Here is a 54,184-nt window from a genome sequence, read left to right as displayed (position 1 = left end):
CCGGGCATCGGCAAGAAGATTGCCCAGCGGATCATCCTGGAGCTGAAGGACAAGATGGCTAAGGAGACGGCAAACGGACTGGACTTCTCCGGCGGCAAGGGGGCTGCGGCATCGGCCATGTTCTCCAGCAAGGCTGCGGAAGCCGCCCAGGCGCTGGCTGTGCTGGGCTATTCCAGCGCGGAGGTGGGCCAGGCCCTGAAGGGCGTGGACGTGGAGGGCCTTCCGCTGGAGGAAATCATCCGGCAGAGCCTGAAGAAAATGGTGAAATGAGTATGAACGAACAAACGAAAAAAGCCGCCAAAACCGGCATCACCTTCGGTTCCTGCCTTGCCATGGTCATTTCCTACACCACATGGCGGTCTGTGGGCTGGGCCATCTTCCACGGCCTTTTGAGTTGGGCCTATGTGCTCTATTTCGTTTTGCGGTATTGAGGAAGTGACACTTTGAGCATCGACTTTGGAAACGACATTTATGAAGAGCCGCTGGTGGCCAAGACCTTCTTGCAGGAGGACGCGGCGGAGGGCTCCCTCCGGCCCAAGACGCTGGCGGAGTATATCGGCCAGGAGAAGGCAAAGGAAAACCTGGCCATCTTCATCGCCGCCGCAAGGAAGCGGCAGGAGGCTCTGGACCACGTGCTGCTCCACGGCCCCCCGGGCCTTGGCAAGACGACGCTGGCGGGCATCATCGCCCAGGAGATGGGGGCGGGCATCCGCATCACCTCCGGCCCGGCCATTGAAAAGCCCGGCGACCTGGCGGCGCTTTTGACGAACCTGAATGAGGGGGACATCCTCTTCGTGGACGAAATCCACCGGCTGAACCGCTCGGTGGAGGAGATTTTGTACCCCGCCATGGAGGACTATGCCCTGGACATCATCGTGGGCAAGGGGCCGTCCGCCAACTCCATCCGGCTGGATCTGCCCAAATTCACCCTCATCGGCGCCACCACCCGGGCGGGCCAGCTGTCCGCGCCATTGCGGGACCGGTTCGGGGTGACGCTGCGGCTGGAGCTGTATACGGCGGAGGAGCTGAGCGAAATCGTCACCCGCTCCGCGGCCATTTTAAACGTGGACATCGTGCCGGAGGGTGCCTATGAAATCGCCCGCCGCAGCCGGGGCACGCCCCGGATTGCCAACCGGATGCTGCGCCGGGTGCGGGACTTCGCCCAGGTGAAGGCCGACGGCGTGATTACAAGGGATGTGGCGGACCAGGCTCTGTGCGCCCTGGAGATTGACCATCTGGGGCTGGATCCCATTGACCGGCGGATGCTGGGGGCCATCATCGAAAACTACGGCGGCGGCCCCGTGGGGCTGGAGACGCTGGCCGCCACCATCGGGGAGGAGGCCGTGACGCTGGAGGATGTGTACGAGCCGTACCTGATGCAGCTGGGCTTTCTGACCCGGACGCCCCGGGGCCGGTGCGTCACCCAGAAGGCATACGGCCACCTGCACCTGCCCATTCCCGGCGGTGCGGATGCGGCGGACCCCATGGAACAGCTGACGCTGTGAAAGCAGGGCCCCCGCCGAAACCCGGCGAAGCGGCTTTGGCGGGGAGAGGGCCGGAGCGGCGCGCAGGCTGTTTTGACGCGGCTCAGCCCGGGAGGCCCCGCCCGGTGCGCAGGCCCAGCAAAAAGGTGTGGATGGCGGTGAATTCCAGCGTCTTTTCATACTCCTCCCGGAACTGGTGCTCCAGGTCGCCGTCCATGAGAGAAATCCACATCTCATACTCGTCCTGCGGCGCCGCGTCCAGCTGGGGCTTGATATAGTGGGCATAGAGCCACTTCATGAAATCGGACATCATGATACCACCTTTCACATACACGAAATTTATTTCGTGTATGTATCATATTACGAAACTGATTTCGTGTCAAGGAGAAACTTATGAAATTTGCGGAAAGATTGCGCGAATTACGAAAAGAGCAGGGAGAAACGCAGGTGCAGGTTGCGAAAGCGATTGCAATGACAGTGCGCCAATATCAAGGTTTGGAAGGTGGAACCAGTTTACCAAATTTCCAAAATCTTTGGGCCCTGGCGGATCACTTCGGCGTGTCCCTGGACTATCTGGCGGGCCGCTCCGACCGGCGGGACGTATGATGGAATACCTGGCCTCCGTCCGCCTGGGGCAGGAGCTGCCGGAGCATACATACCTCCGCTCCCTTGGCCCGGTCCGGTACCTGATGGCCGGCCACGCCCTGGAATTCGACCGGCCCGTCACCTTTCTGGTGGGGGAGAACGGCACGGGCAAGTCCACTCTGCTGGAGGGCGTCGCCGTGGCCTGCGGCTTCAACCCCGAGGGCGGCACCCGAAACTTCACCTTCTCCACCCGGGCCACCCATTCCTGCCTGGGGGAGTACCTGACCCCTGCCCGGCGGCGCTATCCAAAGGACGGATTCTTCCTCCGGGCGGAGAGCTTTTACAACGTGGCCACCAACATCGACGAGATGGAGGAATCCCCCTGGGGAAGCGGGATTCTAAAGTCCTACGGCGGGAGATCCCTCCACCGCCAGTCCCACGGGGAGAGCTTCCTCGCCCTGGTGCAAAACCGCTTGGGCGGGGAGGGGCTGTACCTGCTGGACGAGCCGGAGGCGGCGCTGTCGCCCTCCCGGCTCCTCACGCTGATGGCGGAGATGGACGCGCTGGTGAAGGCGGACTCCCAGTTTGTGGTGGCCACCCATTCGCCCATCCTCATGGCCTTCCCAAACGCCCGCATCTATTTGCTGGACGGGGAGGGCATCCGCCCGGCGGACTACCGGGAGACGGAGCACTATCAGCTGACACGGCAATTTCTGGAAAACCCGGAGCGGATGCTCCACTATCTGCTGGGTAATTCTGACTGACATCATTTTCATATAGAAGGGAATCTTAACAACTATGGGTAAACTGTTTGGAACCGACGGCATCCGCGGCGTGGTGGGGGAGAACCTGACCGCCGATTTGGCCTTCCGCGTGGGGCAGGCCGTGGGCACGGTGCTGATGGAGGAGAAGGGGAGCCGCCCCACCGTGGTGATCGGCAAGGACACCCGCATCTCCTCCGATATGCTGGAATCCGCCCTGATGGCGGGCATCTGCTCCGTGGGGGGGGACGTGAAGCCGGTGGGCACCATTCCAACTCCCGCCGTGGCGTATCTTGCCATGCAGGAAAAGGCGGACGCGGGCATCGTCATCTCCGCCAGCCACAACCCCTATGAGCACAACGGCATCAAGGTCTTCAGCGGCCAGGGCTATAAGCTCTCCGACGAGGTGGAGGCCCGGATTGAGGAGAAAATCCTCAGCCATGCCCCCATGAAGCTCCGCACCCGGGAGGAAATTGGCCGCCGCCACCATGGCATGCGCCAGCTGAAGCGGGACTACATCGATTTTGTGGCTTCCACCATCGAAAGCGATTTGGCGGGGCTTCATATCCTGTGCGACTGCGCCAACGGCGCCGCCAGCGCCACCGCGCCGGAGCTGTTCGGCCGCTTCAAGGCCCACACGGACTTCATCCACCGGGACCCGGACGGCGTCAACATCAACAGCCGCTGCGGATCCACCCATCTGCGGGATCTGGCCGCCGCCGTGGTGAAGGGCAGATACGACGTGGGCGTGGCCTTTGACGGCGACGCGGACCGCTGCCTGCTGGTGGATGAACAGGGCGGCGAAATTGACGGCGACAAGGTGATGGCCGTCTGCGCCCTGGACATGAAGCGCCGGGGCAAGCTGGACGGCAACACCATCGTGGCCACCGTCATGAGCAACCTGGGCCTTCACGAGTTCTGCCGGGAGAACGGCATCGACCTCCGCTGCACGAATGTGGGCGACCGGAACGTGCTGGAGGAGATGCTGAAGTACGGCTTCCGCATCGGCGGAGAGCAGTCCGGCCACACGATTTTCACGGAGCTGGAGACCACCGGCGACGGCGAGGTGACGGCCCTGCAGTTTTTGCAGGTGCTGGCCCGGTCCGGGAAGAAGGCCAGCGAGCTGACGGCGGTCTGCGCCGCCTATCCCCAGGTGCTTCTCAACGTGGAGGTGCCCCACAGCGGCGGCGTGAAGGAGCGGATGATGGCCTCTCCGGAGCTGAAGGCCGCGGTGGAGCGGGAGGAGGCCGCCCTGGGCGGCGCCGGCCGGGTGCTGGTCCGGGCCTCCGGCACGGAGGCGCTGATCCGGGTGATGGTGGAGGCGAAAACCACGGAAAAAGCAGAGTCTGTGGCGAAAGTACTGGCGGATTTCATAAAAACACAGAAAAATTAAGAATTTTGTCTGGCATTTTTCATAATTTGCTTGACATTTCAATGAGGAAACAGGTATAATACAACATGTGCATTCGCATTAAGAACACACAGCAGTCCCTGATGGAGACCAGCGATGAAGTCCTCTGCACCATGGCAGCCTCCGGCAGCCGGGATGCGGAAGAGATTCTGGCCACCCGATACAGCCGTCTGGTTCGGACCTGCGCCCGCCCATTCTTTTTGATCGGCGGCGACAGCGAGGACTTGACCCAGGAGGGGATGTTGGGCCTTATCAAAGCGGTCCGCGAGTATGATGCATCCAAGGAGGCGTCCTTTCGGACCTTTGCAGAAATTTGCATTCGCAACCGGCTGTATTCCGTTCTCCGCGCCGCGGCGCGGGATAAGCATGTACCGCTTAATCAGTCGGTTTCTATGGATACACCCTTCTTTGACAGCAATTCCTACACCTCTGGAACCAGTAATTTGGCGCAGCGCAATCCTGAAGAGTCTTTCATCGACAGGGAGCACACAGCAGCCCTCTTATCCGGTGTCCGGAAACAGTTGTCCGAATTCGAAGCGAAGATTTTGGGGTACTATTTAGACGGTCTTTCATGCAGGGAAATTGCCGAGACGGTAGGCAAGCCCCCAAAGTCCGTGGACAACGCCGTGCAGCGCATTCGGCGCAAGGTGGCGCGGCAACTTCTTTCCGGCGATTTCAGCGAAAGCTGAACGCAATATATTTTTCTTTTCAAAGAGAGGGTAACATCATGTTCGAAGACAAGACTTTAGTGTGCAAAGAGTGCGGCCAGGAGTTCGTGTTCACCGCCGGTGAACAGGAGTTCTACGCAGAGCGCGGCTTCCAGAATGAGCCCCAGCGCTGCAAGTCCTGCCGGGATGCTCGCAAGAACGCTGCCCGCGGTCCCCGCGAGTATTTCACCGCTGTTTGCGCTTCCTGCGGCGGCGAGGCGAAGGTTCCTTTCGAGCCCAAGTCTGACCGTCCGGTCTACTGCAGCGAGTGCTTTGCCAAAATGCGCGATCAGCAGAGATAACAAGCCGTCTTCGGTTTTTATAATTGCGATCAAAGAGACGTCCGCAGTGATGCGGACGTCTCTTTTTTACTGCCAGAACCGCAGAGGGGTGGACAAAACTGGCGAAAGGTGCACTTTTCTCATAATTATCTATTGAATTTGCGCAAATAATAAGATATAATACCACCGTTGAAATTTAGATTGGAGGAACACTCTTATGATTACCATTACGAAGGACACCATCATTGGTGATATTCTCGACATTGCCCCCCAGACGGCCCCCATCTTCCTGTCCATTGGCATGCACTGCCTGGGCTGTATGTCCTCCCGCAGCGAAACTGTGGAGGAGGCCTGCATGGTCCACGGCGTGGACTGCGAGAAGCTGCTGGCTCTGGTGAACGAGGAAGCCAACAAGAAGGCGGAGTAAGCCGCAGAACAGCCATCTGACGGGACGCATACGGGAAAGCCGTATGCGTCCTTAAACCGGCCGGCGGGAGCCTATTTCCAATTGCCGGCTGTTTGATCACTTTCTAAAAATCGACGCAGGGAGGAACACATGGCCAAACAACTGGATCTTTCCCCGCGCCTGCAGCGCCTGGCCGACTGGGTGCCGGAGGGCGCCCGTCTCGCTGATGTTGGCACAGACCACGCCTACCTGCCTGTGTGGCTGGTACTGCAAAACCGCGTGGCCTCTGCCATTGCCAGCGACCTGCGCCGCGGCCCGCTGGAGCGGGCCCGGGAGACCGGACGCTTCTGGCATGTGGAGGATCGGATGGACTTCCGCCTGTGTGACGGCCTTTCCGGCATCAAAGAGTCGGAGTGCGACACGGTAACGATTGCCGGCATGGGAGGCGAAAACATCGCCGCCATCCTGGCTGCCGCTCCCTGGACGAAGGATGGAACCCATACCCTGCTGCTCCAGCCTCAGAGCAGGGCAGAGGTGCTGCGGGGCTTTTTGGCCGAAAACGGCTATATCATCCGGCGGGAGGCACTGGTATTGGATCGGGGCATCCTCTATCCCATTATGGAGGCCGGAGCGGGAGAGATGTCCCTCTCCGCAGGACAGCGCTGGTGCGGCGCAAAGCTGCTGCACGATCCCCTGGGGGAACGGTACATCATAGAGAGGATCATTCAGCTGCAGGGTGTTGTGGCGGGCAGGAACCGGTCGGCCGACCGGGCGGCCGCCGACGATCAGCGTGGGGTGATCACCGATTTGCTTGCGATGAGAGAGGAGTGGCGCCATGCCAACTGTCCGTGAAATTGAACAGCGGCTGTTTGCTCTGGCGCCCAGGGACGGGGCCATTGAGTGGGACAACGTGGGCCAGCTGCTGGGGGATCCGGAGCAGGAGATCTCCCGGGTGCTTGTGGCGCTGGACATCACGGAGGCCGTGGCCGACGAGGCCATCGCCCAAGGCTGTAAGCTGATTGTCAGCCACCACCCGGTGATGAACTGCAAATGGCTGCCGGTACAGTCGGTCCGGAGTGACACGCCCCAGGGTCACCTGCTGTTAAAGCTGCTGCGCAATGGCGTCAGCGCCATTTGCATGCATACAAATTTGGATGTTGCCAAGGGAGGGGTCAACGATTGCCTGGCGGAAGCGCTGGAGCTGATCGACCCTGGGCCCCTGGGTGATCCGGAGGGCCTTTGCCGGATGGGCACGCTGCCCGCCCCCATGCCGCTGGCGGAGTTTGCCGCCTTTGTCTGCCGGGCGCTGGGCGCCAACGGCGTGCGGTACGCCGGGGCGAACCGGCCTGTGCAGCGGGTTGCCGTTGGAGGCGGCGCCTGCGGCGAGTACGAGGCGGCGGCCATGGCCGCCGGGTGCGACACCTTCGTCACCTCGGATCTCAGCTATCACCAGTTCCTGGACGCGGAAGGGAAGGGCATCAACCTGATTGACGCCGGACATTTCCCAACAGAGGATCCTGTCTGCGCCAGGCTTATCACGCATCTGACGGAGCAGTTCCCCGAACTCTCCGTTACCAAATCCGCTTCCCACCGGGAAGTGATTCAGTACTATGTAAAAGGAGTTTGATTCACCATGTCTGGACATTCCAAGTGGCATAATATTCAAAAGACAAAAGGTGCGGCCGACGCCAAGCGCTCCGCTGCCTTCACCAAGATTGCAAAGGAGATTATCGTGGCCGTGAAAGAGGGCGGCAGCGGCGATCCCAACAACAACTCCCGCCTGGCCACCGTCATTGCCAAGGCTAAGGCCGTCAACATGCCAAACGACAACATCAAGCGCACCATCGACAAAGCGATGGGTGCCAGCAGCGGGGACAACTATGAGGCCGTTACTTACGAGGGATACGGTCCCGGCGGCGTGGCCGTGATTGTGGAGGCCCTGACCGACAACCGCCAGCGGACCGCTCCCGAGGTCCGGCACGCCTTCGACAAGTGCAACGGCAACCTGGGTGCTCAGGGCTGCGTCAGCTGGTCCTTTGACAAGAAGGGCGTCATTGTCATCGACAACGAGGACGGCGAGCTGGAAGAGGACACCGTCATGATGGACGCGCTGGAGGCCGGTGCCGCGGATTTTGAGGCCGATGGCGACGCTCTGGAGATCACCTGCGACCCCGATGCCTTCAACGATGTGGTAAAGGCCTTGGAGGGGAAGGGATACAGCTTTGTCAATGCAGAGATTGAAATGGTTCCCCAGAACTACATTACGCTCACCGGAGAGGGCGATGTGAAGAACATGGAGAAGCTCATCGACATGCTGGAAGACAATGACGACGTCCAGAACGTCTGGCATAACTGGGACAACGACTGATTACAGCATGTTATCAGGCAGTGCATGCTGTATGCAGAATGTGTGAATATCCGGAGGGGCGGCACATGCCGCCCCCCTTTTTTTATGCAAAAAATTCAACAAAAGTTTTGTTTTGTGCAATTGAAAGAGCGGAATGCAGAAAGGTCCATCTCCTTATCCATTACAGAAACCATTTCCATTTCCTTATCCTTTCCCTTTACACGCGTTCAGATTGCACACAGACGTGCAAAAAGGCCTGTCCGGGGCTTGCTTCATAGGAGGAGGGATACTTTGACGGAAAAGAAGTGCTTTATTTTATATTTTGACGCCTATCCGCTGCTGGAGCTGCTGACGCCGGAGCAGCGGGGGTGGCTGTTCTCTGCGGTGTTTGGCTATGCCGTTCGGATTGCGCGGGAGCCGGGGCTTTCCCAGGAGACGTTTCTGCAAGCGTTTCCACAGATGGACGACGACACCCGGATGGCCTGCCGCTTTATCTGCAACAGCATCGCTCGGGACACCGAGAAGTGGATGCTGCAAAGGGCGGCCAGAGATCGGCGGCGCGCCGGGGTAGAGCAGCCCTGCCGGACGTCCAATCAGCCCGGTGCGGAGAACAACGGCCAGCCGGTCTGGATGCGGCGCTATATTCAGCGGTGGCCGTCCGACGATGAGAAATCCCACTGATTCTACCGCTGGTCGGTTGCCATTTTCCAACCGACAGGCTACACTGGAGACGAGGTGAGACCATGGACAAAGAGGCATTTGGGGCGTTTATCGCAGAAAGGCGCAGGGAACAGGGCCTGCTGCAGCGGGATCTGGCGAATCGGCTCCATGTGACGGACAAGGCCGTCAGCAAGTGGGAGCGGGGATTGAGCTACCCGGACGTAACACTGCTGGAGCCGCTGGCATCGGCCCTGGGCATGCGGGTGGAGGAGCTGCTGGCCTGCCGCAGGCATACGGCGCCTGCTGAGGAATCAGAGAGAGGAGAGGAGCCTGTGAAAAATCTGCTGGACATCTCCGGCGACAGCGTGCGCCGGGAACGGCGCAGATCCTGGCAGCGTCTGGCGGCGCTGGCGGGCATGGTGCTGCTGACAGGACTGACGATCTGGTACTGCGCCACTTACGTAACGGAGGTGCGGGAAAGCACCGTTTTTTTGAAGGAGACAGTGGACGGAACGAACTATCTCTATGTAGAGCTGTGGGATCAGGGACATCTTCTGAAGCTCCGATGTGGACCAAACGTGGATATTGATGCCGTCATCCCCGGCAGCAGCATCTACCAGCTGGACTGCCGCTGGAACCGGAGAAGCCATCAGGGAACGGTATCAGCCTGTGCACCCACAGGCAGTGAGTCTCTGGGCAGGATCACAGACGCGGTCTTTGACGAGGGGGAAGGCCCTCTGTTTAATCTGCCCATGGTATACCGCAGCAGCGGGGAATACTACCGAAATCCTTATGGAGTTGGGTACTTATGCGATTATACCTGCTGGGTTCTGCTGGATGAAGAAAATTGGGAAACCGAGACGATTCTGACCGTGGAGGACTGCCTGAGCGCGATTCCATGGGATTTGGACAGTGACAAGGAAAATGAGCTTGTGGTTCGGACCCGCTGGCCGGAAAAGCCCTATACCGTCTATGACTGGGCGGATGGGGAAATACGGGAGAGCTGGCCGGACACGGTGCCGCAGGAACTGCAGGAGCAGCTAATCTGTATCTGGGAGCAGTAGGGCGGCTTTCTTTCCAAGAAACATATACAGGGGTTTTCGCAGGCATCCCCCGGCGGTAAAAACCGCCGGGGGATGCCCGTGTTTCTTCTCATGCCCGTGTTTCTTCTCATGCCCGTGTTTCTTCTCATGGCCGTGTGAGCTTACCCAGCCAGCTGTCCCAGGTCTCCGTGGACAGCTGAAAGCGGGAGGCGCCGTCCTCCCGGTGGCGGGCCCGGCTGTCCTCCAAATCCCGGGAGGTTCTGCCGCCGATGAAGACCAGGTGCAGCTCCACATCCTTCTCCGGGTCCACCTGCAGCCGGTGGCGGGGACCGGGAAAGGCCCCATAGGGCTGCTGCCCGGCCTCCACCGCCTGCCGGACCGCGTGGACAAAGCGGCGAAACTCCCCGTAGTGGGCCTCCGCCCAGGCGGCCCGCCGCACCAGCTGCTCCCGCCCCTCTTGCACGGCGGCGCGAAAGGCACCGTAGTGGTTTGCACGGCGCAGGGTGTGCCTGCCGTCCTTGCACTCAATCAGATAGACCTCCATGCGGGAGCGGCCGGTGAACAGGGCGAAGTCCGCCCGGCCGGTATCACCCACGGGAAATTCGGAAAAACAGATGTACTCATCAGAGGGATAAGCGTACCTTTCGGCCAGCAGGGAGGGGTCCTCCTTCAAAAAGGCGGCCAGGGCCCGCTCTGTAGGCTGCGTGTCCAGCAGCGCCTGCAGCTCTGCCCGGCTGTGCTGATGGGCGGCAATTTCCAGCCGGCGCTCAGAGATTTCCGGCGGCTCGGTGTAGTGGAAGGTTCGAATGGATGGAATGCCCTCTAAGGCCTGCTGGATTTCTGCCTGCACACGGCGGTCCGGTTTGGCGGAAAACTCTTCCGGTCCGCACTCCAGCCACGTTTCCACCGTTTTCCGGGGGAGACTCTTCCAGGATGGATGCTGCCCATATTTGTCCAATGTGACTAAGTCAAAAGTCAGTGGGAAAAATCTGGAGGAATAATGCTCAATGATGGCCGCCTGCGGCGGGACCTTTTCTGCCCTCAGCATCTGCGCCCAAATGAGCTCCACGGCATTTGTCACAGAGGTGGATGGGTTTTCCTCCAACTCCGTCAAAACGGCGTAGACTTCCGCTTTTTGGTTGACAAACAGGCGAACCCGGCAGATACCGGCGTCGGACAAGCACGCTTCCACCTGGAAACGGAAGATAAAATCATTGATTTTCATGGAGACCTCCCCTCTATGCGGATGGTTTCTGCGCGTCCCCTGAATACGGCGTTTGGTCAATGGCGAGATACGCCTGCATATCTGCCCGGAGAGCGCGCTTCAGATAGTAGAATTTGCCCCTGGGGATTCGGAAGCGGGTCATGATTTCCGCATCTGTCTCCCAGCTGCAGTAGCCCCGGACGATGTTGTATTTATCCAGACCCAGCTGCCGGATGTAGTCCCAGAAGGCGACTCTCCGGGTGAAATCCCCCTGAAGGGGATGGAGAATTTGCAGAACCGGCTGGCCGGAATCTTTCAATGTTTGGCTGAGGGAGAAGGGGCTCTCTTTGGAAATGCGGTAGTTACGCTGCCGCGTCATCTCCGCCGGAACTTCCTCCAGCCGGCAGTATAGATAGGCATCCCAGTCACAGCAGCCTTCAAACCTCGCATAAGATCGCAGCGCTTCCACATAGGCGAGTCAGGCGTTTGCCTCATATTCCTCCCGGTTCAGCGTGCTGCCGGACCGTCTGTAGATCTCCTGAATCAGCCGGTATGCGAACTCCATATCGGCTTCTCCGCAGTTGTGCAGCCAGTCCATCTCAGCCCTTTTTGCCGTTCTTTGCCGTGGCCTTCAGGCTTTTGGAGAGGGCGGCCTGCGGAGAGTCCTGAACTCCGCCCGTCAAAATCCCAACCCAGGCGTCTGCAGACGCGTTCCACGCCACTTCATACCGGGCAGGCAGGGAGATACCCGCCTCCACCAGACGGCGGGAGAAGGCAGTGTCCTTGATGCGGCCGCCTTTCGGAAATTTGTAGTGAGGCGTGTCCGAGGAGCGGATGGCCAGAACCGTAAAGTCCGGGGAAGCGGAAAAATCGACGGTAAGGGACGGCAGAGCCTTCACCACTACGTCATACAGCTTTTGATTCAGGGCAATGTGGCCGCTGGCACTGACGTTGATTGCCATGCTGTTCAGCGAGGCCGTAGGGTGGGGGATGGGTTCCATGGCGGAAAAATCAATTGCCATGGTGGCGGGATTTCTGGCCTGTAATTTTTGAGAATGCGTATGGGAATTCATAAAATGCCTCCTGCTGAAAAAATTTGAGGAAATTTTATCTGCTTTTTCAACAAATTTCCAGAGGCAGATTCGATATAATTTATTCGGCATATTTGTTTAATATATGCTCTTAAAATTTGATAATATAAAATTTTAAGCTCGAAAAAGTTTTAAAATAATAGAACTTATAAAAAGAGAAGCCCCGGCCGCGTGTTCCGCAGCCGGGACCATATCTTTCGCACGAGGGAAACTGTAAGCCGGGTTCTGTATTTGACAGTCATCTATCTAGACGCTCTGTCGCCAGAGCGCTCAAGCCACCCCGGGAGCGGCCGGGCCAGCCATGGAGCCTATGCTCCTGCTCCCATACCGGTGTTGCTCCGGATAGAGTTTACAGCGACGGGCACTTTTACGAGCCGTCGGGTGAGCTCTTACCTCGCCTTTCCACCCTTACCTCGTCGTCACAAGCTTCCTATCTCTCCGTCTGCCGCAAAGTGCAGGCGCTACTTATTCCGCGGTGCCGCTTGCGGCGCAGCGAAGAAACAGGAAGCTTGTGACGACGAGGCGGTATATCTCTGTTGCACTTTTCCTGAAGTCGCCTTCGGCGGGCGTTACCCGTTATCCTTGCCCTGTGGAGCCCGGACTTTCCTCATGGACGGCCTTTCGGCCTGCCCACGCGACTGTCTGTTTTCCTCGCGGGGTCTATTGTACAGGAAAGAGACGGTCTTGTCAACGCACATAGGACAGGGAATTTTTCAGGCCGCTGCCTGGCAGAAAATAGCCGGGAAAAACAGCTGCAAAGGAAAAAGCAGAGCCGGACCCTGATTTTCAATTGCTATTTCCAGTCAGGAGCGGTATAATTTTGCTATGCAAAAGCATAGCAAAATGGCCATGTGCCGTATGCAACGGGACGGCCCACATGTGCGAAACCTCATGCGCCATCAGCTTTTCCTGTTATCGTGGCGCACGTCACGGCGCATGGAGTTTTATGTATGTAAAAATTCGCCGTGAGGCGGAAACCATAAGGAGCGTTTCCATGAATTTCGAGGAATATCTAAATTCCCTGCAGAAGAAAACTGTGGCGGTCATCGGCATCGGTGTCAGCAATCAGCCGTTGATTCAGCTGTTGGCGGGCCGCGGGATTGCCGTGACAGCCTGTGACAAAAAGGATCGGACAGCCCTTGGGGGGATGGCTGACAATCTGGAGAACCAGGGCGTCACCCTGCAGCTGGGCGCGGACTATCTGAAGGATCTGACGGAGGATGTGATCTTCCGCACCCCCGGTATGCGGCCGGACCTTCCGGAGCTGCTGGCCGCCCAGGCGGGCGGCAGTGTACTGACCAGCGAGATGGAGGTATTCTTCCAGGTCTGTCCCTGCCCGAAAATTGCCGTTACCGGCAGCGACGGCAAGACGACGACCACCACCATCATCGCAGAGCTTTTGAAAGCGGCTGGCAGGACCGTGCATCTTGGCGGCAACATCGGCCACCCGCTGCTGGCGGAAGCAGGGGAGATGCGGCCGGAGGACGTCGCCGTGCTGGAGCTCAGCTCCTTCCAGCTGATGACCATGACTCACAGCCCGCACATCGCGGTAATGACGAACCTGGCCCCCAATCATTTGGACGTACACCGGGATATGGCGGAGTATATTACTGCAAAGCAAAATATCTTTACACATCAATCCACACAAGATATTGCAGTATTTAACGCTGACAATACCCTTACGGTGGAAGCAGCGGGGAAGGCACCAGGCCGGGTGCGCTTCTTCTCACGGAAGCAGGAACTGGCCGACGGCGTGTTCCTCCGGGGCACAGCGGTCATCGCCCGCAGCGGCAGTGGAGAGCGGCAGGTGATGGACACTGCCGACATTCGCCTTCCCGGCGTCCACAACATTGAAAATTATCTGGCGGCCATTGCCGCTGTGGACGGCCTGGTGCCCGATGGCGTCATCCGGGACTTTGCCCGCACCTTCGGCGGCGTGGAGCACCGTATTGAGCTGATCCGCACCCGGAAAGGTGTCCGCTGGTACAACGACTCCATCGCCTCCAGTCCCAGCCGTACCATCGCCGGACTGAACGCCTTCCCGGAGAAGGTGATTCTCATTGCCGGCGGAAAGGACAAGGGCATTTCTTACGCGCCCCTGGGGCCGGTGGTAAACGAGCATGTAAAACTGCTGCTGCTCTGCGGCGCCACCGCTGGAGTGATTCGGGAGGCCGTCACCCAGGCGGAAAATTACCGGGGGCTGGAGATTCTTGACGTGGAGGATTACCGCCAGGCCGTGGCCATCGCAGACAGCCGGGCGACGGAGGGGGATGTGGTGATCCTCTCTCCGGCCAGCACTTCCTTTGACCGTTTTGCCAACTTCATGGAGCGCGGCCAGGTCTTTAAGGACATCGTGAACGGGCTGGATGGATAGTTCTGTACCCAGAGAAGCTGAAGTGTGCCGCCTGCGCTGCAGAGCCAGCCGGATAGAACGGTAAATAAAGCCAACCCCCTTCCGCATAGGATGTAGGAAGGGGGTGGGAGGATGCGGCCCGGTTTTTTCTATTACCGCCGGTATTGGGACCGGCGGGCTGCGGCGCGGCTGCTGGCGGTGCTGCTTCTGGTAGGGCTTTTGTCCCTGATATTTATCGCAACTGCCCAGATGCGGCCTCTGTTGGGGAGCTTGGCTACCACCAAGGTTTCCAACACTGTCACCCGTATCGTCAGCGAGGCGGTGTACGAGGCAATTGAAAACGGAGAGATCCAGTACGACGGGCTGGTATCCTTTGAAAAGAACAATGACGGGCAGATTACGGCGGTGCGCAGCAACATGACGGCATTCAACCATCTGCAGGCGGAAATTCTTGACACGGTGCTGACCCGCATCGATCAGGTGTCCGCACGGGAACTGTCCATCCCCATCGGCACACTGACGGGTTCCAGCCTTCTTGCGGGCCGCGGACCGCGGATTACGGTACGGATGGAATCCGTGGGCTCTTCAGAGGCCAACTTCAAAAATGAGTTTGTCTCCGCCGGCATCAACCAGACCAAGCATCAGATCATCCTGACCGTGGACGTATACGTCAGCATTTTGCTGCCGGGTTTTACCACTGCCACCAAGGTTTCCAACTCTTTCATCGTGGCCGAGACGGTGATCGTTGGATCTGTACCGGACAGCTACACCTATTTCAGCACGGATCCCGGCACCTACGAGGAAGATTTGAAAGATTATATTCTGAATGGACAATGAGATACGGAGGACTTTTCATGGACTACCGCGAGGAAATGAGGCAGCTTCGGGACTATCTGAACGAACAGGGATACTTGTACTATGTCCTGGACGCGCCGGTAATTCCGGACTACGAATACGACCGGCTGAACCGCCGGCTGGAGGAGCTGGAGGCTCAGCACCCGGAGGAGGTTACGCCGGATTCCCCCACCCAGCGGGTGGGCGGCCGGATTCTGGAGGGGTTTACGCCCTATTCCCACGAGGTGCCGCTGGAAAGCCTGCAGGATGTGTTCAGCGCCGAAGAGATTGCAGAGTTCTGCCAGCGGATGGATACGGCCCTGGGAGAAGAGGTGATATATTCCCTGGAGCCAAAGGTAGACGGCCTGTCTGTGGCGCTGGAGTACCGGGACGGCGTGTTCGTCCGGGGGGCCACCCGGGGCGACGGCCGGGTGGGGGAGGACGTGACGGAGAACTTGAAAACCGTCCGGTCCATTCCCATGACCCTGCCGGAGAAGCTGCCCCGGCTGATTGTCCGGGGCGAGGTCTATATGTCCCGCCAGGTTTTCGCGGAGCTGAACGCGCAGCGGGAGCTGCGGGGCGAGGCCCTGATGGCCAATCCCCGAAACGCCGCCGCAGGCTCTCTGCGGCAGCTGAATCCCAAAATCTGTGCCGAGCGGAAGCTGGATATTCAGGTGTTCAACCTGCAGCTTGCGGAGGGGAAGACCTTCTCCTCCCACGCCGAGACGCTGGACTACCTGGCCTCCCAACGGTTTAAGGTTATCCCTCACAAGACCCTGTCCGGCACGTCCGCTGTCCAGGCGGAGATTGACCGCATCAACGACCAGCGGCTGGAGTATCCCTTTGAAATTGATGGCGCAGTTATAAAGGTAAACTCCTTGTCAGAGCGCAAGGTACTTGGATCTACCGCGAAATTTCCAAAATGGGCGGTGGCCTTCAAGTACCCGCCGGAGAAGAAGCCCTCCCGTGTGCTGGACATCGTGGTGCAGGTGGGACGCACCGGTGTGCTGACCCCAAAGGCAGTGCTGGATCCGGTCCGGCTGGCGGGTACCACCGTCACCAGCGCCACGCTCCACAACCAGGATTATATTGCGGAGAAGGACATCCGCATTGGTGACACCGTCATTGTCCAGAAGGCGGGGGAGATCATTCCCGAGATTGTAGAAGTGGATCGCAAGCAGCGGCCTGATGGTGCGGTACCCTATGTCCTGCCGGAGACCTGTCCGGTCTGCGGCGCGCCGGTGCGGCGGGACGAGGATGGCGCGGCACTTCGCTGCACGGGCGCGGAGTGCCCGGCCCAGCTGCTGCGGAACATCACCCATTTTGCCAGCCGCGGCGCCATGGACATCGAGGGCCTTGGCCCGGCGGTGGTGCAGCAGCTGGTGGAAAGCGGCCTGGTGTCCACTGCCGCCGACCTGTACAGCCTGCATGCCCAGGAGGTGGCCCAGCTGGACCGCATGGGAACCAAATCTGCCGAAAACCTGATCCGTGCCATTGAGAACTCCAAGGCCAACGACCTCTCCAAACTGGTGTTTGGACTCGGCATCCGGCAGGTGGGGGAGAAGGCCGCCAAGGTGCTTGCCGCCCATTTCAGGACCATGGATGCTCTGGCCGCGGCCACCGTGGAGGAGCTGACGGCCATCAACGATGTGGGCGCCGTCACCGCGGCGTGTATTGTGGACTACCTGCACCAGCCACAATCCCAAGATCTCATCGCACGTCTGCGGGCCGCAGGCGTGAATATGGAGAGCACCGCCGCCCCGGTGGACGATCGGTTTGCCGGGATGACCTTTGTCCTCACCGGAGAGCTAAGCGCCCATTCCCGGAAGGAGGCCGGTGAGCTGCTGGAGGCCCTTGGCGCCAAGGTATCCGGATCTGTTTCCAAAAAGACCACCTGCGTGGTGGCCGGAGAGGCCGCCGGATCGAAGCTTCGCAAGGCGCAGGAGCTTGGGATTCCGGTGATTGACGAATCCCAGTTCCTGATTTTGATTGGGGAGCAGGAAGGGGATGTCGATGCGGTGCGCGCATTGTTTTCTCCGGGAGCGGATGCGCCTGATCCTGTGCAGTGAACTCTTATTGAAGCGGCAGTGCCGCCCGCCCAATGGCTTGTAGCCATTGGGCGGGCGGCGTATTCTTTGCACGGTAGTGCCGAGGATTATTGGTCGAAGGAGGGATTTAGGAAATAGACGTTTTTCTCGTCCATCTTATCCTTTGCCAGCCGCAGGCCTTCGCCGAAGCGCTGGAAGTGGACGACCTCCCTGGCACGCAGGAATTTAATCGCATCATTGACATCCGGATCGTCGCTTAGACGCAGAATGTTGTCATAGGTTGCGCGGGCCTTCTGTTCGGCCGCCAGGTCCTCTGTGAGATCGGCGATCAAATCCCCCTTAACGGCCATGCTGGCTGCGCTCCAGGGGAAGCCAGAGGCGGATGTCGGATAGACACCAGCTGTGCGATCTACAAAGTAGGTATCAAATCCACCGGTTTTAATTTGCTCTTCCGTGAGATTTCGGGTCAGCTGGTGGACAATGGTGCCTATCATTTCCAAATGCCCCAACTCTTCGGTGCCGATATCAGTCAACAGCGCCTTTAGTTCCGGATAGGGCATGGAGTACCGCTGGCTTAAATATCGCAGGGACGCGCCCAGCTCGCCATCCGGGCCGCCGTACTGTGTGATAATAATGGAGGCCAGCTTGGGATTGGTATTTTTGATTTTTACCGGGTACTGGAGCTTTTTCTCATAGACAAACATCAGTCATTCCCTCCTTCATCCCAGGGCCACGGGTCTTTCAGCCAGATATACCCGTCCTCCGGTGTCAGGTCTGTCTGCAGCAGGGGACCGTACATTTTCTGATATTTCTCCCGCCCCTCGTTTGCCAGCTTAATATAGGACCAGTATAGCTGTAATGCCTCTTGGTCCTGGGCATGGGTTACCAGGTACAGCCCCAACTCATCAATCGCAAAGTCCAGGGCCATCAGCTCCACCAGGGCGGTGTTGGCCAGTTTGGTTTTCGCTTGGATGGCCGCCTTGAAGGGCAGGTCAAGTCCTGGGAAAAGGGTACCGGTCTGCAGGGCTTCCATCCGGCCGAACCGAACGGGATTTGTGCTCTGCATGGGTACATAGGGAAACGCCAGGGGTGCACAGCAGCCGGGCAAGGAGCCCGCATTGGTACCGCAGGATGCCGAAGGCGTACTGGGAGTTGTCGGCACGCTGGGTGTGCTGGGCGTGCTTGGCGTAACAGGCGTATTGGGATTGGAATTCTCCATCTGCATGGATGCCTCCTTTGGGTAGAGTGGCGCAGGCTGTCATGCCATGCGCTCATCCCATTGTATGCAGAACACCCGGAAGGAGAGCCTGCCCTTGATTTTAGGCCATGGATTGTCTATAATCGGAATGTGGGATAAGCAGGGCGGCATATCAATCCATAGGGGGGTGCTGCCTGTGATTCTTTTGATTCGAAAACGACAGATGATATTCATACTGCTGTTCTGCGTCTTTCTGGCGGGGTTAGCAGCTGTGCTGTGGCACGGAAACGCAGCTTACACGGCTGTATTCGCTGCGCGGGACGGCGTACCGGTGACAGTGGTCATCGACCCTGGACACGGCGGAGAGGATGGCGGCGCCGTATCGTCTGGCGGCGTGGCAGAGAGCCGGATCAACTTGGCCATTGCTCTGCGGGTGAACGATCTGATGCGGTTTTCCGGTCAGCGGACCGTCATGACCCGCAGCGAAGAGATCTCTATCCATACGGAGGGGGACACCATGCGGGCACGGAAGGTCTCTGACATCCACCACCGGGTGGATATCGTAAACAGCACGGAGAACGCCGTTTTGGTGAGTATCCATCAGAACAGTCTGCCGTCGTCCCCGGTGACGCATGGCGCTCAGGCCTTCTGGAACCAACAGGAGGGCGCCGAGGAACTGGCCGTCTCCGTTCAGGAGGCGCTGAACAGCGCCATCAACACCGAAAAGGCCAAGGTTCCAAAACGAATTCCATCCACCATCTACCTGATGAAGCATGTGACGGCTCCCAGTGTCCTTGTGGAGTGCGGGTTTCTCTCCAATACGGAGGAGACCCGGCTTTTGCAGGAGCCGTCCCATCAACTGAGGCTGGCCGCCGCCATCACCGCCGGGTGTCTTGCCTGCGGGGCCGGAGAGGAAGGATCATGAAGCAAAAAACCATGTTTTACTGTACATCCTGCGGCAACGAGACGGCAAAGTGGGCGGGGAAGTGCCCCGCCTGCGGCGCTTGGAATACAATTGTGGAGCAGCCGGAGACACCCCGTATCACCGGGGCCGGCAGGGGCCGCTCTGCCGCCCTTGCCGCCGGGCCACGCCGGGCCTGCCCGGTGACGGAGCTGGCAGCAGACGAAGAGATCCGGTTTCCAACGGGCATGGGAGAGCTGGACCGGGTGCTGGGCGGCGGCGCGGTCAAGGGTTCTCTGGTGCTGGTGGGCGGCGCGCCGGGCATCGGCAAATCCACGCTGATGCTGCAGATCTGCAGCAAGCTGTGTGAATTCTCCAAGGTATTATATGTATCCGGCGAGGAGTCTGAGCACCAGTTGAAGCTGCGGGCAAAGCGGCTGCATGTGGAAAGCGGCAGCCTGTTTGTGATCTCTGAGACCAGCCTGGGGGATCTGCTGGAGTCCGTCACAGCGGAGAAGCCGGATATTTTGATTGTGGACTCCATTCAGACCCTGTACAATGGTGCGTTGGACTCCCCGGCGGGCAGCGTCAGTCAAGTGAAGGACTGCACCATGGCCCTCATGCAGCTGGCCAAGGGGCAGGGGATTACCGTCTTTGTCATCGGCCACGTGAATAAGGAGGGGTCCATCGCAGGTCCAAAGGTACTGGAGCATATGGTGGACTGTGTGCTGTACTTCGAAGGGGACCAGCATACCAGCTACCGGATTCTCCGGGCAGCCAAAAACCGCTTCGGTGCCACCAACGAAATCGGTGTCTTTGAAATGCGGGACGAGGGATTGGCGGAGGTAGAGAATCCATCGAAAATGCTGCTTTCCGGCCGTCCGGACGATGCGCCGGGCACCTGCGTTACCTGCGTGATGGAGGGGATGCGGCCAGTGCTGGCGGAGGTGCAGGCGCTGGTGGTAAATACCAGCGCAGGAAATCCCCGCCGCACCAGCAACGGGTTTGACTACAACCGGGCCGCCATGCTATTGGCCGTCTTGGAAAAACGCGGAGGCCTGAAAGTGTCTGCATGTGACGCATACATCAACATTATCGGCGGCCTCTGGCTGGACGAGCCCGCCGCGGATCTGGCCACTGTCATCGCCTTGGCCTCCAGCTACTACGACCGGCCGGTACCGGGGGAACTGGTGGCCATTGGGGAGGTGGGCCTCACCGGAGAACTGCGGACGGTAAATCAGCTTGCCCAGAGGATTTCGGAAGTACACCGCCTGGGATTCAAACAATGTTTGATTCCGGCGCATCGGGCGGAAAGTCTCCGTGGGCCTCAGGGACTGCAGCTAATCCCGGTTCGGAATGTCGGTGAGGCGATCCGAGCCGCTTTGCGTCCGCAGGGATGAAGTGGATGCAGGCGCCGCCAAGGGCGGGCTGTCCGGCAGCTGCGGCGCTGTCCAGTATGCACAGGCCGTCCTGCTGATAAATGCAGGTGCTGGTACAGGGAATCAAGCTCATAACCATCATCCTTCTGATTGAGTTACCGTTATCTTGACCAGAAATTCTGCATTTTATGTCCGGCGGCCTTCAGGCAGATTTCAGCTTTTGACATTATCATGGAAAAACACGCAGGGAAGGAGGATTTTGGAAGAGCATTTTTAATTGAACAAAATAAGGCTTTTGTTTAGAAAGTACGTATATTTATATATTTTTTGTATTTTTATTATTTTTTAGGTTATTTTTATTATTATTTTATAGGTTTATTATATCAAAAACAAAGTTAGTTGTCAACGCTTACCGCGCTCACGCTTGGTCTCACTTGGTGTCACTCAGCACAATCATATCAAGAAATATGATTGTGCTGAGATTCCACCAAGTACTTTAAGGCTGTTCGTCACGATGAATATTGATCCAAAGTTTAAGAGCAGCGCACGCATAACGAAGAAGCTTTAAAACAAGATAAGTTGCATAAATACCAACAAAACCAAAACCAATAGCAAAAATCTCCATTAATTACCTCTCATTCCAAGCACGTTTAAGACCAGAAATAATATTAGCAAGGGTCATAGTACCATCATCGGTAGGCTGACCAAACAAAGACTTACCTGAAGAACCAGAACCGCCAAAAGAATCTCTAAGAAAATCAACAAGAGAACCACCAAGATTAACCGCAGCGCCATACTTAGTATGATCAACCGAATACTGTGAAGCAGCTCTATGCTGGTCAGCAGCATAACGGGTAGCTCCAGCTGAAGCATAGCTACCTTTCAAATTCTGGTCAGCAACATAGCGAGAAGCAGCGGAGCTGATTTCAGAAACAATCCTTTCCATGGCAGTATACTTATCGGCAACAGCTTCCTGAGTACGGGCATTAATGTTAGATGCTTGAATCTGCGTATTGGCCGCTAGAATGCTTCCTAAGAGGTTTGCAATGGCACCTGATACAGAAGTATCCTGTTCACCTTTCGCGCCAGCAGAAGTCACGCCAGAGGCCGTAGCACCACTTGTTACAGCAGCACCGTTACCATTCATTGCAGAAAGCACAGGATTCAGACCAGCAGCCATCAAATCCTGTACCTCTCTCTGATGGGCAGTATTCGACATCATCTCTTGCCAAGCGCGGTTTTTGGCGGCTTCCGAGGCATTAAACTCCATAGCTTTCGCATTTTGTTTCTCCTGCCATTCACGTAAGATAGAAGCCTGTTCAGCAGACTTCGCGGAATTAGACTGGGCAACACCTTTCAACTGGGCAATCTGATTCGCACCAGAATTCAAATAGTTGGCCATGGAGGCATTGGCAGCACCGACAGCGGTAGAAATTAAAGACATATTATCATCCTTTCACAAAAGAAGCAAGAGGCCCCCGCAGGGGCCTCTATTTTTAATGGTGGTCAATCAGACCGGGAATAGAGTACATAGGCATGGGGCGGGTGGTACGGTTAGCAACGAAAACATCAGCGAAAAGCTGATTAGTAGCAGAACTAGCAACAGAAAGTACACGATCCACATTTGTCTTATCCTCTCGGATCCAAGAATCAGAAAGAGAAGGCAAAGCGCTATAGTCATCAGCCAGATGCCATACGTCGAGAGATTGAGCATAAGCACTCCTCATCATACCAGTAATACGGTTAGGCTTATAACGATAATCAGCCCAGGCTTCCTGGTAACCAAACACTTCATCATCCTTAGCAGTGCCCTGCGCATAAATCTCTTTGTTCTTAATCGCCTGCTCACCAATATTCGCAAATACAGGCCAGTAATAATCAAAGCGGTCTTTACGGCTCCACATGCGGTCAATACCTTGCTGATAGGTGTGGTCATACCGGGCAACCATAAGGCCAATTACAAAGCCATGCTCCGTAAAAGACTTGGTAAAATCATAATGGGAATCCGTAGTAAGAGAATAGCCAGCGACATTACCTTGAGGCGTAGAATTAGATTCCGTAGCAGAGGACTGAACAACCTGGTTAATATTAATGGGAACACGGTTACCACCAAGATATTCAGGACGCTGAAGCCGGGCATCCGGAGAAGTAACACCGAAATGAGACTTCAAAATCTCAATATAACGGGTACCGCCTCGGGCATCACGCTCGTACATCTTCTGAATCTGGAAAGCAAGGCGCAGCTGGTTAATCGTAGCCATGGAAACAGCACCATCATTGATGGCAATCAAACCAGACTTGGAAAGGTCATCACCAAGCTGCTCTTTAGTAGGAACACCATACATACCACGGAGAGCACCAGTACCAGAAGGAGGCGCAGAGCCAACATTTAAACCATAAGCAGGAGCAGAAGCAGAGGTGCCATAAAGAGCACTACCACCAGATTCAGAATTCAAAAGAGAGCCAATACCGCCGACTCTAATAGTCGAGCCAGTAGAACTAGATGAACCAGCAAGAGCAAGGTTAAATCCATTACCAACAACAGGAAGATTCGCACCAGCACTAACAGGAATAGTCACATCCGGGCCTTTCTGGGGGGCAGGAAGGGCAGAAGTAAAGTAGTCATGATACTTAGCACAAATAAAGGGCTTACCGCCTTTGGCCACATCCGTGACAAAAGTCGCAGAATTCACGCCTTCAACAGTCGCATCATCAAGAGGAATCACAAGCGGGTCCTGCAAGTTCTGGTCTCGGAACCACTCATTTACAATCAGGGCATAAGCGCGGAAAGGTAGGGAGCTAACAGATATGCCAGATACGCCAGTAGGAAGACCAAAATAGTCAGCGATAGTCCCGACTTGCCAGCCACCGTCGGGGGCAGTGAGCTGAGGAATTTCATACTCTGTTTTAGGAATCCAAGCAGATTCGGTATTTTCACCGTTAAACTCCTTCCAATGGTTCCACGTGAGACGGTTAGGGACGAAAAAATAGTAGGTATCCAGATAAATATTATCCATGATAGGGGTCAGCAGCGCAGGCATACGAACAACCTTAGAAGTCTTTACCTTGAAAGTGTCTCCAGGTAGCACTTCATCAATGAAGAAAGGAACCAAATCTCCAACATTGAAAGAAGTCTTCAAAGAACTGCTACGGTCAAAGGTAGACCGGGACATATCAATCCGGGTGGGATTCAATGCAAAATGGGTCTGAGTATTTCTGTTCATACTTCTTCATTCACCTCCGTAACAGCATCAGGCACAACAACAGGGTCAGCGGGAGTCTCCGGCTTAGACATACCAAAGGCATCAAAGAATTCAGGAGTACCAATAGAAGCGAGAAACTCAGAGTAAGAATGACCAAATTTCGAACGGACATCAACGGGCAACTCCTTAAAGAACGCCTCACCTTCATTCAAGCGATTCAGCATATCAGCATAAGTCTGAGGCAACTCCGTCACATCAGCATAAAAACCCTGGACACGGGAGAGGACATCAGTTTCACCATTGGCGAAACGCTTCAAAAGAACATGAATATCGCAAGACTCAGCAAAAGACTGGATATAATCATACAAATTCTCAGTTCCACTCTCTTCCAGACGAATCCGACCTTTGTCATCATACGATGCAGAATATGTAGTCCGAATAGATGAACCAACGTTAGAGTAAAAACGCTCAGGCTTACGAAACTGCGTCAAAAAACCAGTAAATTCCATACTTACCTCACAATATCTGAAGCAGAACAAAGATGCTCAGGCAGCTGCTTCTCAATTTCACCAGAATCGGAATCAAAAGTGCCAATCTGATACAGGTCATAGTCACCGGGATGGGAATTCATCAAACTAAACGAGTTCTGAACGGCATGCTCAAAATTACGAACAGCAGATGGAGCGTTCTGCTCCACAGTGGGAGCCATAAAGCCAACCTTGGCATCACGAATTGCAAACACAAAATATTTCATTTAAATCAACCTTTCCAACGAGATTTAGTTGCACGGCAATCTACATGCACAAACGACTGATAAAGACCAAAACCACAAGATATAGGAAACGCTTCACATAGAAAGTTATAAACAACTACGGGCTCTACACCCTTCACAACAATATCAGCAGCACGACCATACATATGCTGTGAAAACTTAGCACCACCAATCTTCTTGTTATACGAGGGGGTACGATAGCCAGAATTAATCACAACGGGTTTACCAAATTTCAAAAGAACACACTCCAAAATATCAAGTAATTCTCCATCAACACAAACGGGGTCAGTACCATCTTTACAGCGGAATTCATTCACAAAAAAATGGTCAGAGATACGCCAATTACCATCCTCACGCAAAGAATACATCATAGGCGAATACCTCCACGGTAAATCTTGGGGTCAATGTTAATCTTCTTGGCAGATGCGGCAGTACGACGGAACACCTTCTTGTCAACACGCTTAGACATTCGCTTTCTCATTCTAAAGTCCTCCTTAAAGATTTTATTTGATTCTCCTTCGCTCGTTCCGCAACGGCGAGGAGTTCATCACGACATAATGAGGTTCTTGCAAGCTTCGCAGTCTGCGAATTAATCGCCATCTGTTTACGGATGTCCTTAATTTCCTGCATACGCTCCGGATTATCAATATCAAAGAGCTTATCGAAATATTTGGGCGGCCGTATCTTTCGTCCTCCTTTTTCTGTAGATATATTGATAGCTTCATGATCATACAGATCAGGATGATCGTCATAATACCAACGGGCAATGCCAGGCTTTCTAGACATGAGGGTGAATTCAGGCTCAATAGCAAAGTCCGAGTAGACATTTTTATCTTCTCCTTTAGCTTTCTTCATAATATACCGGGCAGTATATGCACAGCTCTCCCAGGTCACTTCACCGACAACAGCATAGCCAATTGGATTACCTTGCTTATCGCACCAGCAGGATTGAAGAGAAGGGGAGTTATAATACTGATAACCCGCAGGGGATTTCTTGTATAGCTTCAAATCATTCAGATGTAAACCAAAAATGATTGCATGGTAATGAGGCCTAAAAGTTACACCACCATACTCACCAGCCATGAAAAAACGTATTTTGCAATCCGGGAAACGCTTGCGCAGCCGCTTCATAAAAAGCTGGAAATCTCGCTTTTGAAGAGTGAGAGAAGGGAACGCTTCACCTGTGGCCGGGTCTACATAGTAATTGATAGGGACATGGGCATCATCATAAGTCAACGTCACAAAGTACGAGGAATCATGATACTGAAGTTCAAGCATACATCGGTCAGCCCATTGACGGGAATAGTCCAGGCGGCAGCCTATACACTTACCACAAGGAAGATAAGTAATCTGGTCTTCCGGAAAAGGATGTCCATTTTTAGCCTGATACTCCATCAAATACGCATCGGTAAGAAAATGATAGTTTGTCTTGCCATTTACCGTCTGACCACTTGCAACAGCCTTCAGAGGGTGGTAACATGACATTGAATCACCTCAGAAAGGAATGGAATGAATATACAGTATTTATTGAACAAAATAAAAATTTTGTTCAATTAAGGGGAGGGCAAAACGGTTCACTGGCGAGATTGGGTTCTGTTTCATTCCAGTTTCAACATCCCGGCAGAAAGATTCTTCTCTGCCGGACAAGCATCCGACCGTGGCCTGTTTGACCGCTGCTCTGCATATTCATTCCAAAACAAAACTCTATGTCTGATTACCGTACCGAAGCGCCGCAGATTCTGCGGGATTTTCTTTCGTATCATGAAACCATCAAGGCGCACTCTAAGCGCACGGTCGACGAATACTTCCTGGACCTGCGGAATTTTTTCCGCTATCTCAAGCAGATCCGGGATCCGGCGCTTTCCGGCAAGGCGCTGGATGAAATTGATATTATGGATGTGGATTTGGACTTTGTCGCCGCTGTCACGCTGACGGATATTTACGGCTACATGACTTATCTGAGCCGCGACCGGGTCCAGCACCTGAACAGCCGGCATTCCGACTACGGTCTGAACGCCGCGTCCCGGGCCAGGAAAATTGCAACCATCCGGTCATTTTATAATTACCTGACCAATAAAATGCACCTACTTCGTGAAAATCCTGTCAAAGATATGGATTCGCCCAAATTGAAGAAAACACTGCCCAAATATCTGACGCTCGATGAAAGTCTGCAGCTTTTAAGCTCTGTGGACGGCAAAAATCAGGAGCGGGATTACTGCATTCTGACACTGTTTCTCAACTGCGGCCTTCGGATTTCCGAACTGGTGGGCTTGAATCTCAATGACATTCAGGACGATGCCCTGCGGGTGCTGGGAAAAGGCAATAAAGTGCGCATACTCTATTTGAACGATGCTTGTCAGGACGCCATCCGCCGCTATCTGGAGGTTCGGCGGCCCATCCGCGGCCGGGATGAAAACGCCCTGTTCCTGTCGGCCCAGAATGAGCGGATCAGCCGGTCCACCGTCCATGCTATGGTAAAAAAGCGCCTGGCTGAGGCTGGTATTGATGCTGCGGAGTATTCCTCCCACAAGCTGCGCCACACCGCCGCCACGCTGATGCTGCAAAACGGCGTGGATGTCCGGGCAGTGCAGGAGGTGCTGGGGCATGACCACCTGAATACCACGGAAATTTACACCCATATTGACAATGAATCCCTTCGTATGGCTGCAAAGGCAAATCCCTTGTCACATATTAAAAATAAAGGAAAAACAGAAAAATAGTTTTGGATTGGTTTGGCCCCTCCCTGCCACCGGCCGTATATTTTGCCGATTTGCCTGCACACTAAATGCCGGGGTGATAAAATGGACCAGGAGCATGTGTGTCTGACAGACCTGCTCGATCAGGATTTGACGGCCTATGAGTATTTTCAAACTCTGCCGCCACAGGCAAGGCGGAAATTGTTGGAACGGGAGATCACAAGCTTTGAGCAGCTGCAGTCCGAGGCTGCCCAGCTACTGCGAAGCCAGGAGATGTCCGCTGAATAGCAAAAAAACCACCCCATTGGGGTGGTTTTTTTCAGGTTCTTTTTTGGCATAGGATGCTGGGAGCAGGCAGCTCTCAGTTCAGCAGGCCAGACCAGTTCCAAGTGGTGCTGCCGATGGTATACTGGGGGATGCTGCCAAGCCGCCAAAGGGACACGCTCTCCACGCCCAGGAGTTTGGCGGCATTCATAGCGGTCTCTACACTCCTGTTGTCCTGATACCACAGGAAATAGCGGCTGCCATCCTCACTGGTGTAAACTGCCCAGGACTGCTGGTAGGCATCCGACCAGCCTGTGACCGTGTTTGCTTGGGCCAGCCGCTTTGCCACGGTTTCGTTGGTGGGATACAAGGGAGTGCCAGACACCAGGCAGCCGTTTTCATCAATCTGCCAGCATACATTTTTTGCGCTGAAGCCCAATACCAGCTTGGAGACATCCTCCAACTGCTCCACAGCGGCTTTCAGGGACCAGTATACTTGGTCGATAGGCGCTGTGGCGGCCGTCTTGTGATACTCTGTGCCTGTAAACTGGCTCAAATCCCGGGTGTCGTAGTCATAGGCCATCAAAATCACTTTATCCGCCAAGCCTCCGATAGCGGCATAATCATAGCCGTCGTAATAGCTTCCGGTGGTCAGCACCGGGGAGACGCAGACGTACAGGGACTTGTCCACGGCGCGGAGCTGCCATTCCAGCTCCTGCAAAAATGCGGTGAAGTGTTCCCGGCTGGCAGCGCGCAGCCCCTCAAAGTCGATGGTGACGCCGCTGTATGGATTTTTGCCGGCTTCCGGGTAAGAAACCGTCAGCTCGGCGATGATCTGTTCCACCGCCTGGCTGCGCCCATCGGCAGAGGCCAGCATGTCCTTCAGATTTTGACCGTCCATAAACACGTTCAGGTTCAAGGGGACGCCAGCGCTCTCCAGCGTGGAGGTGACCTCCTCATAGCCATTGGGGATGTAGTACACATATCCCACCCGATTCCCCTGGTCTGTGAGCAATTTCGCCTCACTGCCGTCCCAGCTCATGCTGCTCCATCCGGCGCTGACGGCATCCATTTGCTCCGCCAGACTCAGCTGGCTGTACGAGGAGATGGCGTAAAAGCCGTGAACAAAGTCCGTCTCCTGGTGTAGCTTTTCATAAATCCGCACCAGCATAGCCGCCGCCTGTGCACGGGTGGCGGGGGCGTCTGGCGCAAACGTGGCGGCCGAGGTACCCTTGGTCATTCCAATGTCATAGGCCACAGAGATATAGCCCCGCCGTTCCGTCACATCGGTGAAGGGCAGGCTGCCCTGCTTCTCTGCCAGGGCGGCCGCGCTGCTAAGTCCCAATGCGCGCACCAGCATCTCAGACATCTCCCCCCGGGTAATGGGATCGTTTGGCCGGAGGGGGCTGTCGGTATCAATCACGTTGTGATTCACTGCCTCCTCAATGGCGGTGAGATAGGTGTCGGACAGGTCGTCCTCAGCGATCTCCAGTGTCTGGAAGGGGATTTTCCACATGGCGACATGGGCGTCATAACCGGCGGACCAGCCCATCATCCGGTCCAGCACCGTTATGAACTGTACCCGGGTCATGGAGTCGCCGTAGCCAAATGTTGTGGCGCCATAACCATTCATCAGTCCGTAGTCCACGGCTTTCTGCACTTCACTTGAAAGAGAACTTTCTGCCGGCACATCCGCAAAAGCCGCGCTTGCTGCCGGAACAGCCATAGAAACCGTCAGTGCCAGCGCCAGCAGGCCAGACCATATCTTCTTCATGGAAACACCTCTTCTTTTCCCGGATGTTCTCATGATAACACGGGACCGGCAGAATTCATGAACAATTCCTTAAATTTTCCATCCTATGGCCGTACCGTTCCGGTGATGTGGAGATACCGGATATTCCGGAATTCATAGGTGGAAAGCGGCCGGTTGTCAGCGTCATAGCTGTGGGCAGCAACCAGGACATTTTCCAGTGTGGCCGGCTGCCCAACGGAGACAACTACTGGGGAATGCTGAAATCCCTGCCCCTTAAAGCTCAGCTGTACAAGATCTCCCGGACGCAGGTCTTCCAGGCCGCATGGCTCTCCCACCGGTCCCACGGAAAAGGTCTTTCGGGTCAGGAAATTCCAAAGGTATTCCACCCCCGTCCAGGCGGGCGCCTTTTGGTTGGCATTGATATAGTACCACCCGAAGGTGGGCGTAAAATTCATAATGCCGGTACCGGCGAAGATGCACTGGGACGCAAAGTTCGTGCAGTCGCCGCCCAGAAGCTCGTAGTCGTAAAACTTCGGGTTGCGGCCATAGGCCCACTCGTGGGCGTAGAGTACAGCGGCACGGCGGTCATAGTCCTGTAAAAAGCGCATGGTGGTCTCCCCTCCCCTTTTTTCCAGTCTATGCGGCCAGAGAGAAAAGGGTCCCGGCATATGAAAACCCCGCGCCGATCAGCAGACGGCGCGGGGTTGAGGTGCGGATATGCCCTCCCAAGACGAATGCGCTTCGTGGAGGAATGGTTACGCCTTATGGTCGCAGCCCAGGACGTCCACGATTTTGTGGGACACCATGTCCTTGATGGCCTGGCGGGCGGGCTTCAGATATTCCCGGGGATCGAACTTGTCGGGATGCTCCGCCATGAACTTCCGGACAGTGCCGGTCATGGCCATGCGAAGGTCGGTGTCGATGTTGATCTTGCACACAGACAGCTCCGCAGCATGGCGCAGCTGCTCTTCGGGGATACCGACGGCGTCCGGCATTCTGCCGCCGTTTTCGTTGACCATCTTCACGAACTCCTGAGGCACGGAGGAAGAGCCGTGCAGTACGATGGGGAACCCAGGCAGACGGCGGGAGACCTCCTCCAGTACGTCAAAGCGCAGCGGGGGCGGAACCAAGACGCCCTTCTCGTTGCGGGTGCACTGCTCGGCGGTGAACTTGTAAGCGCCGTGGCTGGTGCCGATAGCGATGGCCAGGGAGTCGCAGCCGGTCTTGGTGACGAACTCCTCAACCTCCTCCGGGCGGGTATAGGAGGAATCAGCAGCGGAGACCTTCACATCGTCCTCAATGCCGGCCAGAGTGCCAAGCTCCGCCTCCACCACCACGCCGTGGTCGTGCGCATATTCCACTACCTTCTTGGTGATCTCAATGTTTTCGGCAAAGGGCTTGGAAGAGGCGTCGATCATGACGGAGGTAAAGCCGCCGTCGATGCAGCTCTTGCAGGTCTCAAAGTCGGGGCCGTGGTCCAGATGCAGCACAATGGGAATATTGGGACATTCTGTCACAGCGGCCTCCACCAACTTCAAAAGATACGTGTGGTTAGCATAGGCGCGGGCCCCCTTGGACACCTGCAGGATCAGCGGCGCTTCCAGATCGCGGGCAGCCTCGGTAATGCCCTGCACGATTTCCATGTTGTTGACATTGAACGCGCCGATGGCATAGCCGCCGCTGTAGGCCTTCTTAAACATTTCGGTAGAGGTTACCAGTGGCATAACAATCATCCTCCTGAAAAAATTGAAAATTCCATCTTCTCCCGTCCTTTGTAATCGCTTGCGCACAAAAAATGTCAGTTTACGCAAAAGACTTGTGAATTTTCACGATCCGAAAAGACGAAAACGATTTTCTTATTTGATAATATCACAATAATTTTAAATTGCAAGTATTTACATTTCTTTTTTTGGATGCTATGATGAAAGAAATCAAATTCAGAGGAGGATTTCCAATGAGTGAACTGAAAGGCGCCTGTATTTTTGGTCAATCCGGAGGGCCGACTTCGGTCATCAACGCCAGTGCCTACGGCGTGATTGACACCGCCTTGAAAAATCCAAATATTACCCGTGTCCTCGGTGCAGAGCACGGCATCAAGGGCGTTTTGAATGACCGTCTGTTTGACATGGGCCAGGAAGACCCGGCGGAGCTGGCTCTGCTGAAATATACCCCCTCTTCCGCGCTTGGATCCTGCCGCTATAAGATGGCGGATCCGGATGTGGATGATACGGATTACAAGCGGATTCTGGAGATCTTCAAGAAATATAATGTCCGCTATTTCTTCTATAACGGCGGCAATGACTCTATGGACACCTGCAATAAGATCAGCAAGTATATGCAAAAGGTGGGATATGAGTGCCGCGTTATGGGCGTGCCTAAAACTATCGACAATGACCTTTTCGGTACCGACCATTGCCCAGGCTATGCCTCCGCCGCCAAGTACATTGCCACCTCCTGCATGGAGGTCTACCAGGATGCCCGGGTGTATGACACCGGCATGGTCTGCATCATCGAGATCATGGGCCGCCATGCTGGCTGGTTAGCCGGTGCCGCGGCGCTTGCCACCGCCTATGGTGCGGGCCCCGACCTGGTGTACCTGCCGGAGGTGGACTTTGACATGGACGCCTTCCTGGCCGATGTGGAGCGCATCTATAAGGAGAAGGGCAACTGCATGGTGGCCGTATCTGAGGGTATCCACTACGCCGACGGATCTTTCGTCTCTGAAGCCAAGGCCTCCGCCACCGACGGCTTTGGACATGCCCAGCTGGGCGGCCTTGCCGCCACACTGGCCGCCGTGGTCAAAGAGAAGACCGGCGCCAAGGTCCGCGGCATTGAGCTGAGCCTGCTGCAGCGCTGCGGTGCGCACCTTGCCTCCGAGACGGATATTGAGGAATCCTTCATGTCCGGCAAGGCTGCCGTAGAGAACGCTGTAAACGGCATTACTGACAAGATGGTGGGCTTTGAGCGTCTGGAGCAGGGGGGCAAATACCTCTGCCGCACCAGACTCCTTCCGCTTACCGAGGTGGCCAATACGGAAAAGAAGGTGCCCTTGGAGTGGATCAATGCCGCCCATAACGGCGTGGAGCGGCCCTTTATCAACTACGTGCTGCCTTTGATTCAGGGTGAGCCCGAACTTCCCAAACAGGATTCCCTGCCACGCTTTGCCAAGCTGAAAAAAGTGCTGGTGAAGTGACAGCATTTCGCCGCCCCGTGTTTATTAAAAATGCCAGGCATGCTGCAGCATGCCTGGCATTTTTGGACGATTCAACCGTCAAGTTCTGTTTGCGCTGGAAGATGCGTATAAAGGGCATACGCGTCTTTTACATAACGGTTAATAAACGTATTTAGACCATATCCCCGCTCCGCAAGCGCTTTCATACATGCGACATTCTCGTGTCCTGTGCTTACATCACTGTACAAGTAAACGCTTCCGTTGGCAAACAGGACTTTTATATAAGTTTCTCCGACATCATAAGCCAGAATGCCGGAACATTCGTTCCGATTTGCATACGCCGTCATGGATCATCTCCCGTTTCCGCCGCGGAATGGCTTATTTATTTTTCTGATAAATAGCCCATAAGCCGTTCATCAGAAGGTATTTGTCATAGGTGATAGAATTCCGGCAGTAGCGCACAATCACAGGGGCATTTCCTCCAGTGGCAACCACACTGACCTCCCGTCCGGCAAACTGCTCCCGAATGCGGTCAATGACACCGTCCAGCATGCCTGCGGTTCCATAGACGATGCCGGAGCGCATGCAGTCCTCCGTATTCTTTCCAATCAAAGCCTTTGGCCGCTGCAGAGAGATAGCCGGCAGCTGCGCCGCCCGTCGGGAGAGGGCCTCCAGGGACACATTGACGCCCGGCAGCAGCAGCCCTCCCTCATAGGTCCGCCCCTCCGAAATCACGCCGATGGTAGTGGCGGTGCCCATGTCGATGGTAATGATAGGCGGCTGAAACTTCTCCAGCGCTGCCACGGCGTCCGCCACAATGTCCGCACCCACCTGGGTCTGCACCTCCATCCGGAGATTCAGCCCGGTCTTTACACCGGGTCCCACCACCATGGGAGGTTTCCCAAGAAGACGTGTCAGCGCCTTCTCCATCATAAAATTCAGCGGCGGCACCACGCTGCAGACAATGGCGCCGGTGACCTCGGTATAACGGTAGTGATACAGGGTAAACAGGTTCATCAGGTCAATACTGATCTGGTCAGCGGTCTTTCGGCTGTCAGTGTCCAGCGCAGCTAAAAAACGCAGATCCTTGTTGTGATCAAACAGCCCCACAGAGGTTGTGGAGTTGCCCACATCAATTGCCAGCAGCATGTAAACGGCGCCCCTTTCATGGTGATATGCTCTTATAGTATCATGCTCTGCCTCCGCCTGCAAGTATCCCAACCCCCTCATTTTGCGGCGTTGGAGAAAAGCGGTTGAAAGACAGCGCGCTCTCCGGTATACTGAAAGAGAAGAGAGAGAGGAGTGGGGTGCCATGACATATCTGGCTGTGTGCCAATCCCCCGTGGGACAGCTGCATCTGGCCTCGGACGGCGGAGCCATCACAGGACTTTGGATTTCAGGTCAGAAGTATTTTGCCGCTGCGCTGGAAAAGAATGCGGCGGAACAGGATCTTCCGGTTTTTCACCAGGCTGTAAATTGGCTGGATGCTTATTTTTCGAAGAGCCCCCTCCCTGCCCTGCCGCCCCTGGCACCGCAAGGTACGCCTTTTCGCCAGGCGGTGTGGGCGATGCTGCAGGAAATTCCATACGGACAGATCACCACATACGGAGAGTTGGCCCGCAGGCTGCGCGAGCGCGGCATCTCTGCTGCGGCACAGGCGGTTGGCGGCGCGGTGGGCCACAATCCTGTTTCCATTCTCATCCCCTGCCACCGCGTGGTAGGCAGCGATGGCAGTCTGACCGGCTATGCCGGGGGACTGGCAAACAAGCAGTTTTTGCTGGAACTGGAGGGTGTGGATATGCACGGGCTGTATGTTCCAAAGCGGGGAACGGCGCTGTAAAGCCCCGTCGTTGAAAAGTGCCGGAGGGATATCCCTCCGGCACTTTCCCATCATTAAAGAATGATGCAGATCAGTCCGCCGCTGCCCTCGTTGATGATACGGGTCAGCGTTTCCTGCAGCTTCCGCCGGGCGTCCTCCGGCATCCGCTTCAGCTTGGTCTGCAAATCTTCGTTCACCAGCTCGTGGAAGCTGCGTCCAAAGATGTTGGACTGCCAGATTTTACTGGTGTCCCCCTCAAATTCCTGCAGCAGATAGTTTACCATGTCCTCAGACTGCTTTTCATTGCCAACAATGGGGCTGACCGCGGTTTCGATGTCCGCCCGGATCATATGGATGCTGGGTGCGCTGGCCTTCAGACGGACGCCATACCGGCCGCCCTGCTTCATGATCTCCGGTTCCTCCAGCGTTAGCTCGTCAATACCTGGCACCACAATGCCGTATCCCGTCTCCCGCACATCCTTCAGGGCTCCGGCCACTTTGTCATACTCCGTCTTGACCGCTGCCAGCCGGGTCAGCAGGCTCATCAGATCTCCGTCATCGGCCACGTCGAAGCCGGACTGCTCAGAAAGCGTCCGGTAGAACAGCTCCCTGGGCAGCCGCAGCTGGGCAGTAGCCACACCAGTTCCCAGATCAATACCGGTGATCTTTGCCTCGCTGATGTCCTCACAGGCTCCGAGCGTTGTGATAACGCCGTCCACCTCCCGGATGTGGTGGAGCTGTGCCGTCCCCTGCCGCACCGCTTCATACAGCCCAGCCTTGATAGGATGCTGGTCCGGCAGGGCGTCCACCCATGGCGGCAGGAAGAGATCCAGCTCCTGCATGGGGAACTCATAGAGTACCGCCTTCAAAATGCCGGCAACGTCCTCCTCTCCCAGATCCAGACAGTTGACGGGCATGCAGTTGACCTCATACCGGGAGGCGATGTCTGCTGCAATGGCTGTGGCCCGGCTGGATTTCGGATCTGCGGAGTTCAGCAGTACGATGAAGGGCTTCCCCAGCTCCTGCAGTTCCCGGATTACCCGTTCCTCCGCCTCCAGATAGTCCTCCCTTGGAATGTCCGCCACGCTGCCATCGGTGGTGATGACAATCCCGATGGTGGAGTGTTCGGCAATTACCTTCCGGGTGCCGATCTCCGCGGCCTCTGTCATGGGAATCTCGTGGTCATACCAGGGAGTCGTGACCATCCGGGGTGTGTCATCCTCAAATTGGCCGATGGCCCCCTTCACCATGTATCCCACGCAGTCAATCAGGCGCACGGAAAAGGCCGCGCCGTCTGGCAGCTGAATTTGTGCCGCCTCTTCCGGAACGAATTTGGGCTCTGCCGTCATGATGGTCCGGCCAGAGCCACTCTGGGGAAGCTCATCCCGGGCCCGTTCCTTCCGATAGACGTTTTCGATGTTTGGAATGACCTGGGTCTCCATGAACCGCTTGATGAAGGTGGACTTCCCCGTCCGCACCGGGCCCACCACGCCGATATAAATATCCCCTGCGGTGCGGGTGGCGATATTCTGATAAATACTGGTATTCATAGCATCCCGTCCTTTTTCCGCTCCATATTCATGGTATATCTCTATGTCCCATCCTTTGAAAGTATGACAGCCCGTCTCGCTTTAGCAAAACTGCACAAAATTAGCAGGTTATCTTCTCCTTACTTCTGGCGGTTTCCGACTTTACAGCTTTAATTTAGTCTGGTAAACTACTAATGAGTTAAATGAAACGGCATTGGAGTTGCCCTTTCAAAGTATTGGAGGATGAATGATGAAAAATATGAAGAAAGTTTGGGCCCTTTTGCTGGCCCTGGCCATGACGGCCTCCATGGCGGCCTGTGGCGGCAGCGGCAGTGACACCCAGACGCCTGCTGACAACGCAGACAACGCTGCTCCCGAAGAAGAGACCACCGTCGTCTACGCAGTGGAAGCCGGTTCCGCCGGTGAAGCAGCCGCACAGGAAAACGGTTTTGAGATGAACTCCGTCGGTTCCCAAGCGGACGCCCTGATGGAAGTCCAGGCAGGTACCTCTGACGCCGCCATCATCGATTCCCTGATGGCCGGCGCCATGGTGGGTGAAGGCACCAGCTACCCTGATTTGAAGGTCACTGACCAGAAGCTGACGGAAGAGCTGTACGGTGTCGGCTGCCGCAAGGGCAGTGACCTGGCCTCCTATATCAATATGGTTTTCGGCGAGGCCTATGCGGACGGTTCCATGCAGGAGATCGCAACGACATATGGTGTGCAGGAAGCTCTGGTGGAGCAGGCTGCCTCCGAGTTCACCGCCGCTGAGAGCGACAGCGATGTGGCTTACATCCAGGACAAGGGCACGCTGATTATCGGCATCACCGACTTTGAGCCCATGGACTATCAGAACGATAGCGGCGAGTGGATCGGTTTTGACGCTGACATGGCCAAACTCGTGGCGGAAAAGCTGGGCGTGGAGGCACAGTTCATCGTCATTGACTGGGACAGCAAGATCATGGAGCTGGACTCCAAGAACATCGATGTGGTGTGGAATGGCATGACACTGACCGATGCCGTCCTGGAAGCCATGGAGTGCACCAACGCCTATTGCAACAACGCACAGGTGGTTGTTACCAAGTAAGCTTTCCCTGTGATGATACTTCAAAGGCAGAGAGCAGAGATGCTCTCTGCCTTTGGACAGTTTTCTGAATACAATTTTAGAGGAGAGTATACGCATGTTTTGGACGGTTACCCTGTCGCTGCTCAAGGGGCTCAGCGCCGCAACGCAGCTGTTCTTCCTGACACTGTTGTTTGCGCTGCCGTTGGGGCTTCTCATCGCCTTTGGCTCCATGAGCAAATGGCGGCCATTCCGTTTTTTGCTCTACAGGCAGGAAAATCCCGGCCGGGGGACGGCCTGGCTTGCTGCTCTTCGGCCTGTCAGTGCACTGACCAACGTTGTTGTGTGGATCATCCGTGGCACGCCGCTGATGCTCCAGCTTATCATCATCTTCTACGGGCCGGGGCTCTGGTTTGACAACAATATCTGGTCCTTTGGAAATGGCCGGATGTTCGCCTGTACGGTGGCCTTTGTCATCAATTATGCCTGTTATTTCTCCGTGATCTACCGGGGCGGCATTGAGGGCGTGCCTGTGGGCCAGCGGGAGGCCGGCGAGGTGCTGGGCATGACCAAGCGGCAGATTTTCTTCAGGATTACCCTGCTCCAGATGGTCAAGCGGGTGGTACCGCCCATGTCCAACGAGATCATCACCCTTGTGAAGGATACCTCCCTGGCCCGCATCATCGCCATCACAGAGCTGATTAAAGCCGGTGAGGCATTTATGAAATCCGACGGCATCACTTGGCCGCTGTTCTACACAGCGGTTTACTACCTAATTTTCGTTGGAATTCTGACCATTCTCTTCAATCTGATTGAGCGAAAGCTCAGCTACTTTAAATAAGGGGGCGGCGCTATGTCCATTTTGGAAGTACAGCATCTTGAAAAGCATTTTGACTCCACCAAGGTCCTCAATGACATCAGCTTCTCCCTGGAGCAGGGACAGGCCCTGTCCATTATCGGTTCCTCCGGCAGCGGAAAGACCACACTGCTGCGGTGCCTGAACTTTCTGGAGACGCCGGACAACGGCACCATCTCGGTTCAGGGAGAGATCCTCTTCGATGCAGCGAATCCGCAGACGCAGCTGGAGAGCGAAATTCGGAAAAAGCGGCTTCACTTCGGCCTGGTCTTTCAAAGCTTCAACCTCTTTCCCCAGTACACAGCCCTGCAAAACGTCACCCTGGCCCGGGAGTTGATGGCCAAGGAACATGGCGGCGAGCGCAAAGAGGATATCGAGGCTGCGGGACGGGAGCTTCTGGCCCAGATGGGACTTGCAGACCGGGCGGAACACTACCCGCACCAGCTCTCCGGCGGTCAGCAGCAGCGGGTTGCCATTGCCCGGGCGTTGGCCATGCATCCGGACATCCTCTGCTTCGACGAGCCGACTTCCGCCCTGGATCCAGAGCTTACCGGTGAGGTCCTGCGGGTCATCCGAAACCTGGCAGAACAAAAAACCACAATGATCATCGTCACCCATGAAATGGCGTTTGCCCGCGACGTGGCAGATCAGGTGATCTTCATGGATGGCGGCTTCATTGTGGAGCAGGGCAATCCCCACGATGTCATTGAGCATCCAAAAGAGGAGCGCACCCGTCAGTTCCTGGCCCGCTATACGGAAAATTAAATCGGCAAGCGGCAAATGAGAGGCGGAAATTCCGCCTCTCATTTTATGTTACACCCGCTTTCTTGGAATCAGCAGCAGCTGATCCCGCGCCAGTTCCTCCTCGCTTTCCAGCTGGTTGGCAGAGAGAATAGCCGCAATCGTGGTACGGTACCGTTTGGCTAAGTCCCAGGCGGATTCCTGCTTTCCAAGGCAGCGCAGCACCAAAGAGGGCGCCCCTGCGGTTTCTCTGGGTGCTTCCGTGTTTACCTTAGCACTGGTAATGCAGATGCGCTTAACCTTGGCAGCGGCCTCCACATGGAAGTCTATCGGGAACCGAACCTCAATGCCGCGGTCACCCAGACTGCCCTGCACCTCCTCGCTGCAGCCGGCCCAGGCGGACACACGGCAGTCCTCCGGCAGCTCCAGCTGGCAGGAGACGTCCAGGCACCGCTCGGCCACCAGCGGAACGCCGCCCTCATCCAGGTACAGCGCCCGCACCGCCGCTACCGTGCGCAGGATCGCACTCTCCCCCTCCCGGGTGACAGATACCGCACCGCACCGGACAGAGACGGAGAGAATAGACTCCGCAACCACACCGATCTCCAGCACCTCCCGCACAGTCTGACGGCGTGTCAGGCTCTCACAAAAAGAGGTCAGCGGCAAGGGAGCGGCATCATATGTCAGGTCAAACACAGTGGAGTACAGGTCATTCAGCAGTGTCAGTGCCCGCTCCTCCCGCAGCAATGCGGTAGCATGGAGATACAGGGTTACGGCAATTTCCCGGCCCTCATCATCTCCGCCGTCAATTTGGAAATCCGTCCCGGTCAGTGTCAGGTGAAGCAATGCAGCAGAGCCCTCTGCGGCGCCGTCCACTTCCATGATTTGAGAAAAAGGCAGCTCTCCCGTTGTGGCACAGCAGCGTCCGGCAGCTGTGCGGTACAGCAGCTCTACCGTGAACATGCCCTTGAAGATGAGCTTACTGCCCACGATTTTGCTCTCCGTCACAGTGCTGTTCACACGGCTGGTCAGCAGTTCCGCCGCGCCGTCCCGGCCCGGAGACAGGTTCATTGTCTCCGTAAATGTAAAGTCCTTCTCTGCGATATGTGTCAGGATCATCGCCTTTTGCTGTTCCTGCCGTTTTTCAATGCAGAGGGACTTCTCCGCCTCCACATCCGTACAGAAACCCATGGAAACCCGCTGATAGCCGGTGATTCTTGTTACCAGCTTGCAGTGGGTGAATACCTTTCTGGGATTCAGCATTCTGGTTTCCAGAAGCTCTGTCTCCGTCTCTGCTGTCAGCGCCACACAGTCCGGCATAGCTCGCCCGTCGCTCTCCGCTGTGAAGGGTATTGCAAATTCCAGAGTCCGAATGCCGCCCTCCCCATCCGGCGTATACAGTACCGTCACCCGGACGGTTCCGGAGACCTCTGCCTTTCCGTCCCGGATTTCCCGGCTGTGCAGGTAGACCTTTCCATCCGTCTCAATAATGCGCGCAATATCCGGGCAGTAGTCCGGCACAATGGTTTCAGTGGTCTCCTCCTGTGTTAGCGTCAGCTCACCGCCTGCTTCAAAAGCGTTGAAGGCCTCTTTTTTCAATTCCAGTTCCATGGTTGCCCATCCTTTCCCGGCTGTTCATGTTCTGCTTTTAATGTATGAGCAGCCGGAAGGGCTTATTCATGAATTTTAAATAGCTTCCGCAAAATTCCGCATAGGGCCTTGGGGGATTTCCAAACCACAATTTTCATACGCTTGCTCCTTTCTAACGCCTGCAGCAGGCGCAGCCGCATGCAATCAACAGAAACGCCACCAGGAACAGCAAGGCCCCCACCGGGAAGATCGCCGCAATCAGGATCCCGGAGCCAAGAGCAATGCCGCAAAAGCCCAGAAGCCAGCAGCCGCCTCCACGAAACATCCGTCACACGCCCCTTTCTTCAGTACCAGTATATACAGGCGGGGCTGTCCAGCGTGCAAAAAAACCGCCCGGGATCCGCTGGATCCCGGGCCACATCGGTTATTTTTTCTTTTCCTGCCAATCTTGCAAAGGCTTCAGCTCTTCATAGAGGCGAATATAGCTCTCATGGCGGCTTTTTTGGATCCCGCCGTTCTTCACAGCCTCCAACACAGCGCACCCCTTCTCCTTGGTGTGGCTGCATCCAATGAAACGGCACCCATCCAAATAGGGTCTGAATTCCCGGAACGCCTCCGGCAGATGGTGTTTCAGCTGCAAGTTCAGCTCCTCTGTTTCAAACGAGGAAAAGCCGGGGGAATCCACCACGTCCGCACCACAGGAGAGATGGTACAACTCCACATGCCGGGTGGTGTGCCGTCCACGGCCCAAGGCTGCGCTGATTTCCCCCACCTGGATATGAAAGGTATCGTCCAATCGGTTTAAAATGCTGGATTTTCCGACGCCGGAATTCCCTGTAAAGGCAGATAGCTTTCCAGAAATAAGCGGTTTCAGTACCTCTAATCCCTCCCCAGTTTCTGCGCTGACCCGAAGGGTTTGGAACCCGGCGGCAGAGTAGATGCGGTACAACTCATCGGCAGGATCCAGATCGCACTTATTCAGCAAAAGAATCACTCCGCATGCCTTTAAGGACGCGATGGCGGCCACCCGGTCGATAAGAAAGGGATCCGTTTTAGGTACGGCAGCAGAGGCAATGACCACCAGCTGGTCAATATTGGCCACCGCTGGCCGGACAAAGGCGTTGTGCCGGGGAGCAATGGACTCTACAAAGCCCTCGCCGTTTCCAAGCTCCCGGACCTCCACCCAGTCCCCTACCAGGGGGGAGACGCCTTCTTTCCGAAACTTCCCCCTGGCGCGGCAGGTCAGCAGCTCCCCTTCCGTCTGCACATAATAGAAGCCGCTGAGGGCCTTTTGAATTCTTCCCTGTACCATCAGCTGAACTGCAGCACCGTGGACGTGGACAGCTCACCATCAATGTAGACGGTGGCCTCAGCTGATCCGGTGCCGGTAAATTCCCGGGTAAATGTCCAGTTCCAATCCGCAAATACCAGTGTATCGTCATAGACCAAGCTGCCGTCCAGATATACCTGAATGCGTCCGCTGTCCCGGTCTGTGGGCAAAGACACCGTCAGTATGTCGGATCCGCTTCCCTGGCTGATTCCCTTTCCGTTGCTGACCTTGAATTTAATGGTGTCGCCTTCTTTAGCGGTGGCGCCGCCGTCGATGCTCTGCCAGGTAATAATGCCCTCATCCTCATCACTGTCCACCCACTCGATATCGGCGTCGGTGCAGGTCAGGGGCCACGGGCCTTTCAGCTGCTCACGGACCTTGTCAATTGGCTGTCCTACAAAGAACGGCACGGGGAACTCCTCCAGCTGGGGGCCTTTGCTGATCACCAGCGTAATGGTGTCGCCCTTTTTCAGCGGTTCTCCCTTGGCAGGGCTTGAGGAAATAATATAACCGCTGTTGACCTCATCACTGAACACCCAGGCCTCCTCAGAAGGCTCTTCCATGGTCAGCTCATAGTCCTCTATCAGCTTCTTCATCAGGATTTTTGCCTCCTGATATGTCTTGTTGGTGATGTCAAGCATTTCCCCGGTAGCCGCGCCGGTGCTGACTTTTACCTCAATGATCAGGTTTTCTCCCTTTTTCAGGGTGTCTGCCTTTGGATCCTGCCAGAAGATTTCTCCCGCTGGGGCCTCGTCATTGGCCTCCTCAGTGGAATTGATGGTGAAAATGTCTTTGACCCGCTCGTCGTTTTCCGCCTCTTCCAGCGTCATACCGATGAGATCTGGAACCGCATATTCTGGTGTCTTCTCTCCAAAGGAGCTCAAAATAAACCGGAACAGGAAAAACACCAGCACCAGCGCAACCACCACCGCGCCCGTTATCATGGCAATCTGGCGTTTTCCGCTTTGGACGGAAACTGTTTCATACGCATCATTCCGGCGGCGCTCCCGATCATAGCTGCCCTCCCGCTCCCGAACAGAGCGATGGCTTTGACCGGCATTGGCGGCCGCGTGGACGCCGGCTGTCCGCAGCAGACGGGTGGGCTCGTCCTCCTCCGCCGGGCGCAGATCCTCCATCTCAAAGTCCAGGTTGACGCCCGGGTTTTTCCGGAAAGCCTCCAGATCCGCAATCATGGCGTCCGCCGATGGATAGCGCCGCTCCAAATCCGGCGCCATGGCCTTCATGCAGATCAGCTCCAGCTGCTCCGGAATTTCCTGGTTAATCTCCCGCGGTGCCAGTGGGATGGAGCTCAAATGCTGAATCGCCACCGATACGGCGGAATCTCCCTCAAAGGGCAGCCGCCCGGTCAGCATCTCATACAGTACCACACCGGCGGAATAGATGTCGCTGCGGGCATCGGTGCGGTCTCCTCTCGCCTGCTCCGGCGAGATGTAGTGGACTGATCCCAGCGCCTCCTGGGTCAGGGTCTGGGCGGAGTTCTCCAGACAGGCGATGCCAAAGTCAGCCACCTTGACGCTGCCGTCCCGCAAAACCATGACGTTTTGCGGCTTGATATCCCGATGCACGATGCCCCGGCTGTGTGCGTGGCTGAGTCCTCGCATAATCTGGGTGATAAAGTGCAGGGATTCCCGCCAGTTCAGCTGGCCGCGCTTTTCCATATACTGCTTCAGCGTGATGCCGTCAATCAACTCCATGACGATGTACTCCACATCGCCGCCCCGGGACACGTCGTATACCGACACGATATTGGGATGGGACAGCTGGGCAACTGCCTGGGATTCCGCATTGAAGCGGCGGCGGAAGTCCTCATTCTGGGCCAGATCACTCTTTAAAATTTTGATTGCCACCAACCGGTTCAGCCGGTGACATTTTGCCTTGTAGACCACCGCCATGCCGCCTGTGCCGATACGCTCCAGGATTTCATACCGGTTGTCCAGCATTTTTCCAATGTACTGATCCATTCGTCTGTCCCCCCCCTTACTGTTTTTGCAGCAGCACCGCCGTGACGTTGTCCGGCGCGCCCTGGCCCTTGGAAATGGCCAGCAGCCTGCTGAGGCAGTTGTCCGGATCGCCGCCGTGAATCACCTCAAACAGCATCTCCTGATCCGTTACTGTGTCCACCAGGCCGTCCGTGCACAGCATCAGGTAGTCCCCTGCTTCCATGGGGCATATGTACCCGTCGCAGGCGACCGTACTGTCCGGCCCAAGGGCACGGGTAATGAGGTTGCGGTTCGGGTGGCGGCGTGCCTCCTCTGCAGTGATATCGCCGCGATCCACCATGCTCTCCACCAGGGAATGATCCTTGGTGACACGGGTGATTCCGCTCTGCGTAATATGATAGGCCCGGCTGTCTCCCACATTGGTAATCACCGCACCGTCGTTGTAAGAAACGGCAGAAACCAGAGTGGTGCCCATATTCCGGCACGCCTCGGATGCCTTGGCTGCCTCACGGATAGCCTTGTTGGCAAGAGATGCCGCATAGGAGGATGCCTCCCGCAGCTGTTCCGGCGTCATTTCAGGCGTCAGCACCTTCTCCAGCTCCTCCATAAAAGTTGTCACGGCAATGTGGCTGGCAAGCTGTCCGCCGGCCGCGCCGCCCATGCCGTCACATACCACACAGACGGTATGGCCGGAGGCTGTGCACACTCTGGCGTCATACGCATCCTGATTATCCTTCCGGACCAGGCCCACGTCCGTCATGCTCCAAATTTTCATCATCGGGAACCCTCCCCTTTCTCTGCTTCTTCCATGGCCTTCCGGCGGAGCTGTCCACAGGAGGCGTCAATGTCGCCCCCAAGGCTTCGGCGCACTGTGGCAGTGACGCCGTGGGACTCCAATCGCTTCTGGAAGGCCGCCACCCGGCGGGAGGGCTTATAGGGACTCTCCACCACGTCGTTCAGCGGAATCAAATTTACATGTCCCGGCATCCCCTTCAGCTTCCGGGCAATCAAATCCGCCTGCCAGTCGCTGTCGTTGACGCCGTCAATCATGGCATATTCAAAGGAAATCCGCCTGCCGGTCTTTTGAAAGTAGTCATGGCAGGACTCAAACAGCTGTTCCACGTCATAGGCCCGGTTTACCGGCATGATCCGGGATCGGGTTTCGCTGTCCGGTGCGTGGAGGGAGACTGACAGTGTCAGCTGCAGTCCCAGCTCCGCCAGCCGGCGGATGCCGGGAAGAACGCCGCAGGTGGAGAGGGAGATATGCCGCATCCCAATGTTCAGTCCATCAGGATGATTCACCAGCTCCAGAAATTTCAGCACGTTGTCCAGGTTGTCCATCGGCTCTCCGATGCCCATCAGCACAATGTTTGAAATGGTCAGTCCTGAGTCTGCCTGGGTAAAGAGAACCTGATCCAGCAGCTCGGAAGGTGTCAAATCCCTCACCTTTCCGGCAATTGTAGATGCACAGAATGCACAGCCCATCCGGCAGCCCACCTGGGAGGAGATACACACCGTGTTGCCGTGATGATACTGCATCAGGACGGACTCAATGCAGTTTCCGTCCGCCAGCTCCCACAAATATTTGATGGTGCCATCCTGTCGGGAGACCTGCTTCCGGGCCACCTTTGGTACAGCAATGGAATACGCCTCCCCCAGCTTGTCCCGCAGGGCCTTTGGAAGGTTGGTCATTTCCTCAAAAGAGTGTACCCCTTTGTGAAGCCAGGTAAACACCTGTTTACCCCGAAAGGCAGGCTCCCCCATTCCTTTCAAAGCCTCTGTCATCTCGGAGAGTGACATAGATTTCAGATCGGTCATAAACAAGGATTCCTCTCAAGCTTGCCGCCGCATGCGGCAGATGTAAAAGCCGTCAGTGCCGTGGCGCTGGGGCCACAGCGTCACCTGTCCCCCCATCTCTCCGATGGGGGCAGGCAGGCTTTCCCGGGAAAAGGCAGAATGTTCGGCAAGAAATGCCTCCGTCACCTGTTCGTTTTCCTCCGGCAGAATCGTGCAGGTGGAGTACACCAGAATGCCGCCGGGCCGGACGTAGCGGGCGGCATTGTCCAAAATGGCCTGCTGGACCACCGGCAGGGTGAAGAGGTCGTCCGGCTTTTTGTACCGGGTGTCCGGCTTTTTGCGGATGATGCCAAGGCCAGAGCAGGGCGCGTCCACCAGCACGGCGTCAAAGGCACTCTCCCACTGCGGGCAGAACTGCCGACCGTCGGCTGCAGCCGTCTGAATACAGGTCAGCCCCAGGCGCTCCGCGCCCTCTTGAATGCGCTTCAGCTTATTTTCGTGGAGATCGCAGGAGACAACCACGCCCTGGTCCTCCATGGAAAGGGCCGCGGAAAAGGACTTGCCTCCAGGCGCGGCGCATACATCCAGCACCCGGGCGCCGGGCGTCACGCCGGCGGCCTGGGCGGCCAGGGCGGCGGCGCCGTCCTGCACCAGGAACCGTCCCTCCCGGAAGGCGGCCAGCGCCGTCAAATCGCCGGTGCGGTCCAGCTCCAGGCATCCCGGCACCCAGGCGTGGGGAACGGCAGAAATTTCGGCTTCCCCAAGCTCCGCCATCAGAGCCTCCGCTGTCGTCTTCAGGGGATTCACCTGCACGGTCAGAGGTGCAGCAGCGTTATCGGCGGTGAGGAACGCCTCTGCCTCTGTCTCCCCCAGCAGCTGCACCAGCCGCTTCACCAGCCATTTGGGGTGGCTGTACTGAATGGACAGGCGCTGCACCGCGTCCCGGTTTGGAATGGGCGGCAAGGCGTTTTTATTCTGCGAAACCTTACGGAGAACGGCATTGACAAGGCCGGAGGCCTGCCCCCTTTTGAAGAGCTTTGCCAGCTTCACCGACTCATTGACGGCGGCGCTGTCCGGTACTTTGTCCAAAAAGAGGATCTGATAGGCGCCCAGCCGCAGGATATCCAGCAGTGGCGGCTGCAGATGCTCCGGCTTCTGGGAGCAGTAGGCGCTGAGATAGAAGTCCAGCAGCATCCTGTTTTGCAGCACGCCGTAAACCATACGGCTGCAAAGTGCCGCATCCTGCCGGCTCAGGCCGTCCCGGCCCAACTGGGCCTTCAGGGCGGCGTCCGCCCAGGCCCCGTTGGTCCGGCAGCTGACAAGCACCCGCAGCGCGCTCTCCCGGGCAGAATGGCTCATTCGCGCCCTCCTCCCCGCCGGCCGCCGCCGCGGCCCAGGAAGATGAGCACAAAGCGCAGCAGCTGCAGGACAGACATCAGCAGCGCGGCCACATAGGTCAGCGCGGCTGCCCGCAGAACCTTCCGGGCACCGTACACCTCGTCCTCATCCAAAAGGCCCTGTCCGCCGATGGTCTCAATGGCCCGGTGCGAGGCGTTGAACTCCACCGGAAGCGTCACCAGCTGGAACAGCGTGGTCAGGGAAAACAGCAGGATGCCGACGAAAAACAGCGTCTGGCTGTACAGCAGCATTCCCACCAGCAGCAGGATGAAAGAAAATTTGGAACCAATCTGGGTAGCGGGAATAATGGCACTGCGCAGCCGCACGGGGCCGTAGCCCTCGGCGTACTGGACGGCGTGGCCCGCCTCGTGAGCTGCTACGCCCACCGCCGCAATGGTGGCAGCGCCATACACAGATTCGGAGAGGTAAATGGTGTTGTCCCGGGGATCATAGTGGTCCGTCAGGTTTCCCCTGGTCATGCGGACAGGGACATCGTAAACGCCGTGCGAACGCAGCACCGCCTCCGCCGCCTGGGCGCCGGTAAGGCGCCGGCGGTTTGTTACCGCGTACCGCCGGAAATTGCCGCTGACCTGGATCTGCGCCCAGACAGACAGCAGCAGCACCGGGATCAGCAGCAGACAGTAGATGTTGTTGGCCAGAAAATCCCCATAACCGTAATAGCCGTAACCGTAATATGGCATAAAATCACTCGTTTCCAATTGAAATGGGATGCCCCAGCAGGTAGGCAGATGCCGCCATCCGCTTTCCGCCTTCCGCCTGAAGCTCCGTAATCACAAGGCTCTTCCCATCGCCGCAGGCCACCTCGATCCCCGCCTTTCCAGCGGAGAGCACAGCGCCCGGGACCTGATGGGTCTCCCTGCCCGGTGCAGTGCGGTAAACCTTCAGTTTCCGTCCCGCCAGCTCTGTGGAGGCACAGGGCCAGGGCAGCAGTCCCCGCACCTGGCAGTCAATCTGCCGGGCGGAGCGGCTCCAGTCAATGGGTGATAATTCCCGGGACAGCATGGGGGCGTAGGTCATCTTCGTGCCGTCCTGCGGGGCGCGGACAGCCGTTCCATCCGCCAGGGCGGGAATCGTCTCCGACAGCGCCTGGGCGCCAAGCTCCGCCAGCCGATCCCACAGGACCGGCAGCTCCTCGTCCGGTGCGATGGGGGTTTTCGCCACCCGGATCACATCGCCGGCATCCAGCTCCTCCGCCATATACATGATGGAGACGCCGGTCTCCGCCTCGTCATTCAAAATGGCCCAGTTGATAGGAGCTGCGCCGCGATACTTGGGCAGAAGGCTTGCGTGGACATTCACGGCTCCGAGCCTCGGGGCCTCCAAAATATCCCTGGGAAGGATACGGCCGTAGGCTACCACCACAATCAGATCCGGGTGCAGCTCCCGAACGATGCCGAGTGCCTCTCCGTCCTTCATCTTCATCGGCTGGTACACCGTCAGATTCTGAGAGAGGGCGTATTCCTTCACCGGGGAAAAGGTCACCTTGCCCCGGTTGCGGGGCTTGTCCGGCTGGGTGAAGACGCCGCAGACGTCATGTCCATCCTCCACCAGACGCTTTAAGGACGCCACTGCAAAATCCGGCGTTCCCATAAACAGGATACGCATGGGCTTACTCTCCCTCCTGCTCTTCCCGCTCCAGATAGTCCCGCAGCTCCTCTTCGGACAGGAAGTGGTCGATATGCTCTACAAACAGATGGCCGTCCAGGTGCTCAATCTCGTGGCAGAAGGCGCGGGCGGTCAGGCCCTCCCCCTCGGCCTCAAACCAGTTGCCGTCCCGGTCCTGTGCCTTTACCCGCACCACATTGGGGCGGGTGACGATGCCCCACTTTCCAGGAACGCTGAGGCAGCCCTCCAGGCCCGTCTGCTCACCGCTTTGGGAGAGAATCTCAGGGTTAATCAGTTCGATAAACTCCTCCGTGTCCTCATCCAGCACCAGGCACACCCGGCGCAGGACTCCCACCTGCGGTGCGGCAAGGCCGGCGCCGTTGGCCTCTGTCAGGGTATCCGCCATATCGTCCAGCAGTTGATGCAGATGGGCGTTGAATTCCGTCACAGGACGGCAGACCTTCTTCAGGCAGTCGTCCCCCTGTTCCACAATCTTTCGTAAAGCCATCATGATCTCCTTCCGACCGCTTCACTCCATGGTGTTGCAGTCCACAAATAAATTCAATCCGCGGTTGGCGCGGTCCGCTGCAAATTCCTTCAACAGTCTCCGAATCTGTTCCCGGGTGGCCTTATCGTTCTTTCCCACCAGAAGCACACGATATCGGTAGCGGTTGTTCAGCTTCAAAACCGGCGCGGGAGCCGGGCCCAGGACCTCTGGATCCGCCGGAGCCATTTCCGGCGATGTACAGATCTGCCGCAGCCGCTCCCGGACAGCTGCGGCGGCCCGCAAAACGCCGCCCTCCTCTGCGCCGGAGACGTGGAAGGTAAAGAGATCCGCAAAAGGCGGGCAGCGGCGCAGCCGCCGGATCCGGATCTCGCTTTGGTAAAAGCTCTCGTAATCCTGTCGGGCGGCAGATTGGATCACATCGTTGGCCGGGGTATAGGTCTGAATGACCGCCCGCCCCTGTTTGCCGCCCCGGCCTGCCCTGCCGACCACTTGGGTCAGCAAACTGAAGGTCCGCTCCGCAGCCCGGTAGTGGTCCACATAGAGGGAAAGGTCTGCCGAGAGAACCCCCACCAGCGTCACATTTTCAAAATCCAGCCCCTTGGCCACCATCTGGGTACCCAGCAGAATCGGAACCCGATCCTGTTCAAACTGCCGCAGGATTTTTTCGTGGCCGCCGGCGGCGGTATCCGCATCCATCCGAAGGATACCAGCATCCGGAAACAGCTCCCGCAGCTCCTCCTCCACCTTCTGGGTACCGGTGCCAATATGCTTCATCCGGCCGCCGCACGCTGGGCAAATGTCCTTAGCAGGCTCTGAATGGCCGCAGTAGTGGCACATCAGCCGCCCGTTCGCGGAGTGATACGTGAGTGCCACGCTGCAGCGTGGGCACTCCGGCACATGGCCGCACTCGCCGCACAGCACATAGCGGCTGTTGCCCCGGCGGTTCAAAAACAGAATACTCTGCTCTCCCCGGCGGAGATTACCCTCCAGTTCCTCCCGCAGGGCAGCCCCCACAGCGCCCGAGTTGCCATTTCGGATTTCCTGGCGCAGGTCTGACACAATCACCTGAGGCAGCCGCTGCGCATTATAGCGCCGCCGCAGCAGCACCCGGTGATAAAGCCCCTGTTCCGCAGCCCAGGCAGTCTCCACCGCGGGTGTGGCGGATCCAAGCACCAGAACGGCTTTGTCCCGGGCACAGAGGTATTTGGCAATGTCCCGGGTGTGATACCGGGGTGCATTTTCCGATTGATAGCTGCTCTCCTGCTCCTCGTCCAAGATAATGAGTCCCAGATTCCGCAGAGGAGCAAAGATAGCAGATCGGGTGCCCAGGACAACCCGTACCTCGCCCCGGCGGATGCGCTTCCACTGGTCATAGCGCTCCGTCATACGCAGGGAACTGTGGAGCATCACCACATTCTCTCCGAAGTAGGCGGTAAACTTCCGCATCATCTGAGGAGTCAGTACAATCTCCGGCACCAGCACAATGGCAGTCTTTCCCATCTCCAGGATTTCCTGAACAAGGCGGAGATAAACCTGCGTTTTTCCGCTTCCGGTAACGCCCTGAAGCAGCACTGCCTCCGGTCTTCCGCTGCGGGACAGCTTCAAAATCTCATCAAAAGCCGCCTGCTGCTCGCCGTTGAGGACAATAGGCTGTTCCGGTTCGGTGACTTTCGCCTGTGGAACGCGCAGCTCCTCTTCTTCCGAAAAGAGCAACAGTCCGGCCTTCTCCATTCCCCGCAGCGTCCGCATGGACGCGCCGGTGAAATAGCACACCTCTGCGGCGGCAGCCCGCCCGGTTGACGCCAGCAGCTTTACAACTTCATACCGCTGTGGCGCAGAGCGCCGTTTCGCCTCTGCCAGGGTCATAGCCTCCCCAGCCTCCATAGACAGCTCCACCATACGGCGGGTTTTATCGCTGCTTTTCCGCTTGGCGGAGGTTTCCGCAGTCACCACGCCGAGCCGGCGCAAGACTTTCAACGTCTGTTCAGCATCGTTTCCGCAGGTGTCCCGCAGCGTTTCCAAATCAGCGCTTCCCTCGGCAAACAGCACATCCAGCACGGCGGCTGCCGTTGAAATACCGCCGCAGAGGCTGTCCGCAGCCTCCCGGTCCAGCCCGTCAGCCACACGGTAGCTCTCCTGCAGACGGTACCAAAGCCCGGTTGGAAGAATGGTTTTCACCGCCTCGAACATGGTACAGAAATACCGTTGGCGAATCCAGAGAGCCAGAGCAATGTCCGCACCGTCCAGCACAGGTTCCGGGTCCAGTATCTCTGCCAGCGGCTTCAACCCCGGCATCTTCTCGGCGGTGTCAACCGCCAGCACAACGCCCTCCGACGTGCGGTTTCCCCGTCCGAAGGGGACAATGACACGTACCCCAGGTACCGCGGCCGCCGTCATGGCCTCCGGTACCAGATAGTCATAGGCTTTGTCAATGGAATAGGGCGCGGCGCCGACCGCGACTTTTGCAATCACAGCGGTCTCCATGCCTCGCCCCTCCTTGGTCTGCGTCTCAGATTTGTTCTTCCGGTTCCTCAATGGTCAAATCCATGTTCGTGGCATCCAGCTTTCCATCAGCCACCTCATGGATTGCCATGGTCACTGGCTTTTCATTCAGGTGTTCTCCGTTCTCCTCCGCATCGGCGGCAATCTGGCGGGCCCGGCGGGCTACCACATTCACCAGCATATAGCGGTTGGGGACAAAAGAGGTCAGTTTGTTCATTGCAGGATACAGCATCATAATGTTCTACTTCCATTCTGCCGGAATTCGGCTAAAATTTTTGTCAAATTTACGCGGAGCGTTATCTTCCACTGATGATTTCCATGCGCTCCTTAGGCTTGCAGTGCTCCGCCGTCATAATGGCGTTCAACTCCATCACTGCTTCCTCCACCGTGTCGTTGATCACAAAATAATCATAGGTATGGGCCGTCTGGAATTCCACCTTGGCCCGCAGCAGACGCTTTTGAATTTTTTCCTGGCTGTCGGTACCCCGCTCAGTCAGGCGGCGCTCCAGCTCAGACCAGCTGGGCGGCGCGATAAAAATCCGCACCGTGTCCGGTCGTTTACTGCACACCTGAATGGCACCCTGAATCTCAATATCCAGAATCACATCCTGACCCCGATTCATGGCCGCGTCCACAAACCTTTTGGGAGTGCCGTAGAAGTTCCCCACGTATTCCGCATACTCCAAGAACTCATCCTTCGCAATTTTTTCCCGAAAGGTGTCGACATCCAAAAAGTGGTAATGCAGGCCATCAATTTCACCAGGGCGCGGATCCCGGGTGGTAGCAGAGACAGAAAAATATAAATTTTTTCTGCTCTCCATCAGAGCATGCAGAACCGTGCTCTTGCCAACGCCGGAAGGTCCGGAAATAATAAAGGTCTTCCCTCTTCTCATCGCTTACTCTCTCTCCTCTGCAGTTTCTGTCTGGGTTCTGCTGCCGAATTTCTCCAGCGGCAGGGCCGACAGGATCACGTGGTCGCTGTCCATGATAAAAATTGACGCGGTCTTCCGGCCATACGTGGCGTCAATCAGCATTCCACGCTCCCGGCTCTCCTGCACCATCCGCTTGATGGGCGCGGAATCGGGACTGACAGCAGCTATCAGCCGTTCCTCTGACACCAGATTTCCAAAGCCAATGTTAATGAGTCTCATAAAGCCTCCCTTGTGTATTCAGCGACCTCCGCCTCATTCCACGTTCTGGACCTGCTCCCGCATCTTCTCCACTTCGGCCTTCAATCCAACCACCACCTGAGCAATGGCCACATCGTTGCACTTGGATCCGATGGTGTTGGATTCCCGGTTGACCTCCTGGATCAAAAAGTCCATTTTCCGGCCCATGGGCTCATCGGATTCCAGCATCGTCCGCAGCTGTGCCACATGGCTCCGCAGGCGGACGGTCTCCTCATCCACGGCCACCTTATCTGCATAGATAGCAGCCTCCATCAGAATTCTCTGTGGGTCGATGGTGGTGCTCTGCAGGACTTCCTGCATCCGGGCCGTCAGCTTTTGGCGATACTCCGCCACCGTCTCCGGAGAACGCGCCTCCACCTGGGCGGTATAGCGCTCAATGGCTGCCAAGCGGTTTTCAATGTCCTCCGCAAGCCTTTTCCCTTCCACTGCCCGCATGGTATGGTAAGTGGCCAGCGCTTCATCCAGAACCGTGCACAAATCTGCGCTGACGGTTTCCAAATCCTCGTCCGCCTTGGTGACGGTCAAAACATCCGGAAAGCGCGCCAGCACCTCCGGCGTGACATGGTAGGCCGTGGGGGCGCAGACCTCCGCCAGTTCATCCATGGCGGCGGCGTACTGGGCCGCCAGCTCCCGGTTCACCGTGACCCGTGCCACATCGGCGGCGGAGGCATCCACGGTGACAAAGACATCTACCTTGCCGCGGGAGATCGACTGCTGGACATGCTGCTTCACTGCGTCCTCAGCAAATACATACATACGCGGCATCTTTACGGTACAGTCCAGATACCGGTTATTGACAGAGCGAACCTCCACCGTAATGTCGCGGTTATGGAGAATCTGCCGCGCCCGGCCATAGCCGGTCATGCTCTTAATCATTGTCTGTTCCCTCTTCCCTCTTAAATAAAACAAAACCGGATTCCACCGTATCCGCAGCTGTTGCAAAGAAGATACGCGCAGCACATCCGCGAGCAAAGGCTGTTGCCGCTGCAGACCTCCGTCCCAAAACTTCCGTCGCCGGGACGATAAGCGGTCTGGCCCCGGTTTTCCATATAATCCAGTGCCCGGCGGTATTCCGCATTGCCCGGCTCCATCTGACAGGCAGTCCGATAGTACCGCCCGGCTTCATCCATTCGGCCCTGGCGGTAAGCAACCGCTCCCTTCAGAAAGTTCCACTCGGCATTGTGATCGCTGTAATTGTTTAAAAGCGCGTCCGCCCGGGCGAGATCTCCCAGGTTGATGGCCAAGCGGACCTGCTGCAGGACGCTGCTGGAAGAACTGCTGCTGTAACTCTGATAGCTCCCTCCACCGTAGCCGCCATAGCTGCCGTAGCCTCCATAACCATACGAACTGCCGGCGCTTCCGCCAGGACGTCCGCCTCCGCTGCGCTCCTTGGTGACCTGCTCATAGGCGGCGTTGATCTCCTTCATCTTCTCCTGCGCCAAATCCGCCAAGGGGTTGTCATGGTAGTTGTCCGGATGGTACTTCCGGGCCAGCTCCCGATAAGCCTTTTTCACTTCTTCATCTGTGGCGGTCTCCGGCACGCCCAGGATCTCATAGGGATCATTCATGTAACTTCCTCAACATCCTTGCTTTTCTTTCTGTCTTTCCCGGACGTCCGGGAGTGAAAAGTCCCATCCAGGACTGCTTTTCCAACCTGAAAAAGTCCTGTATAAATCGTGCGCTCCAGCAAAGGCTGCCAGCATCCGAAATCCCACAGTTCA

At 56.7% G+C, this 54,184-nt stretch carries 61 protein-coding genes and 1 other RNA gene (2 of these 62 running past the window's edge); 26 read left to right on the top strand and 36 right to left on the bottom strand.

Going from position 1 to position 54,184, the window contains the following annotated elements; genetic code table 11:
• The 3 genes in view from ruvA to ruvB are tightly spaced (at most 12 nt apart) and all read left to right on the top strand, a layout consistent with a single transcriptional unit that may run on beyond the window.
• Window positions 1-270: the 3' end of a Holliday junction branch migration protein RuvA gene (ruvA, locus tag BMZ81_RS02765; protein WP_091128355.1), read on the top strand. 336 nt of this gene lie to the left of the window's left edge; 270 of the gene's 606 nt are visible here — the last part of the coding sequence; its start codon lies beyond the left edge, outside the window; its stop codon occupies window positions 268-270.
• Window positions 271-272: 2 nt separating this feature from the next.
• The gene (locus BMZ81_RS13995; RefSeq protein WP_177187156.1) at window positions 273-431 is read left to right on the top strand and encodes a hypothetical protein; all 159 of its coding nucleotides are present in this window, start codon (window positions 273-275) and stop codon (window positions 429-431) included.
• Window positions 432-443: 12 nt separating this feature from the next.
• Complete coding sequence (gene ruvB, locus BMZ81_RS02760; protein WP_091128352.1) at window positions 444-1,505, top strand: Holliday junction branch migration DNA helicase RuvB; 1,062 nt, start codon at window positions 444-446, stop codon at window positions 1,503-1,505.
• Window positions 1,506-1,587: 82 nt separating this feature from the next.
• Here ruvB and BMZ81_RS02755 read toward each other — a convergent pair whose 3' ends face one another.
• Window positions 1,588-1,797 carry a hypothetical protein gene (locus BMZ81_RS02755; RefSeq protein WP_143072726.1) on the bottom strand — a complete coding sequence of 70 codons (210 nt, stop codon included), beginning with the start codon at window positions 1,795-1,797 and terminating at the stop codon, window positions 1,588-1,590.
• Between the two features lie 80 nt (window positions 1,798-1,877).
• Here BMZ81_RS02755 and BMZ81_RS02750 point away from each other — a divergent pair, with 80 nt between their 5' ends.
• The 11 genes from BMZ81_RS02750 (at window position 1,878) to BMZ81_RS02700 (ending at window position 9,706) form a co-directional block, all read left to right on the top strand.
• Complete coding sequence (locus BMZ81_RS02750) at window positions 1,878-2,090, top strand: helix-turn-helix domain-containing protein (protein WP_091128348.1); 213 nt, start codon at window positions 1,878-1,880, stop codon at window positions 2,088-2,090.
• On the top strand, window positions 2,087-2,833 hold the full coding sequence (locus BMZ81_RS02745) for an AAA family ATPase (RefSeq protein ID WP_091128346.1): 747 nt from the start codon (window positions 2,087-2,089) through the stop codon (window positions 2,831-2,833). Before BMZ81_RS02750 ends, BMZ81_RS02745 begins: the two co-directional genes overlap by 4 nt.
• A gap of 34 nt (window positions 2,834-2,867) precedes the next feature.
• On the top strand, window positions 2,868-4,223 hold the full coding sequence (gene glmM / locus BMZ81_RS02740) for a phosphoglucosamine mutase (protein WP_091128344.1): 1,356 nt from the start codon (window positions 2,868-2,870) through the stop codon (window positions 4,221-4,223).
• 65 nt (window positions 4,224-4,288) lie between these two features.
• Entirely contained in the window at window positions 4,289-4,930 is a 642-nt protein-coding gene (locus tag BMZ81_RS02735; protein WP_091128341.1) for a sigma-70 family RNA polymerase sigma factor, read from the top strand.
• A gap of 38 nt (window positions 4,931-4,968) precedes the next feature.
• Window positions 4,969-5,250, top strand: a complete 282-nt coding sequence (locus tag BMZ81_RS02730; RefSeq protein WP_091128340.1) for a zinc-ribbon domain containing protein — start codon at window positions 4,969-4,971, stop codon at window positions 5,248-5,250.
• 196 nt (window positions 5,251-5,446) lie between these two features.
• Window positions 5,447-5,656: a DUF1858 domain-containing protein gene (locus BMZ81_RS02725; protein ID WP_091128337.1), complete on the top strand. Its 210-nt coding sequence runs from the start codon at window positions 5,447-5,449 to the stop codon at window positions 5,654-5,656.
• Between the two features lie 129 nt (window positions 5,657-5,785).
• On the top strand, window positions 5,786-6,487 hold the full coding sequence (locus BMZ81_RS02720) for a class I SAM-dependent methyltransferase (protein WP_091128336.1): 702 nt from the start codon (window positions 5,786-5,788) through the stop codon (window positions 6,485-6,487).
• Window positions 6,471-7,262, top strand: a complete 792-nt coding sequence (locus BMZ81_RS02715) for a Nif3-like dinuclear metal center hexameric protein (RefSeq protein ID WP_091128334.1) — start codon at window positions 6,471-6,473, stop codon at window positions 7,260-7,262. The genes BMZ81_RS02720 and BMZ81_RS02715 overlap by 17 nt, the downstream gene beginning before the upstream one ends.
• 6 nt (window positions 7,263-7,268) lie before the next feature.
• Window positions 7,269-8,003: a YebC/PmpR family DNA-binding transcriptional regulator gene (locus BMZ81_RS02710; protein ID WP_091128332.1), complete on the top strand. Its 735-nt coding sequence runs from the start codon at window positions 7,269-7,271 to the stop codon at window positions 8,001-8,003.
• A 270-nt stretch (window positions 8,004-8,273) separates the two neighbouring features.
• Window positions 8,274-8,663 (top strand): DUF6291 domain-containing protein, encoded by a 390-nt coding sequence (locus BMZ81_RS13860; protein ID WP_143072725.1) that lies wholly within the window; start codon window positions 8,274-8,276, stop codon window positions 8,661-8,663.
• 62 nt (window positions 8,664-8,725) lie between these two features.
• Window positions 8,726-9,706 (top strand): helix-turn-helix domain-containing protein, encoded by a 981-nt coding sequence (locus tag BMZ81_RS02700; protein ID WP_091128329.1) that lies wholly within the window; start codon window positions 8,726-8,728, stop codon window positions 9,704-9,706.
• A gap of 124 nt (window positions 9,707-9,830) precedes the next feature.
• Here the strand turns inward: BMZ81_RS02700 and BMZ81_RS02695 are convergent, their stop codons facing one another.
• The 4 genes from BMZ81_RS02695 to rnpB form a co-directional block, all read right to left on the bottom strand.
• Window positions 9,831-10,910, bottom strand: coding sequence for a Shedu anti-phage system protein SduA domain-containing protein (locus BMZ81_RS02695; RefSeq protein ID WP_091128326.1), 1,080 nt, complete (start codon window positions 10,908-10,910; stop codon window positions 9,831-9,833).
• A 13-nt stretch (window positions 10,911-10,923) separates the two neighbouring features.
• Window positions 10,924-11,268 carry a hypothetical protein gene (locus BMZ81_RS02690; RefSeq protein WP_143072724.1) on the bottom strand — a complete coding sequence of 115 codons (345 nt, stop codon included), beginning with the start codon at window positions 11,266-11,268 and terminating at the stop codon, window positions 10,924-10,926.
• A 220-nt stretch (window positions 11,269-11,488) separates the two neighbouring features.
• The gene (locus tag BMZ81_RS02685; RefSeq protein WP_091128322.1) at window positions 11,489-11,962 is read right to left on the bottom strand and encodes a hypothetical protein; all 474 of its coding nucleotides are present in this window, start codon (window positions 11,960-11,962) and stop codon (window positions 11,489-11,491) included.
• A 216-nt stretch (window positions 11,963-12,178) separates the two neighbouring features.
• Window positions 12,179-12,634, bottom strand: an RNA gene (rnpB, locus tag BMZ81_RS02680) — RNase P RNA component class A.
• 340 nt (window positions 12,635-12,974) lie between these two features.
• Between rnpB and murD the strand changes: the two genes are divergently transcribed.
• The 3 genes from murD (at window position 12,975) to ligA (ending at window position 17,236) form a co-directional block, all read left to right on the top strand.
• On the top strand, window positions 12,975-14,354 hold the full coding sequence (gene murD, locus BMZ81_RS02675) for a UDP-N-acetylmuramoyl-L-alanine--D-glutamate ligase (RefSeq protein ID WP_091128317.1): 1,380 nt from the start codon (window positions 12,975-12,977) through the stop codon (window positions 14,352-14,354).
• A gap of 111 nt (window positions 14,355-14,465) precedes the next feature.
• The gene (gene yunB, locus BMZ81_RS02670; protein WP_091128316.1) at window positions 14,466-15,170 is read left to right on the top strand and encodes a sporulation protein YunB; all 705 of its coding nucleotides are present in this window, start codon (window positions 14,466-14,468) and stop codon (window positions 15,168-15,170) included.
• Between the two features lie 17 nt (window positions 15,171-15,187).
• The gene (gene ligA, locus BMZ81_RS02665; RefSeq protein ID WP_091128313.1) at window positions 15,188-17,236 is read left to right on the top strand and encodes an NAD-dependent DNA ligase LigA; all 2,049 of its coding nucleotides are present in this window, start codon (window positions 15,188-15,190) and stop codon (window positions 17,234-17,236) included.
• A gap of 86 nt (window positions 17,237-17,322) precedes the next feature.
• Here the strand turns inward: ligA and BMZ81_RS02660 are convergent, their stop codons facing one another.
• Both BMZ81_RS02660 and BMZ81_RS02655 read right to left on the bottom strand, forming a co-directional pair.
• Window positions 17,323-17,919: a manganese catalase family protein gene (locus tag BMZ81_RS02660; RefSeq protein ID WP_091128312.1), complete on the bottom strand. Its 597-nt coding sequence runs from the start codon at window positions 17,917-17,919 to the stop codon at window positions 17,323-17,325.
• Window positions 17,919-18,440, bottom strand: a complete 522-nt coding sequence (locus BMZ81_RS02655; RefSeq protein ID WP_242942544.1) for a spore coat protein CotJB — start codon at window positions 18,438-18,440, stop codon at window positions 17,919-17,921. Before BMZ81_RS02655 ends, BMZ81_RS02660 begins: the two co-directional genes overlap by 1 nt.
• A gap of 169 nt (window positions 18,441-18,609) precedes the next feature.
• On the opposite strand from BMZ81_RS02655, the gene BMZ81_RS02650 reads away from it, so the two are divergent.
• Window positions 18,610-19,338, top strand: a complete 729-nt coding sequence (locus tag BMZ81_RS02650) for an N-acetylmuramoyl-L-alanine amidase (RefSeq protein ID WP_091128309.1) — start codon at window positions 18,610-18,612, stop codon at window positions 19,336-19,338.
• Window positions 19,335-20,714, top strand: a complete 1,380-nt coding sequence (radA, locus tag BMZ81_RS02645) for a DNA repair protein RadA (protein ID WP_091128306.1) — start codon at window positions 19,335-19,337, stop codon at window positions 20,712-20,714. Before BMZ81_RS02650 ends, radA begins: the two co-directional genes overlap by 4 nt.
• A gap of 607 nt (window positions 20,715-21,321) precedes the next feature.
• On the opposite strand, the gene BMZ81_RS02640 is transcribed toward radA, so the two are convergent.
• From BMZ81_RS02640 to BMZ81_RS02615, 6 genes are all read right to left on the bottom strand, one after another.
• Window positions 21,322-22,137, bottom strand: a complete 816-nt coding sequence (locus tag BMZ81_RS02640; protein WP_091128304.1) for a hypothetical protein — start codon at window positions 22,135-22,137, stop codon at window positions 21,322-21,324.
• A gap of 52 nt (window positions 22,138-22,189) precedes the next feature.
• On the bottom strand, window positions 22,190-23,917 hold the full coding sequence (locus BMZ81_RS02635; RefSeq protein WP_091128301.1) for a major capsid protein: 1,728 nt from the start codon (window positions 23,915-23,917) through the stop codon (window positions 22,190-22,192).
• Window positions 23,914-24,405, bottom strand: coding sequence for a hypothetical protein (locus BMZ81_RS02630; RefSeq protein WP_091128299.1), 492 nt, complete (start codon window positions 24,403-24,405; stop codon window positions 23,914-23,916). Before BMZ81_RS02630 ends, BMZ81_RS02635 begins: the two co-directional genes overlap by 4 nt.
• Window positions 24,406-24,407: 2 nt before the next feature.
• Window positions 24,408-24,650 (bottom strand): phage ORF5 protein, encoded by a 243-nt coding sequence (locus tag BMZ81_RS02625; RefSeq protein WP_091128296.1) that lies wholly within the window; start codon window positions 24,648-24,650, stop codon window positions 24,408-24,410.
• A 5-nt stretch (window positions 24,651-24,655) separates the two neighbouring features.
• Window positions 24,656-25,039, bottom strand: coding sequence for a YcbK family protein (locus tag BMZ81_RS02620; RefSeq protein ID WP_091128293.1), 384 nt, complete (start codon window positions 25,037-25,039; stop codon window positions 24,656-24,658).
• Between the two features lie 106 nt (window positions 25,040-25,145).
• On the bottom strand, window positions 25,146-26,153 hold the full coding sequence (locus BMZ81_RS02615; RefSeq protein ID WP_091128291.1) for a rolling circle replication-associated protein: 1,008 nt from the start codon (window positions 26,151-26,153) through the stop codon (window positions 25,146-25,148).
• Window positions 26,154-26,374: 221 nt separating this feature from the next.
• On the opposite strand from BMZ81_RS02615, the gene BMZ81_RS02610 reads away from it, so the two are divergent.
• Together BMZ81_RS02610 and BMZ81_RS02605 are read left to right on the top strand one after the other, a co-directional pair.
• Window positions 26,375-27,388, top strand: coding sequence for a tyrosine recombinase XerC (locus BMZ81_RS02610; RefSeq protein ID WP_091128288.1), 1,014 nt, complete (start codon window positions 26,375-26,377; stop codon window positions 27,386-27,388).
• Window positions 27,389-27,469: 81 nt separating this feature from the next.
• Window positions 27,470-27,652: a hypothetical protein gene (locus BMZ81_RS02605; RefSeq protein ID WP_091128286.1), complete on the top strand. Its 183-nt coding sequence runs from the start codon at window positions 27,470-27,472 to the stop codon at window positions 27,650-27,652.
• A 73-nt stretch (window positions 27,653-27,725) separates the two neighbouring features.
• Here the strand turns inward: BMZ81_RS02605 and BMZ81_RS02600 are convergent, their stop codons facing one another.
• The 3 genes from BMZ81_RS02600 to fba all read right to left on the bottom strand — a co-directional run bounded on the left by BMZ81_RS02600 (window position 27,726) and on the right by fba (window position 31,105).
• Complete coding sequence (locus BMZ81_RS02600; protein WP_242942543.1) at window positions 27,726-29,402, bottom strand: glycosyl hydrolase family 18 protein; 1,677 nt, start codon at window positions 29,400-29,402, stop codon at window positions 27,726-27,728.
• 83 nt (window positions 29,403-29,485) lie between these two features.
• Complete coding sequence (locus BMZ81_RS02595) at window positions 29,486-29,989, bottom strand: amidase domain-containing protein (protein ID WP_091128282.1); 504 nt, start codon at window positions 29,987-29,989, stop codon at window positions 29,486-29,488.
• Window positions 29,990-30,136: 147 nt separating this feature from the next.
• A complete protein-coding gene (gene fba / locus BMZ81_RS02590; protein WP_091128279.1) occupies window positions 30,137-31,105 on the bottom strand; it encodes a class II fructose-1,6-bisphosphate aldolase in 969 nt (322 codons plus the stop codon).
• A 230-nt stretch (window positions 31,106-31,335) separates the two neighbouring features.
• On the opposite strand from fba, the gene BMZ81_RS02585 reads away from it, so the two are divergent.
• The gene (locus tag BMZ81_RS02585; protein ID WP_091128278.1) at window positions 31,336-32,574 is read left to right on the top strand and encodes a 6-phosphofructokinase; all 1,239 of its coding nucleotides are present in this window, start codon (window positions 31,336-31,338) and stop codon (window positions 32,572-32,574) included.
• A 71-nt stretch (window positions 32,575-32,645) separates the two neighbouring features.
• Here BMZ81_RS02585 and BMZ81_RS02580 read toward each other — a convergent pair whose 3' ends face one another.
• Window positions 32,646-32,900 (bottom strand): hypothetical protein, encoded by a 255-nt coding sequence (locus tag BMZ81_RS02580; protein WP_091128275.1) that lies wholly within the window; start codon window positions 32,898-32,900, stop codon window positions 32,646-32,648.
• Between the two features lie 31 nt (window positions 32,901-32,931).
• A complete protein-coding gene (locus BMZ81_RS02575) occupies window positions 32,932-33,702 on the bottom strand; it encodes a type III pantothenate kinase (protein ID WP_091128274.1) in 771 nt (256 codons plus the stop codon).
• A 163-nt stretch (window positions 33,703-33,865) separates the two neighbouring features.
• Here BMZ81_RS02575 and BMZ81_RS02570 point away from each other — a divergent pair, with 163 nt between their 5' ends.
• Window positions 33,866-34,393: a methylated-DNA--[protein]-cysteine S-methyltransferase gene (locus tag BMZ81_RS02570; protein ID WP_091128272.1), complete on the top strand. Its 528-nt coding sequence runs from the start codon at window positions 33,866-33,868 to the stop codon at window positions 34,391-34,393.
• 53 nt (window positions 34,394-34,446) lie between these two features.
• Here the strand turns inward: BMZ81_RS02570 and spoIVA are convergent, their stop codons facing one another.
• Window positions 34,447-35,922, bottom strand: a complete 1,476-nt coding sequence (spoIVA, locus tag BMZ81_RS02565; protein WP_091128271.1) for a stage IV sporulation protein A — start codon at window positions 35,920-35,922, stop codon at window positions 34,447-34,449.
• 238 nt (window positions 35,923-36,160) lie between these two features.
• Between spoIVA and BMZ81_RS02560 the strand changes: the two genes are divergently transcribed.
• The 3 genes from BMZ81_RS02560 to BMZ81_RS02550 all read left to right on the top strand — a co-directional run bounded on the left by BMZ81_RS02560 (window position 36,161) and on the right by BMZ81_RS02550 (window position 38,585).
• Entirely contained in the window at window positions 36,161-36,988 is an 828-nt protein-coding gene (locus BMZ81_RS02560) for a transporter substrate-binding domain-containing protein (RefSeq protein WP_091128402.1), read from the top strand.
• 94 nt (window positions 36,989-37,082) lie between these two features.
• The gene (locus BMZ81_RS02555; RefSeq protein ID WP_091128268.1) at window positions 37,083-37,805 is read left to right on the top strand and encodes an amino acid ABC transporter permease; all 723 of its coding nucleotides are present in this window, start codon (window positions 37,083-37,085) and stop codon (window positions 37,803-37,805) included.
• Window positions 37,806-37,817: 12 nt separating this feature from the next.
• Window positions 37,818-38,585 (top strand): amino acid ABC transporter ATP-binding protein, encoded by a 768-nt coding sequence (locus BMZ81_RS02550; protein WP_091128265.1) that lies wholly within the window; start codon window positions 37,818-37,820, stop codon window positions 38,583-38,585.
• A gap of 48 nt (window positions 38,586-38,633) precedes the next feature.
• Here the strand turns inward: BMZ81_RS02550 and BMZ81_RS02545 are convergent, their stop codons facing one another.
• The 17 genes from BMZ81_RS02545 to BMZ81_RS02470 all read right to left on the bottom strand — a co-directional run.
• Window positions 38,634-40,172, bottom strand: coding sequence for a DUF3794 domain-containing protein (locus tag BMZ81_RS02545; RefSeq protein WP_091128264.1), 1,539 nt, complete (start codon window positions 40,170-40,172; stop codon window positions 38,634-38,636).
• A gap of 151 nt (window positions 40,173-40,323) precedes the next feature.
• Window positions 40,324-40,476: a hypothetical protein gene (locus BMZ81_RS13990; protein ID WP_177187167.1), complete on the bottom strand. Its 153-nt coding sequence runs from the start codon at window positions 40,474-40,476 to the stop codon at window positions 40,324-40,326.
• A gap of 99 nt (window positions 40,477-40,575) precedes the next feature.
• On the bottom strand, window positions 40,576-41,463 hold the full coding sequence (gene rsgA, locus BMZ81_RS02540) for a ribosome small subunit-dependent GTPase A (RefSeq protein WP_091128261.1): 888 nt from the start codon (window positions 41,461-41,463) through the stop codon (window positions 40,576-40,578).
• Window positions 41,463-43,463 carry a Stk1 family PASTA domain-containing Ser/Thr kinase gene (pknB, locus tag BMZ81_RS02535; RefSeq protein WP_091128259.1) on the bottom strand — a complete coding sequence of 667 codons (2,001 nt, stop codon included), beginning with the start codon at window positions 43,461-43,463 and terminating at the stop codon, window positions 41,463-41,465. Before pknB ends, rsgA begins: the two co-directional genes overlap by 1 nt.
• A 16-nt stretch (window positions 43,464-43,479) precedes the next feature.
• Complete coding sequence (locus tag BMZ81_RS02530; RefSeq protein WP_091128256.1) at window positions 43,480-44,220, bottom strand: Stp1/IreP family PP2C-type Ser/Thr phosphatase; 741 nt, start codon at window positions 44,218-44,220, stop codon at window positions 43,480-43,482.
• The gene (rlmN, locus tag BMZ81_RS02525) at window positions 44,217-45,260 is read right to left on the bottom strand and encodes a dual-specificity RNA methyltransferase RlmN (protein ID WP_091128254.1); all 1,044 of its coding nucleotides are present in this window, start codon (window positions 45,258-45,260) and stop codon (window positions 44,217-44,219) included. Before rlmN ends, BMZ81_RS02530 begins: the two co-directional genes overlap by 4 nt.
• A gap of 15 nt (window positions 45,261-45,275) precedes the next feature.
• Window positions 45,276-46,598, bottom strand: coding sequence for a 16S rRNA (cytosine(967)-C(5))-methyltransferase RsmB (gene rsmB / locus BMZ81_RS02520; RefSeq protein ID WP_091128250.1), 1,323 nt, complete (start codon window positions 46,596-46,598; stop codon window positions 45,276-45,278).
• Entirely contained in the window at window positions 46,595-47,338 is a 744-nt protein-coding gene (locus tag BMZ81_RS02515; protein WP_091128249.1) for a zinc metallopeptidase, read from the bottom strand. Before BMZ81_RS02515 ends, rsmB begins: the two co-directional genes overlap by 4 nt.
• Window positions 47,339-47,342: 4 nt before the next feature.
• Window positions 47,343-48,263: a methionyl-tRNA formyltransferase gene (gene fmt, locus BMZ81_RS02510; protein WP_091128247.1), complete on the bottom strand. Its 921-nt coding sequence runs from the start codon at window positions 48,261-48,263 to the stop codon at window positions 47,343-47,345.
• Between the two features lie 4 nt (window positions 48,264-48,267).
• Window positions 48,268-48,771, bottom strand: a complete 504-nt coding sequence (gene def / locus BMZ81_RS02505; protein ID WP_091128246.1) for a peptide deformylase — start codon at window positions 48,769-48,771, stop codon at window positions 48,268-48,270.
• A 21-nt stretch (window positions 48,772-48,792) separates the two neighbouring features.
• Window positions 48,793-51,255 (bottom strand): replication restart helicase PriA, encoded by a 2,463-nt coding sequence (gene priA / locus BMZ81_RS02500; protein ID WP_091128243.1) that lies wholly within the window; start codon window positions 51,253-51,255, stop codon window positions 48,793-48,795.
• 25 nt (window positions 51,256-51,280) lie between these two features.
• Window positions 51,281-51,508, bottom strand: coding sequence for a DNA-directed RNA polymerase subunit omega (rpoZ, locus tag BMZ81_RS02495; protein WP_091128242.1), 228 nt, complete (start codon window positions 51,506-51,508; stop codon window positions 51,281-51,283).
• Between the two features lie 61 nt (window positions 51,509-51,569).
• On the bottom strand, window positions 51,570-52,166 hold the full coding sequence (gmk, locus tag BMZ81_RS02490; RefSeq protein WP_091128239.1) for a guanylate kinase: 597 nt from the start codon (window positions 52,164-52,166) through the stop codon (window positions 51,570-51,572).
• Window positions 52,167-52,169: 3 nt separating this feature from the next.
• Window positions 52,170-52,424, bottom strand: coding sequence for a DUF370 domain-containing protein (locus BMZ81_RS02485; protein ID WP_091128237.1), 255 nt, complete (start codon window positions 52,422-52,424; stop codon window positions 52,170-52,172).
• A 33-nt stretch (window positions 52,425-52,457) separates the two neighbouring features.
• The gene (locus BMZ81_RS02480) at window positions 52,458-53,339 is read right to left on the bottom strand and encodes a YicC/YloC family endoribonuclease (protein WP_091128234.1); all 882 of its coding nucleotides are present in this window, start codon (window positions 53,337-53,339) and stop codon (window positions 52,458-52,460) included.
• Between the two features lie 20 nt (window positions 53,340-53,359).
• The gene (locus BMZ81_RS14350) at window positions 53,360-54,031 is read right to left on the bottom strand and encodes a J domain-containing protein (RefSeq protein WP_091128233.1); all 672 of its coding nucleotides are present in this window, start codon (window positions 54,029-54,031) and stop codon (window positions 53,360-53,362) included.
• Window positions 54,028-54,184, bottom strand: the end of a protein-coding gene (locus BMZ81_RS02470; protein WP_091128231.1) for a DUF5685 family protein. Its footprint extends 749 nt past the window's final position; 157 of the gene's 906 nt are visible here — the last part of the coding sequence; its start codon lies off the right edge, out of view; it ends in the stop codon at window positions 54,028-54,030. Before BMZ81_RS02470 ends, BMZ81_RS14350 begins: the two co-directional genes overlap by 4 nt.

Origin of the sequence: Oscillibacter sp. PC13, from assembly GCF_900115635.1 — a bacterium.
Lineage (GTDB): Bacteria > Bacillota > Clostridia > Oscillospirales > Oscillospiraceae > Oscillibacter.
Note: the sequence above shows the minus strand (reverse complement) of the source record. Positions and strands in the feature narration are given on the sequence as shown.

What these genes read in the sequence shown, in the direction of transcription:
- BMZ81_RS02750 (WP_091128348.1), top strand. Translation starts at nt 1,878, where the DNA reads ATGAAATTTGCGGAAAGATTGCGCGAATTACGAAAAGAGCAGGGAGAA.
- BMZ81_RS02585 (WP_091128278.1), top strand. Translation starts at nt 31,336, where the DNA reads ATGAGTGAACTGAAAGGCGCCTGTATTTTTGGTCAATCCGGAGGGCCG.
- BMZ81_RS02630 (WP_091128299.1), bottom strand. Translation starts at nt 24,405, where the DNA reads ATGGAATTTACTGGTTTTTTGACGCAGTTTCGTAAGCCTGAGCGTTTT.
- BMZ81_RS02515 (WP_091128249.1), bottom strand. Translation starts at nt 47,338, where the DNA reads ATGCCATATTACGGTTACGGCTATTACGGTTATGGGGATTTTCTGGCC.
- BMZ81_RS02555 (WP_091128268.1), top strand. Translation starts at nt 37,083, where the DNA reads ATGTTTTGGACGGTTACCCTGTCGCTGCTCAAGGGGCTCAGCGCCGCA.
- BMZ81_RS02550 (WP_091128265.1), top strand. Translation starts at nt 37,818, where the DNA reads ATGTCCATTTTGGAAGTACAGCATCTTGAAAAGCATTTTGACTCCACC.
- ligA (WP_091128313.1), top strand. Translation starts at nt 15,188, where the DNA reads ATGGACTACCGCGAGGAAATGAGGCAGCTTCGGGACTATCTGAACGAA.
- spoIVA (WP_091128271.1), bottom strand. Translation starts at nt 35,922, where the DNA reads ATGAATACCAGTATTTATCAGAATATCGCCACCCGCACCGCAGGGGAT.
- fba (WP_091128279.1), bottom strand. Translation starts at nt 31,105, where the DNA reads ATGCCACTGGTAACCTCTACCGAAATGTTTAAGAAGGCCTACAGCGGC.
- BMZ81_RS02730 (WP_091128340.1), top strand. Translation starts at nt 4,969, where the DNA reads ATGTTCGAAGACAAGACTTTAGTGTGCAAAGAGTGCGGCCAGGAGTTC.
- BMZ81_RS02685 (WP_091128322.1), bottom strand. Translation starts at nt 11,962, where the DNA reads ATGAATTCCCATACGCATTCTCAAAAATTACAGGCCAGAAATCCCGCC.
- BMZ81_RS02575 (WP_091128274.1), bottom strand. Translation starts at nt 33,702, where the DNA reads ATGCTGCTGGCAATTGATGTGGGCAACTCCACAACCTCTGTGGGGCTG.
- BMZ81_RS02695 (WP_091128326.1), bottom strand. Translation starts at nt 10,910, where the DNA reads ATGAAAATCAATGATTTTATCTTCCGTTTCCAGGTGGAAGCGTGCTTG.
- murD (WP_091128317.1), top strand. Translation starts at nt 12,975, where the DNA reads ATGAATTTCGAGGAATATCTAAATTCCCTGCAGAAGAAAACTGTGGCG.
- BMZ81_RS02570 (WP_091128272.1), top strand. Translation starts at nt 33,866, where the DNA reads ATGACATATCTGGCTGTGTGCCAATCCCCCGTGGGACAGCTGCATCTG.
- pknB (WP_091128259.1), bottom strand. Translation starts at nt 43,463, where the DNA reads ATGGATCAGTACATTGGAAAAATGCTGGACAACCGGTATGAAATCCTG.
- BMZ81_RS02530 (WP_091128256.1), bottom strand. Translation starts at nt 44,220, where the DNA reads ATGATGAAAATTTGGAGCATGACGGACGTGGGCCTGGTCCGGAAGGAT.
- priA (WP_091128243.1), bottom strand. Translation starts at nt 51,255, where the DNA reads ATGGAGACCGCTGTGATTGCAAAAGTCGCGGTCGGCGCCGCGCCCTAT.
- BMZ81_RS02640 (WP_091128304.1), bottom strand. Translation starts at nt 22,137, where the DNA reads ATGTCTTTAATTTCTACCGCTGTCGGTGCTGCCAATGCCTCCATGGCC.
- BMZ81_RS02700 (WP_091128329.1), top strand. Translation starts at nt 8,726, where the DNA reads ATGGACAAAGAGGCATTTGGGGCGTTTATCGCAGAAAGGCGCAGGGAA.
- BMZ81_RS02720 (WP_091128336.1), top strand. Translation starts at nt 5,786, where the DNA reads ATGGCCAAACAACTGGATCTTTCCCCGCGCCTGCAGCGCCTGGCCGAC.
- BMZ81_RS02620 (WP_091128293.1), bottom strand. Translation starts at nt 25,039, where the DNA reads ATGATGTATTCTTTGCGTGAGGATGGTAATTGGCGTATCTCTGACCAT.
- BMZ81_RS13995 (WP_177187156.1), top strand. Translation starts at nt 273, where the DNA reads ATGAACGAACAAACGAAAAAAGCCGCCAAAACCGGCATCACCTTCGGT.
- BMZ81_RS02625 (WP_091128296.1), bottom strand. Translation starts at nt 24,650, where the DNA reads ATGAAATATTTTGTGTTTGCAATTCGTGATGCCAAGGTTGGCTTTATG.
- BMZ81_RS02485 (WP_091128237.1), bottom strand. Translation starts at nt 52,424, where the DNA reads ATGAGACTCATTAACATTGGCTTTGGAAATCTGGTGTCAGAGGAACGG.
- rpoZ (WP_091128242.1), bottom strand. Translation starts at nt 51,508, where the DNA reads ATGATGCTGTATCCTGCAATGAACAAACTGACCTCTTTTGTCCCCAAC.
- BMZ81_RS02690 (WP_143072724.1), bottom strand. Translation starts at nt 11,268, where the DNA reads ATGACGCGGCAGCGTAACTACCGCATTTCCAAAGAGAGCCCCTTCTCC.
- BMZ81_RS02715 (WP_091128334.1), top strand. Translation starts at nt 6,471, where the DNA reads ATGCCAACTGTCCGTGAAATTGAACAGCGGCTGTTTGCTCTGGCGCCC.
- BMZ81_RS02635 (WP_091128301.1), bottom strand. Translation starts at nt 23,917, where the DNA reads ATGAACAGAAATACTCAGACCCATTTTGCATTGAATCCCACCCGGATT.
- BMZ81_RS02655 (WP_242942544.1), bottom strand. Translation starts at nt 18,440, where the DNA reads ATGCAGATGGAGAATTCCAATCCCAATACGCCTGTTACGCCAAGCACG.
- BMZ81_RS02595 (WP_091128282.1), bottom strand. Translation starts at nt 29,989, where the DNA reads ATGCGCTTTTTACAGGACTATGACCGCCGTGCCGCTGTACTCTACGCC.
- BMZ81_RS02600 (WP_242942543.1), bottom strand. Translation starts at nt 29,402, where the DNA reads ATGAAGAAGATATGGTCTGGCCTGCTGGCGCTGGCACTGACGGTTTCT.
- BMZ81_RS14350 (WP_091128233.1), bottom strand. Translation starts at nt 54,031, where the DNA reads ATGAATGATCCCTATGAGATCCTGGGCGTGCCGGAGACCGCCACAGAT.
- BMZ81_RS02615 (WP_091128291.1), bottom strand. Translation starts at nt 26,153, where the DNA reads ATGTCATGTTACCACCCTCTGAAGGCTGTTGCAAGTGGTCAGACGGTA.
- BMZ81_RS02710 (WP_091128332.1), top strand. Translation starts at nt 7,269, where the DNA reads ATGTCTGGACATTCCAAGTGGCATAATATTCAAAAGACAAAAGGTGCG.
- BMZ81_RS02605 (WP_091128286.1), top strand. Translation starts at nt 27,470, where the DNA reads ATGGACCAGGAGCATGTGTGTCTGACAGACCTGCTCGATCAGGATTTG.
- BMZ81_RS02580 (WP_091128275.1), bottom strand. Translation starts at nt 32,900, where the DNA reads ATGACGGCGTATGCAAATCGGAACGAATGTTCCGGCATTCTGGCTTAT.
- BMZ81_RS02745 (WP_091128346.1), top strand. Translation starts at nt 2,087, where the DNA reads ATGATGGAATACCTGGCCTCCGTCCGCCTGGGGCAGGAGCTGCCGGAG.
- BMZ81_RS13990 (WP_177187167.1), bottom strand. Translation starts at nt 40,476, where the DNA reads ATGTTTCGTGGAGGCGGCTGCTGGCTTCTGGGCTTTTGCGGCATTGCT.
- BMZ81_RS02755 (WP_143072726.1), bottom strand. Translation starts at nt 1,797, where the DNA reads ATGATGTCCGATTTCATGAAGTGGCTCTATGCCCACTATATCAAGCCC.
- rlmN (WP_091128254.1), bottom strand. Translation starts at nt 45,260, where the DNA reads ATGACCGATCTGAAATCTATGTCACTCTCCGAGATGACAGAGGCTTTG.
- BMZ81_RS02610 (WP_091128288.1), top strand. Translation starts at nt 26,375, where the DNA reads ATGTCTGATTACCGTACCGAAGCGCCGCAGATTCTGCGGGATTTTCTT.
- BMZ81_RS02735 (WP_091128341.1), top strand. Translation starts at nt 4,289, where the DNA reads ATGTGCATTCGCATTAAGAACACACAGCAGTCCCTGATGGAGACCAGC.
- glmM (WP_091128344.1), top strand. Translation starts at nt 2,868, where the DNA reads ATGGGTAAACTGTTTGGAACCGACGGCATCCGCGGCGTGGTGGGGGAG.
- gmk (WP_091128239.1), bottom strand. Translation starts at nt 52,166, where the DNA reads ATGAGAAGAGGGAAGACCTTTATTATTTCCGGACCTTCCGGCGTTGGC.
- rsgA (WP_091128261.1), bottom strand. Translation starts at nt 41,463, where the DNA reads ATGGTACAGGGAAGAATTCAAAAGGCCCTCAGCGGCTTCTATTATGTG.
- def (WP_091128246.1), bottom strand. Translation starts at nt 48,771, where the DNA reads ATGGCTTTACGAAAGATTGTGGAACAGGGGGACGACTGCCTGAAGAAG.
- BMZ81_RS02660 (WP_091128312.1), bottom strand. Translation starts at nt 17,919, where the DNA reads ATGTTTGTCTATGAGAAAAAGCTCCAGTACCCGGTAAAAATCAAAAAT.
- BMZ81_RS02560 (WP_091128402.1), top strand. Translation starts at nt 36,161, where the DNA reads ATGAAGAAAGTTTGGGCCCTTTTGCTGGCCCTGGCCATGACGGCCTCC.
- fmt (WP_091128247.1), bottom strand. Translation starts at nt 48,263, where the DNA reads ATGCGTATCCTGTTTATGGGAACGCCGGATTTTGCAGTGGCGTCCTTA.
- rsmB (WP_091128250.1), bottom strand. Translation starts at nt 46,598, where the DNA reads ATGAGCCATTCTGCCCGGGAGAGCGCGCTGCGGGTGCTTGTCAGCTGC.
- radA (WP_091128306.1), top strand. Translation starts at nt 19,335, where the DNA reads ATGAAGCAAAAAACCATGTTTTACTGTACATCCTGCGGCAACGAGACG.
- BMZ81_RS02725 (WP_091128337.1), top strand. Translation starts at nt 5,447, where the DNA reads ATGATTACCATTACGAAGGACACCATCATTGGTGATATTCTCGACATT.
- BMZ81_RS02545 (WP_091128264.1), bottom strand. Translation starts at nt 40,172, where the DNA reads ATGGAACTGGAATTGAAAAAAGAGGCCTTCAACGCTTTTGAAGCAGGC.
- BMZ81_RS02480 (WP_091128234.1), bottom strand. Translation starts at nt 53,339, where the DNA reads ATGATTAAGAGCATGACCGGCTATGGCCGGGCGCGGCAGATTCTCCAT.
- yunB (WP_091128316.1), top strand. Translation starts at nt 14,466, where the DNA reads ATGCGGCCCGGTTTTTTCTATTACCGCCGGTATTGGGACCGGCGGGCT.